Origin of the sequence: Rufibacter roseus, assembly GCF_001647285.1 — a bacterium.
Lineage (GTDB): Bacteria > Bacteroidota > Bacteroidia > Cytophagales > Hymenobacteraceae > Nibribacter > Nibribacter roseus.
The window spans coordinates 1-53,545 of the sequence record NZ_LRML01000021.1; the positions used below are offsets into that span (position 1 = coordinate 1).

Here is a 53,545-nt window from a genome sequence, read left to right on the forward strand (position 1 = left end):
AGCAGGCTTTTGCCATTGTAAATTCCGGCGTTCCCTACCAACCGGATTTTAACAGAATTCCCGCCTAATTCCCTTGACTTTTAACAGAGTTCATGTTAGGGCACGTAATTTTTTAAATTTCTCCTCTATGCAAAAAAACCGATTAATCTTGTAGCAAATATTATAATGTTAATTGTTATAATGGTTAATAAAGAAGCTCTTAGATATTTGTTCTTGTATTTAAGTCCTTTGTAAGGAATCAATGCGACAAGTCCGCCAATAATAAATCCGATTATCGGTATGCTTATAAGCATTGTAATAAGAATCGCTCTAATCATCTGTCCGCTATTGGAATCGACATGTTCTCCCATCAAATTTTTAGCGTCGCCACCGAATATCCTTACAAGTCCGATGTTCAAAACAATTAATACTATAATTATCCAGATGTGCCTTGTTCTTTCTTGAGCTGAATACATTCTTTAGTATTTTTATTTCTTACTTATGTGCCCTAACGTACTTGTGTAAACGGCGGCGGAGGCCATCGGCCGATGGTGGCGTTTACACGTTGTTGGTGGTAGTAATTTTTCTCTTTTTATAGGCCAACACACTTAAAATTAAGTTAAGAAATATTGAGACGCCAAGAGCATAATATAAATACTTAGTTCTATCTTTTAAGTCTGAAAGGTCGCTGCCATCTCTTTCCAGCCTTTCTAATGTTGTAGTTTCAATCATCGCGAAAACTTCTGTCTTCGGCTGCTTGACGTCCCTTTCTTTAGAAATTTCCCTTAGCTCTTTTATCGCTGGTAGTTGTGAGAAGTTATCGGCAAGGTTCCTGGTGTTTGTGCAAGAATTTGTAAATGCCAATCCCGAGGGCATTTGGTGTCCGTAAATCACATATGTTTTACCGACCTCAAAAGAATACTGACAGGAATTGTCTGAATAGTCAAAAGAAATAATTCTCTGCCCTTTCTCGATATTTTTAAAACCCTCTAATATCTGGAAGTTGATGATTTTTAATTGCTGTCCATCTTTGTCGAATAACCTTGAGTTTTTGATTATTTCAGTTGCTTTTCCAACAAGTATCAAATCACTTTTCTCCCAGTCTTCCAAGGCGGTTTCAGGAGCTTTAGTACACATGCAACCGAAAGAGAATGTATATAAATGCAGAAGAACTATAGTAAGGAATATCTTTTTCATTATAGATATGGGAAATAGCTTGTCGGTTATAAATTCATTGTTTGTCTATTTCCCATAATATTTTATGTTATTTATTACCACCAACGGCTAGTATAAAAAACGTGCTAGGCCGTCGGCCGTAGTATGATTTTTATACAATGTTGGGTGCAGTAATTTTTATTTCATTATCAAATAGTAGATTAAACTGCCAAAAGCATTGACAATATTATGAGCAATAATACAAGGAAGTAAAGAGCCTGTTCTGGCCCTTAGCCATGCTAAAGCTATTGCGGCAATTGAGGTATATGTAAAAATTAAAATTGCTTCTGTTCCAGATGATTGAAAAATATGCAGGATGCCAAAAGGTAAAGCTTGTATAATTATCAATAGCCATATCCCTTTGCTTGAGATATTATGTTGCTTCGCAAAATATAGCATGAAACCAAAAACCAAACCTCTCAACCCGAGTTCTTCACCAAGTCCTGGCATGGTGGCTTCATAAAGATAATATTCTAGGCTGTTGAGTTCAGCTGGTTCATTTCCAATCATTCTCGCAATTACAGAAACAGTTATCACAAAGAATGCTGTGAGTATAGACAATAAAAGCCAACTATTATTTCGAGGTACAGATAGCCCCAATAATTCCTTAGGCTTTTTGAAAAAGCTTGCAAAGATTAAAACAACTATAATACTTATTATTTGTTGCCCCCATCCCATCTGAAAGTTTAGCCCTAAGGCTTTTTGAATTATAGAGCCTGCTACTACTGAAGCGAAATAGACTACAAATGAAATTACCGCCCAAAGTAAAGGCTTTCTTCTTGATGTGGTTAATGACTCTACTCCTTGCCAACTTGTGTTCACGTTACTAAATTTTATTTTTATCATTATTGCACCCAACGGCCTCGTGTAAACAATGTGCTAGGCCGTCGGCCGAAGCATGATGTTTACACCATGTTAGCAGAAGTTTATTTTATAGCTAATAACTCCTGTAAGTCATTTTCATTAGTCCAATTGCATGTTCTAAACCAATGGTAATTCGCCACTGAGTTTAAAGCATTTGCAGAAAAAGACCTCTGTCCGACTTGATATGAGTCAGAACCAGTAGGTCCTGTGTTTTTGTTTACCAGTAACTCCCCATTTTCTTTTATTTTCCAAGTCCAATTGCTTAAACTATTTGAGGTTACATGAAGGATTGTGACGATTTGTTTATCAATTAGGTCCTTAAATGATATTTGGTCAACTTCGCTTTTGTAATCAAATAATGCAACCGTAGGATGGGCTCCTATAATTTGTCCGAATGCATATGACTTATCTTGGAGTTCTAAAGAGAAAATATCACCGACTTTCCATTTTTGAGGTTTAGGAGCCTTCCAACTAACCAATTGTTTGTGTAGGTCTTCCAGATAGGCTTCGCTGAGCGAATCTAAACCTCCATTTAAATCAAGTCTTTTTAATTGCTGAGTTATTTTATAAATCGTCTCTGGACTTTTCGTCTGTATTCCACAAACCGTTTCTTCATAATAAAAGGTAGGCTGTGGTTTCAAAGTCAAGTCTTTGATTGATTTCTTAATTTTTTTAACTGCGTCAGCCTGATGCCTTACACCTAAATACTCTCTGAAGTCTCCATAAATTAAAAATGATTTTCTATCTCCGTCTGGTAGATGAATTTGAAATGCCTTTAGGTCAAGTTTGGTCATCATTTAAACTTCTGCTAACGGTCTCGTGTAAGCGGCGGCGGAGGCCGTCGGCCGATGCTGACGTTTATGCAGTGTTGTGCTACGTTATTTTAAACTAGTCAATTCTTCTGGGCCTCCATATTGAAAATATTTCTTCTTATATACCCTTAGCGTTCCGTCCTTGTCGTATTTCCAACTTTCTTTAAATAGCAATCCGTCTGAGTTATATTTTAGAAGTTCTATTTTCTTGCCGTGAGCGCCGTACTTATAAGTCTCGTATCCATACAAAATCATTTTTTCAGTGGGGTACCAGTTCCGCCTTATTAATTGATTCTTGTCATTATACTCAAATGTGTTTATCCACTCTTTTTCTATTGAGTTTGCTTGGGTTTGAAAGGTCTCTACCAATCTGTTGAGTGAATCATATTTACTAAAGTACCTTATGGCAATTTCTCCTTTTGGCATAAAGGCAACACGTTCAATTATATTTCCTCTTTCATCAATCTTTACATGCTTTCCGTAAGGACTTTCCTGACCGAATACACTCATAGGTAAAAGGATGATTGATAAGATGGTTAGTATTTTCATGTTAATGTAGCACAACTATTGTATAAAAACACCAGGTATACTTATCGGCACTATATCTGTAGGCAGAATAAGCTTTGCCTAATGATTTTTACCTTTGCGCTTTGCAAAAAAAAACTTTCCATCTCCACTTTATTGTATGTAAAACTACAATTTTAAAGAAGTTTATCAAGCGGACTCACAATTTTATCTAAAGCATAGGTGGTAACGTGGGTGTAAATCTCTGTGGTTTTGCTGTTTCTGTGCCCTAAAAGAGTCTGAATGTACCGCAAATCTGTGCCCTGCTCTAATAAATGGGTAGCAAATGAATGGCGAAGGGTATGAGGGGTGGCCTTTATTTGTATCCTGGCCTTCAAAACAGCGGCATTGAAAACCTTTCGTATGCTTTGCACCGCGTACTGGCCGCCGTATTGGCCTTCAAATAGCCATTCCTTAGGCCTGTATTGTTTGAAGTACGTTCGCAGGTTTTCCAGCAGCTTCTGCGAGAGGAGGGTAGTCCGGTCTTTCTTCCCCTTTCCGCCCCTGATCAATAATAAGTTGCGGGCAGACTGCACATCCGTTATTTTTAGATTAATTACCTCTCCAATTCGTAAGCCACCGGCGTACAGCAGTTGTAGCATGCAACGGTGCTTAAGGTTGTCTGTGGCAGCCAATATCTTAGCCACATCTTGCTTGCTGAGCACCAGGGGCAATCTTTCAGGTTTTTCAGGGCGCTCCACGTTGTTCAGGTTCACTTCATGTCTGCCCAAAACGCGTTGGTAGTAAAACTTCACCGCGTTAATGCTTTGGTTAACGAACGAGCAAGAGTAGGTGCCTGCCTGCACCATTGTACGGTGATAGGCATTGATGTCTTCTTCCCGAAAAAGCGAAATGGCTTCCAGACCTTTCTGGCTGTGCGCGTTCAGGAACCGGACCAGCAGACTGTGGTAGGTCCTGATGGTGTTCATGCTGTAATTGAGCAGGAACAGCTTCTCCAGGTAAGGAAGCGGGCAGCTGATGTAGGCAAGGCTTTTGCCATAGCTCTGTTCCCACAGTTGGCGCAGTAGGGTAACATCCTTCACCTGCAGCTCCTGACTAAGCCAAAGCCAGGCCACCCCATCCACATCACGTAGTAACGCATGTATGGAGTGGGCGCCAATGCTTACGGTAAAGCATTTTACTTCCTTGTTCCAGGTGGTGGACCCGCTGTTTTTCAGATGCTTATAAAGTGCATCGTTGTATTTGAAGGTAACCCCTACAACGGTGGTGCCGTCGGCCAGTTGCAAGGGCTGCAGACGAAGGACAGGCAATGAGCTTGGGCGGGGAAGCGGGTCATACAGCAGGGTCCCCGACAGTACCGGGGTGCTGCCGGAAGGCTTCAGACGTTTAGGGCGGTGCAGGTAGCGGGTGTTCACCTGTGCCAGGTTCTGAAAATGGCCGAAAGTGAGCTCTATGGCCTGTGCGGTGTGGTGCATGACAAAGCACTTGTACGTTTTGCTGTACTTTATCCAGGCCGCTTCTTTCAGGCGCTTGACAATAAACGGGTTTGGTTTGTGCCAGACGCGGATGTACTGGCGGCCCTCGTGCTCCAGAGGATTCAGGTAAACAACGGCTTGGGTGCTGGCTATCAGTTCTTTCATGGCTTAAAAGTAACCAGCAGCCAAGCCCTAGCCGTAAATTATACGTATAGTTACGTAAATATACGTAAACCTTACGGATAATGACGGGGGCGCATTATGGCAGAAAAGGGAAAAACTTGCCTTCATTGCAAGAAAACCATGACCGGTAGAGCAGACAAAAAGTACTGCTCAGACCAATGTCGGGCCACGGCCGCCCACGTACGTAAGCTAACAGAGCAAGGCGAGCGTTGGATACTCGAAATAAACACGCTCTTGCGCCGAAACCGCCAACTGCTCAGAAAAGCCAGCCCACAGGGCAAAACCACCGTGCGGCGGCAAGTGCTGGAGCTCAGCGGTTTCAGTTTCAATTATTTCACGCATTTGTACCAGGCCAAGAATGGCAATACCTACTACTTCTGCTATGACTATGGCTACAGGCTGCTGGAAGACGGCAAAATGCTGATTGTAAACTGGCAGCAGTACATGGCCAATTCCTGAGGCGGAGGAAGAAATAAGTTGCCGCAGAGAACCTGTCAGCCCTATTAAGGTAAACAGGTAATCAAAGATTAGCCGCCTAGCCAGCAGGCTTTACAAAATTCAGACATGAACAATAAATATTTTACGTGGGGGGCAGGGGCGCTGGCATTTGGCGCAGCGGCGGTTTTGCTGGATGCCCTGTTTTTAGAGAAGTATTTCTTTGACCTTAAAACGCATCATATTGGTAACCTGAGCAGTGCTAGAAAACTGAAGCTGGTCTTGCTCACCGATTTGCATTTAAAGAACCGACTATACCCATACCACAAAAGGTTGGCTTCAAAACTAAAACAGCTTCAGCCAGACCTGATCCTGATTGCCGGCGACACCTTAGATTCCTCCGGTAAAGCCGCGGTGGCAGACCAGTTTCTGGGTATGTTGCCCCACCACGTGCAAAAGGCAGCCATACTGGGCAACCACGATTACCTGGCCAAAGACAGCTTGTCTGCACTACAAAAGGTGTATGCGCAGCACAACTGCCGTTTGCTGGTAAATGAAACGGCAGCGTTTCAGGTAGCCGGCACCAGAGTAGTGGTCACGGGCTTAGATGATATGTTGGAAGGGGAGAGCCGGTTTTCAAAGGCAGTGGAGGGCGTTGGCAAAGAAGAGCATCATCTGCTGTTGATTCACAGCCCCTTGCAGCAAGAGAAAGCCATTGACACCATGAAACGCCTGAACCAGAATAGGCGAGAGGCCGAGAAACTGAACATCCGTTTCGTTTTCGCGGGGCATAACCATGGCGGTCAGGTGCGGTTGCCGGGGTACGTGCCCGTTTTACCAGAGAAGTCAGGTGACTATGTGGAGGGATGGTACAACGTAGAGCCTCCGTTCCTGTACCTTTCCAAAGGCTTCGGTACATCACGTTTGCCATTCAGGTTTGGTGCCAGGTCAGAAGTGACGCTGTTTCACTACCATGTGTAAGGAAAGCAGAAATATCTCTCTTTAGCTTTGGGCTTGTTTAAGGTATGGGCTCATACGCGAAAATGGCCATAACAAGAGCCGACATTTAAACATGTTCATGCTTCACTGTCTGTTTATAAAACTTAGTAGTCAGCTATCTTGAAGGATAGCCTGCTTTTTTGTTTTCTGAGCACCAAGCCCCGACCTTTGCAGAAACAGAAGGATATCATTAGATGGAGAATATATTGGACAAGGCGTTTTCAACAGAAGACTTTCGCCGTCAGGGGCACGAACTAGTGGAAATGCTGGCAGATTTTCTGACAGATGCCACTTCAGACCAGAAAGATATACACGTTATGCCCTGGCAAGATCCTCAGCAGCAGTTGGAGTATTGGCAGCAAGATCTGCAGAAACCTGCGGTTTCTCCGCTTGATCTTTTCAAAGACGTAATGGCCCGCTCTGTTCAGGTAAACAAGAAGCGTTTTGTAGGTCACCAGACTACTCCGGCTGTACCCGTTTCCATTCTTTCCTCGGCCGTAGTGGCTGCCCTGAATCAGGGGATGGGCGTGTATGAAATGGGCATGGTGGGCAACACCCTGGAGAAAGTAATGACCGAGCACCTGGCCCAGAAATTAGGATTTACCGCAGAGGCTTCCGGGTTTGTGACGTCGGGTGGTTCTTTGGGAAATTTAACCGCTCTATTGGCTGCCCGCGCCGCCGCCACCCAAGTGTGGAACAAAGGCTTTGAACCAGATCAGAAACTGGCGGTGCTGGTGTCTGAAGAAGCGCATTATTGCATAGACCGCGCCGCCCGTATTTTGGGCTTTGGAGCTGAGGGCATCATAAAAGTGCCCGTGAATAATAAGTTTCAGATGCGCACCGACCTGCTGGAGTCTTACTACAGAAAAGCGACTGCGGCAGGCAAGCAGGTCATTTGCGTGGTGGGTTGCGCCAGTACCACTTCCACGGGTTCTTTTGACGATCTGCAGGCCATTGCGGAGTTCAGCCAGCGGCATAACCTGTGGTTTCACGTAGACGGTGCCCACGGAGCGCCCTCTGCTTTTTCACCACAATACCGGCATCTGGTAAAAGGCATTGAGCAGGCCGATTCAGTGGTGGTAGACTACCACAAAATGATGCTGGTGCCTTCTCTGTCTACTGCCTTAATTTTTAAACGTGGCGCCGACGCCTACCGCACTTTTTCGCAGCGGGCCCAGTACCTGTGGTCAGAGCAGGAAACCGAAGAATGGTACAACGGCGGCAAGCGAAGCTTTGAGTGCACCAAAGCTATGTCGGTGCTAAATATCTATACCGTCTTCAGAACCTACGGCGAGGCTATTTTTCAGGAGAACATTGAGCGGCTGTACGGCATGGCCACTTCATTTGCCGCCCGCATCAAAACAAATCCTCATTTTGAACTGGCCACTGAGCCGCAATGCAACATTGTCTGCTTCCGGTACAAAGCGGCGGAAGATGCCAGTGGGTTGAACAAAGAAATAAGAAGACAGCTACTGGAAGACGGCAGGTTCTATCTGGTGCAGACTATTTTGAACGGCGAGCTCTTCCTGCGCACTTCTATCATGAACCCCTTAACCCAGGAACAAGACTTAGAAGAGTTACTGGCTGAGATTGAGAAGAAAGCTGCTGCCTTAGTTGAGTCAGTAGAATAGTTTTGCTGTGGTAGAAATGGAAGTGGAAAATGTGCCGGGTGTGGCAGACGTGATTATAGTAGGAGCGGGTTTAAGTGGTCTGGCTACCGCTTATTACTTGCAGAAAAAAGGAATAGAAGCCTTACTGCTGGAGGCACGGGATCGGGTTGGGGGCCGAATACATACCGTTGAAGCCAAGGGCAATGCCACGCCGGTTGAAATGGGCGCTACCTGGTTTGCCGATAAGCACCGTTACTTCATGCAACTGCTACAAGAGCTGGAGGTGCCGCATTTTCACCAGTTTCAGAAAGGAATAGGAGTGTTTGAAACGCATCCGGCAGAAGAAGTTCAGCTGTTCCAGGTGCCTGACACAGAGGAGGCCTCTTTGCGGGTAGCCGGCGGTACATCACAACTCATAGAGGCTCTGCTTTCTAAAGTGGGTAAAGAGAAGGTAGTGCTAAGTTCCGCAGTAAGTAACATTACCGAGCAGGGTGACCTGGTAGAGGTTACCTGCCAGACCGGGCAATCTTTCAAAAGTCGGCAGGTGGTGGTAACGGTTCCGCCGTATCTGGTTTCACAGAAGCTAGCTTTTGAACCGGCTCTTCCTGAGGGGGTGCTAAAGGTCATGCAGCAAACACATACCTGGATGGGCGAGTCCGTTAAATTTGCGGTGGAATATGCTTCTCCGTTCTGGCGGCAGAAAGGCTACTCGGGCTCAGTCTTCAGCCACGTAGGCCCCATTCAGGAAATGTACGACCACTGTAACTTTGAAAACACCAAGTATGCCCTGAAAGGATTTCTCTCTGCAGGGGCCGCTGCCCTAAATAGGGAAGAACGTGAACAGGCCGTACTGCAGCAACTCATAAAGCTGTTTGGGCCTGAGGCGGCTGCCCATGTCTCGTACACAGACAAGCCCTGGATAAAGGAACCCTTTTCGTACGCTGAATATAAATCCTACGTATCGCCACACCAGTACAATGGCCACCCTATCTATGCGCAACCGCTCATGAACGGCAAGCTCTTTTTATCGGGCACTGAAACATCACCGGTTTTTGGCGGCTACATGGACGGTGCCGTGTATAGCGGGTTATCAGCGGCAGAAAATGTTCTGAGGCAGAGGAACATATAGCAGAAGAAGCAGGCGATGGAATGAATTATGACCACCAACAGGTTGTTATATTGGCACACGTAAGAAGGGATAAACTAAACGCAGCATAGGAATGACAGAAGAAGAATTTGATGCGAACTATACCGCAGCCCTGGATGCTGTGTTAGAAGCCATGGCTGAACACGAAGAAATAGATCCGCAGAAGTTTTTCGGCATGACCTGCATACTTGAAAACCTCAGGTTCTTCAGCCCGGTTTTGTATGGGGCCATTTTGAATGCGAAGAATAAGTAAGCAATTTTAGGTTTTAATTATCAATAAGGCCTACTGCTGCAACTGCGGCAGTAGGCTTTTTGCTTGTATGGTAATGCCATTTATATAGCTGGTGTGTCAGCAGCCTGAGAGACAGATTAACCCTTTCTGGTTTGGGCCTGTTTTTTATAAAACACCCCAAAAACATGTAGCAGTTGGAGCGGTTTTTTGCCGTAAATGTACCTGAACCCAGGTTTGTGCACCTTTCGGTACCCGCGCGGCGGTAATAATACGTATGCAGAAACCGGGAACAACTTACCCATTCAGGTGCCAGTAGAAGTGACATTAAGTGACGTGATCTTCCGGCTGCAGAGCAGATAAATGTTTTCCCTAGCCCAAGATCCATCTGTTATTGCAAAAAGTGAGTAAAGTAAAATACAAGTACTTTGTGGCTGACTTACTCATTAACTGGCGATGAGAATGGTGGCCAAGCCAAAAATGACTAAATTTGATTTTAACCATAGTGATTGCACGTGCTGATTGACTCCCACGGAAGAAAGATTAATTACCTGCGGCTGGCCGTCACGGACCGGTGCAACCTGCGCTGCTTTTATTGTATGCCAGAGCAGGGCAACGACTGGCTGAGCCGCAAGGAATTGATGAGCTATGCAGAAATGCTCCGGATCAGTTCTTTGCTGGTGAAGATGGGCATTGAAAAAATACGCATTACCGGGGGCGAGCCATTTGTGCGGAAAGACATCATGCAGTTTCTGGCTTCCTTGTCGGCGCTGCCTGGTCTGCAGCAAATCTCCCTGACCACCAACGGCATACTGACCGCACCGCTGGTGCCTGACCTCAAAAAGCTGGGCATCTCCTCCATCAACCTAAGTGTAGATACCCTAGACCAAAACCGATTCTTTGCCATCACGCGCCGTGATGAACTGCCCCGCGTGCTGGATACCTTAGATACTTTGCTCCGGTATGATATGGACGTAAAGATTAACGCGGTGGTGATGGAAGGAAAAAACACCCAGGATATTCTTCCGCTCGTAGAGCTCACCAGAGACTTGCCCGTAAGCGTGCGCTTTATTGAGGAAATGCCTTTTAACGGAGGCGGTAATGACTTCAGCGGCCTTGCGTGGGACCATTTCAAAATATTGGAAACCATTAAAGAGAAATACCCGAACCTGCAAAAACTACCAGATCCTGCCAACGCCACCGCCTACAACTACGGCATAGCTGGGCATAAAGGAACAGTGGGAATTATTGCCGCCTACACCCGCTCTTTCTGTGGCACCTGTAACCGCATAAGACTTACCCCGCAAGGCTCCGTACATACATGCCTGTACGGTGGCGGCGTTTTGAACGTCAAAGATTTAATGCGGTCTGGTTATGGAGAACCTGAACTAGAGGCAGCTCTTACAGATGCCATTCTGAAAAAAGAGAAAGACGGCTGGGGGGCAGAGAAAGTAGCCGCCACTGGTCAACACGCTTCCATGGCCACTATTGGCGGGTAGTTAATGTTATATTCTGTTACCCGCGTTTTGGAGCTACTTTTCTGAAATCAGCCTGAAAACAAAATACCAAATGGTAGAAGCAGATACTGTCATTAGTGACAAAAATTAAATCTGCTTCTATAAGTACATAACATGCATCTCACCAAAAAATATGGTAACAGTTCAGGAAGCGGAGGCTATCATACGGGCACAAACCAGAGATTTCGGAATAGAAGAACTGCCTTTTGAGCAAGCCCTTAGGCGAGTGCTGGCCGAAGACCTGAAAACTGACCGCGACCTTCCTCCCTTCAACCGCGTGGCAATGGATGGCATTGCCGTTAAGTATGAGGCCATAGCGCAGGGTACTCAACGTTTTAAAATAGTTGGCACCCAGGCGGCTGGAGGTGCACCATTGGAGGTACAACAACTGCAAGATTGCATTGAAATTATGACCGGTGCTGCCTTGCCACCTTCTGTAGATACCGTTATTCGATATGAAGACCTGGAGATACAGAATGGCATAGCCACCGTGTTGACTGAAAATGTACATGCTGGCCAGAACCTTCACCGGCAGGGGCAGGATAAGAAGCAGGGGGAAGTGGTAGTGGCTGCGGCACAAGTTGTAACACCCGCGGTGGTGAGCATGGCTGCTGCGGTAGGAGAGACCCAACTGCGGGTGAAAAAGCTGCCCAAGGTAGTGGTGATTTCTACGGGCGATGAACTGGTGGACGTAGAACAAACCCCGCTGCCTTACCAAATCAGGCGCTCCAACAGTTATATGGTCAAGGCGGCGTTGCAACAGTTTCAAATAAAAGCAGACATGCTCCATCTGCCAGATGATATTGCGGCCACCAGAGAAGAGTTGCGGCAGTGCCTGCAGCAATATGAAGTAGTCATTTTGAGCGGGGGCATCTCGGCGGGTAAGTTTGACTTTGTGCCGCAGGTACTGGAGGAGTTGGTGGTGCAGAAGCGTTTTCACAAGGTGCAGCAAAAGCCGGGGAAACCCTTTTGGTTCGGGACGTATGGCCAACAAACAGTGGTTTTTGCCCTGCCGGGTAATCCGGTCTCTACATTTCTCTGCCTGCACCGTTACTGTTTGCCTTGGTTGCACGCTTCCTTAGGTTTGCCAGAAAAGCCAAAGCTTTTTGCCTCTTTGGCTCAAGACATTTCGTTTAAACCGCAGCTTTGCTACTTTGTGCAAGTGCAGTTGCATTTCAATGAACAGGGGCAACTATTGGCCACTCCCTTTGAAGGCAACGGTTCCGGCGATTTTGCCAACTTAATAGAAGCAGACGCTTTTCTGGAGCTACCACCGGAGCAAAGCGAATACAATAAAGGCGAAGTTTACCGGGTGTGGCCTATGAAGTCCTTGCTGTAGTGCGGTTGCTGTTTTTGGCTTGATTTTAAGAAAAGAGCTCAAAAACAGTTTTATGTCTTAGTTTGAAACAGTTTTACTCCTTCGCTCTGTCATCCTGAAAAGATCTTGGTGGCGAACTGTAGGAGAAATCAATTGAGGCTATTCTAGCCTGACTACTAGATATTTTCAAGAGGACAAATGAGTACGTAATGATCATGTGTTGAAGTGCTACCGCGATAAGAATTTAAATAAAATATGAGTGATTTTACCCATTTAGATGACAAAGGCCAGGCCACTATGGTAGATGTGGGCGAGAAGAAAGTAACGCTGCGTACGGCCACGGCCCAAAGCATTGTTTCTTTGCCCCCGGAAGTGCTGGAAAAATTTACCCAAGACGACATCCAGACCAAAAAAGGCTCTGTGTTTCAGACCGCCATTATTGCCGGAATTATGGCGGCCAAGAAGACGGGCGAGTTGATTCCGCTGTGTCACCCGCTGGGGCTGGATAACTGTAAAATAGAGATGCAGCTGAACGCCCGGCAAGAGCTGGAGATTACCTGTACCGCCAGCCTCACGGCTAAAACAGGGGTAGAAATGGAGGCCTTGGTTGGCGCCAGTGTGGCCGCTCTTACCGTCTATGACATGTGCAAAGCCCTGAGCCACGACATCGTCATCAAAGAAACTAAACTCATGCAAAAAACAGGAGGCAAGCGTGACTTCAAAAGAGCATAAAAAACATACCGCCATCGCTCGCCCCTCATACGGTAATTATAGCAGACAGGAGTGGGCGATACTAGGAACAAACTGCGGAGCCATCAAGCAATTTGCAGATACCGTGATCTCTGCACTGGCCCCAGAATTTGCCTGTGCTTATGTAGATGCCCAACATGCCATCCACGAGGAGGAAGCGACACTGCCAAGTCGTTTGGCATCCGGGGCCATTGCAGAATACACTGATAATATCAACCATCACCAGTTCGTAATCAACCAGCCGCTGAATCATTTTCAGTTCCGGCAGTGGTTCGCTGGTGCCGATGCGGTACTGGTAAACGGCAATCACCATCAGGCCAAAGCGCAGGTTGTAGTGCTAGATGCAGCTAAAAAAGCTTCACTCCAGAAAAGACTTCCGCAGCTGACGGACGTGCAATTGTTCCTGTTGGCTGAAGGAGTAGAAGAAGTCTTTGATTTTGTGCAGGAGGCAATTTCGGACTGGCAGCAAATACCGGTATTCAGGTTATCAGAAACAGATAAAATTGTTGCCTTCTTCCAGAAACAGCTGGCGAAAGCTACACCTGTTTTGAATGGACTGGTGCTGGTGGGCGGCAAAAGCCTGCGCATGGGTCACGACAAAGGAGCCATTGCCTGGCACCAGAAAGAACAGCGGTATTTCATGGCTGATTTACTACAAAAGTTCTGCAGCGAAGTATTTATTTCCTGCCGACCGGAACAGCAAACAGATATTGACAGCGCCTACCATACACTCCCCGACACCTTTACTGATGTGGGCCCATACGGAGCCATCTTGTCCGCCTTCAGAGAGAAACCAGATGCCGCATGGTTGGTGGCAGCCTGTGACTTGCCTTTGATGGACCACACCACGTTAGAGTACCTGACCCAGCACCGCAAGGTATCTGCCACGGCTACTACTTTTGTAAGCCCCCATGATAATTTCCCCGAGCCGCTCATTACCATTTGGGAGCCGAAGAGCTACCCGCAGCTATTAGCGTTCCTAGCGCAAGGCTATACCTGCCCCAGAAAGGTGCTGATGAATACGCCTGTTCAACTTTTATCACCACCTAGGCCAGAAGCATTGCTAAACGTCAACACCCCCGAGGAGCTTGAACAGGTAAAGCAGTTGCTTCTTCAGAAGCCTTAAAATTTACCTTGTCTTAAGTAAGTCTATTTATGGTTGTTCCTCGCTTGTTTTAAATATTAAAAGCAAACGCTCAATACCATCTGAATAGCCAAGAACGCTTTGAACACCTATAGGGTCTGCAAGAAAAGATTCTCCCCTTGAGGGGAGCGTAGAGGGGTGTTTACACCTGCCGGTCCTCGCATTGCGGATAAATCTTTAAATGCAAATTAAGAGATACCATCTTTTCAGGAATGCCTTCTCTCCTGTGTAAACACCCCACTTTATCTCCCCTCAAAGGGTAGAATCCACTTATATTGGGCGCTGACTGATTCAATTCTAGTCTTGAGACACATTCAAAAAGAAAAGAAGCAATTGCTACTACCACAGACACGTGCAGGTCTTCCATGGGCCGTGAAATAATGGGTTCGGGTGTTTTAGAGGCGTTTTTAGAAAAAGAGGGCTAAAACAGTCTTCTTGATCTAAATTAAGCAGGAGTAACCAAACGGTTCACTTTCTGAGAATGCTTCATAGGTCTCCCTTTTTTAGAAGCGCTTCTCCTGAACCGCCAGATAACAAAACCAGAAATAGCCAGAATACTCGGCATAAACCCAAAGAAGCTGTAGAGTAGCTTAACACCAAGTCCGGCATAATCCCCGAAATGGAGAGGTTTGAGTACGGAGAGGGCGCGTTGGTACCAAGTCTTGTCGCGGAGGAAATTGACGGAGGTGACGGCACCGGTATTAAGATCTACTTGAATGTTGCTGTATGTGCGGCCGTAATAGGCTGGGTCGTCTTGCAGTTTTCCCAAAACAGAAAGAGAGTTACCAGCCATGCGCAGGTAGTTGATCTGAAAGTGAGGATGCTCTTTTCTGATTTTCTCCAGAGTAGTATCTATAGACACAGGAGAAGCGGTTATGCTGGAGCTGGCAGGAGCAGGGCTAAGGGCGGCCAGTACAATGGTGTAGGCAATGTAGCTGCCAGTCACACTGAGCAGCAGGTTGAACACCAGACTCCAAACGCCCACAATCCGGTGCAGGCTGGAGAAAAAGGAGCGTCGGCTTTTAAAGGAGATGGTTTGCCTGAAGCTTAGCACTTTCATAATAGATTTCCGGTACAGCAGAAATCCCGTCACTGTTAAAGCCACCAAACTTAATCCACCCAGCAGCACCAGAACCTTGCCCGTCTTACCCATGAGCAGGTTGTAATGAGTATCCAGCAACACGTGCACCAGCCGCTTGTCCGCCCGCTGAAGGGTTCCCAAGGTTTGGCCGGTTTGGGGGTGGGCAAAGATCCATTGGCGCTTGCCATCTTGCCTGATTTCATACTTAAGGGCTTGGATATTGCTTTGCGGGAGCTCCGGAATTCTGAGGTCTCCCTCTGGAAAAGATTTTCTTATGTGTTGGAAAGAAGCGTCTATTCTCAACTTTTCAGCAGGGGCAGGCAGGGTAGAGAGAGCCACGTGCTGCGCGTGGTCAATCTCGTGGTGAAAAACCAGCACGGTACCGGTTAAGCTGGAAATCAGCAGAAACGTTCCCGCCCAAAGCCCCAGCCAATGGTGAATAGAAAAAGTCCGTTTGGTTCTTTTCTTCATGTTGTGTTATCTCTTCCTGCCTCTGCAATACTTGCTGAAAGTCAGGTGCATCTACAGAGATAAGGCAAAACTAAGATTGAAATTCAAGTCTTCCCAGAATTATCTGGAATAAATCTAAATAAAATTTGTGGATTTAAATTGGCTTTTTACTTTTGCCGCACCAATCTATTTGTAATCGTTCTAAATAATAAACTATGTTAAAAGCCTTACCCCTTTATGTATGCTTCATGTTTCTGTCTGTGGCTGTTTGGGCCCAGCAGGGTAGCATATCGGGCAGAGTAGTAAACCCGAACAAAGAGGCAGTGCCGTATGCCAGTGTTTTCTTAAAAGGCACCAATAGCGGAACTGCCACCAATGACCAAGGCGAGTTTAAGATAGAAAACCTTAAATCCGGTCCTAAGCAATTAAGTATTACTGCGGTAGGGTATGGGGCCAAAACAGTGGATGTGCAGGTGGCGGAAGGGGAGAATACCAGCGTAACAGTAACATTGAGCACCAACCAGCAAGGTCTGAATGAAGTGGTGGTGTCGGCTAGCCGTGTACCCGAAAACATAGATAAAATTCCCTCTTCGGTGACCGTACTTTCCAGAGAAGCCATTGAGCAGGATTTGATGATTTCCACCAACGTGATTGATATTTTGAGTAACCGCGTGCCGGGTCTGGCGCCCAGCGGAGGAACCAGCAGCAATTGGGGACAGACGCTCAGAGGCCGAGCCATGTTGGTGATGATAGACGGCGTGCCCCAGTCTACGCCGCTAAGAAACGGGGCGGTAGACATGCGCGCCTTGGACCCCGATGCCATAGAGCAAATAGAAGTCGTAAAAGGAGCCACGGCCATTTACGGAAACGGTGCGGCTGGCGGCCTCATCAACTACATCACCAGAACCCCGCGTCAGCAGAAGCTACTCTCGTCCAGAACCACCTTGGGCATGACTGGCTCTTTGGTAGATTCAGACAATAGCATTGGCGCACGCGTAAGTCAGCTGTTCTATGGAAAGTCTGGTAAGTTTGATTACGTGGTGAGCGGTGCCTATGAGCAAACCGGAGAGTGGAAAGACGCTGAGGGTGATGTTTTGCCTCCGGATTATGGCTTGGGCGAGACTGATTCGTACAACGGCTTTGTGAAATTGGGCTATGACTTTACCCCGTTCAAAAGACTGCAACTTACCTATAACTATTACAGCAGCGAGCAGAAAACTAACTACGTGCCCCTGTACGGCAACTACCGCGAAGGGCAAAAAACCAGAGCGGTGTTAGGCCAAACCTTGGGTGTTCCGCAGGGCGTGCGCTCCAACCAGAACCTGAACGCGCGATTCTCCGGCGATCACGCCTTTTTGGACAGCCATTACGAAGTTGATGCGTATTATCAGGCCGTTGACAATGTGTTTTTCTGGTCTACCTCGTTTGAGTTCGGAGGCCAGTCAATGGTGTCTTCTGAGAAAAAAGGAATAAGAGCCTTAGCCAGCACTCCTTTTGCGCTTGGCGCAGCCGTGAACGGCGACATTACCTACGGGTTTGACGTGCTGAACGACATCACCTCTCAGCCATTGGTGGACGGCCGTGTGTGGGTACCGGAGATGAACATGCTGAACTTAGCACCTTTCGTACAGCTGAAAACCACTGTAGCCGAAGATTTAATTTTGAAAGGAGGCTTTCGAGCCGAGAAAGTAAACATTGAAGTAGAAGATTACACCACGCTCCGGACCGTAAATCCGTCTACCGGTCAGATTGACAACCCTGGCTTTAATGTAAAAGGTGGTGAGTTGGGGTATAATGCTTACCTGTTCAACGTGGGGCTGCGCTATAATAAACTGCCAATCTTTACGCCCTACGCCAGCTTCTCACAAGGCTTTTCCGTAGCCGATGTAGGCGTAATGTTGCGGTCAGCCCGCGTAGATGACATCAGTAAAATCAGTACAGAGGCCATAGTGGTGAACAACTATGAAGCCGGTTTCGTGAGCCAGTTGGGTAAGCTTCGGTTTGAGGGCGTAGGGTTTATCAGCACCTCTGAGCTGGGCTCTAGCGGGCAGTACAAAGACGGAGTGTTTGTGGTCATGCGCACCCCCGAGAGAATCCATGGTTTTGAGGCCATTGCCGATGTGCATCTTTTAGAAAACCTGAATGTGGGCGCTACCTATTCTTACGTAGAAGGGAAAATGGACGTAAACCAAAACGACCAGTTTGATGACACCGAAGACGTTTACCTGGGCGGCGAACGGATTTCACCTCCTAAATACACCGCTTATTTAAATTACAGCCTGCTGAAAAATCAACTCATGTTCAACCTGCAGTACACTGGTATAGGAAAACGTGATCGGTTTGACCGTAACGAGTCCGGTACCTACAATTTCTATCAAGGCCCTATTGACCCGTACCAACTGGTGAACCTGTCGGCCAGCTATCAGCTAACTAAAAACACTCGGTTTAACATAGGCATTGAGAACCTACTGAACGAAGATTATTTCCCGGCCCGCGCGCAGTGGTTTACTTCGCCTACCATGTATAATAAGGGGAAAGGAGCGGCATTCAATGTATCTATGGTAGTGGAGCTATAGTTTTTCCTGATACAATTGAAACAGAGCCCAGCCACTTGGTTGGGCTCTGTTTTTATGTTCTGGTGAAAAGCAAGGGAATGGAGATTACTGCTATTGGCGCAGACACTTGCAGGTCTGGAAGAAACTGCGAGGTCTTTTGAGCGGGCGTTATTAACCTGTTTTTCAGAAAACAGGCCTAAAACAGATACATTCTTCATTGGCTTTGCCATCAAATTACTTCGCACTCCTGCACCCCAATTTCATCACATTCTCAAAGGCCCTTTTCTGCCATTTCCAACGTCCATCACATAATTTGGGGCATCTGTCACATTTAGTTTCTGAAGGTTTTAAAGCTACCTAACCTTGAAGTGTTAAAGCGCCTGACTTATCAGCTTCTGCAATCTTCCTGCAGAACCTGATAAAGCAGAGCCAAAGCTATCCAACTGCCAAATTAACCTTCAAGACCATGAAAAAAACTTTACTAATGGCGCTGGCCGGAATAATAGCCGCGCAGCCACTCTTTGCGCAGGGGCCGCAAAACAAACCTGAGCCTTCAAAGCCAATAATGGAAACCGGTACCGCCTGGGTTAAAGGCAAAGGAGAAATTGCCGGTGTCATTCTGGATGAGACCACCAAAACACCTATTGAGTTTGCCACGGTAGCCCTGCAAGACAAAGCCTCTGGCAAAACCGTTGATGGCACTATTTCTGATGCCAAGGGGAAGTTTCGGCTTTCCAAAATAGCACCGGGTCAGTACAAACTTTCCATCAGCTTTATTGGGTACGAGGCCAAGGCGGTGGAAATGCTGACCATTGAAGGGAAAGAAGAAGTAAATGTAGGAGTGGTAAGCCTTAAGCCCGATGCGAAACAGCTGCAGGAGGTAGAGGTGGTAGGGGAGAAACTGTTGCTGGAAGACAAAGTTGACCGGCTGGTGTACAACGCTGAAAAAGACCTGACCAATACCGGCGGAACAGCCTCTGATGTACTGAAGAAAGTGCCTGGTTTAACGGTTGACCTTGACGGAAACCTGGAGTTGCGGGGAAGCACAAACCTGAGGGTGCTCATCAATAACAAACCTTCGGCTATTATGGCGGCCAGTGTGGCCGATGCCCTGCAACAGATACCGGCAGATCTAATTAAAAGCGTGGAGGTAATTACTACTCCATCCGCCAAATACGACGCCGAGGGAACGGCAGGAATCATCAACATCATCACCAAAAAGAACAATCTGCAAGGCTTGAATGGCAACGTAAACTCCACGTTCAGCAACAGAAACATAGGCACTAACGGCACCATAGGCTACAAGAAAGGTAAGGTGGGGCTGAACATGGCACTGGGCCAGAGCTGGCGCAACAATCCGTTAGAAAGCATACGCGAAACGGAATACCATACCCTTGAAAATCTGGATCGGTTGTCCCAGACCATGAACGGCAGACGTGAGGGGCAATTCAGAATGCTGCAGTTAGGCGCTGACTATGAACTGACAGAGAAGAGTTTTCTGTCGGCTGGTCTTAGAATGATGGCTGGTGAGTTCTCTTACCAAAGCACGCTGCTGTCTACCCGCTTTGCAGATGGACAACTAATTGGGGCGAACACCCGGCGCAGCCGCAATGACTTCGATAACCTGAACTACGACTTGAACCTTGATTTTACAAGGCAATTTGCCAAACCAGGGCAGGAATTGACTGTGCTGGGTCTGATAAGCCGCAGCAACCGTAACTTCATTAATTCAGCCAATGTCTATGACCGCCAAAACCAGCTTGATTTTCGGGAGCAAAGCCCTAACGAAGCTTATAACGAGGAGAAAACACTGCAGGTAGACTATGTGCTTCCGCTCAAGAACAAGCACCTGTTGGAAGTGGGCGGAAAAGCCATTTGGCGGTACGCCGAAAGTGACTATCAGTTTTTAGTGGCCCAACCTGCTGGCGCTGAATTTATGGCGGTGCCGGGTCAGTCAGACGTGTTTTCTTATCACCAAAACGTTGGGGCGGGGTATGCCAGTTATGAATTCACCCTGAACAAGAAATTCAGCTTTAAAGCCGGTGTCCGCTATGAACATACTTCCGTCTACGGTGACTTCACTTCTACCCAAACTCAAGTAAAACAGCAGTACGGCAACTTCATTCCCAGCCTGGCCATCTCCAGAAAAATTAAGGAAAACCAGACCATTAAGTTCAATTACACCAAACGTATACAGCGACCGCAGCTGTCGTATTTGAATCCGTTCGAGAACCGCACCGACACCTTCAATATACAGGTCGGGAACCCGCATCTGCAGGCTGAAATAACTGATTCTTATGAGTTTGGCTACAGTGCGTTTACCAAGAGCGGCACCTCTGTGAACGCCACTTTCTTTTGGCGACAAACCGATAATTCCATTGAGCCTTATCTGGTGCCTACGGCAGAAGGAGTAAACTACCAGCGCTTCGGGAACATTGGATACAACGCCAGCTACGGGCTCAGCTTGTCGGCGGGTGCAAAATTTCTGAAGAAGGGCAATGTCAACAGCAACCTGAACATCTTTTACATGGACATGGAAAGCAGAAGCTCGGAGCTCAGAATGGCTAATTCCAGCATGATGTATTCGCTGAACATGAATGTCTCTTACGCTTTCAGTAAAGGGTTTGCGGCGCAGGCATTTGGGCAGTACGTGGGCAGCCGGGTCATGCTGCAAGGTAAAACGCAGCCGTTCACTATGTACAATCTGGCGGTGAAAAAAGATGTACTGCAAAAGAGAGGCAGCATTACCTTGGGAGTAGACAACATTTTTTCCAGCTCCCTGAGGCAAGGAAGAACTTACCGAACACCAGCCTTTGACCAAGCCTATGACCAGTATATTTTCAACCGTCAGGTGAAGTTGAGCGCCAGCTATAAATTCGGCAAGGCGAACGGCAAAAGCCAGCCACGCCGCAAAAAGAAAATCAACAATGATGACGCCAAATCAGATGATGGTGACAATGGCTAAGCTGCCGGTAGCTGCACCCGAAGATATTATAGTCGGCTGCACCAGGTAAGCGGAAAGAACTCGTTTTGAGGCTGTTTTTTCAAAAACAGGCTGAAAACAGCAGGTAATGCTGTGGTGCTGGAAAGGGTAAGGTTTTGGTAGCTCGCCGTGGTACGTGGGCAAATGTTTGTAGAGAAACCTCCTTTTCTGGCGCTACGGCAAATTTTATAAATACCTCCAGGCAGTCTTCATCACATTTTAGGTGGGTTTCATCACTTTTTCAAAACGCCTTCGGGCGATTCATGTATCATTGTTCTAAATAAATTTCTGATGAAAGAATTATTATTCAAGCATTCTGTGCAGACCAGGGTAGAGTTTTGGGCAGCCACCACCATATATGTATTTACGGTCTTCTTTCTGGTGACTGGTGCGCATAGCCCGTTTGAGGGCGATTTTATACGAGAGAAAGTACTGTTCCATTATTATGAAAATTTTGTATTCCCACGGTTTATCCAGTACACATTTCTTTACGCGGCTTTTTTGTTTCTTACCTTAAAGGTAGTCCCCAATCTGGTGCAGCGCGAAGGTCTGGTTAAGAATAGCATTTTTCTTCTGCTAGCCTTCCTCTTGATTGGCTTAGTGTACGGCATCACCAACACCTACCTGAAAAGGTATTTGTTCATGATGTATGACACCGAAGACCAAACATATAATGCCATTTTTCAGAGCAGCTACAGCTATGCGTTCCGCCTCCTGCTCATGCTTGTTTTCTACACCTTCGTGAAATTAGCCAGTCTTTATATCCTGTCTAACTCAGAGGCTATTCAAACCAAATACCGCATGGTCACGCGTGATGCGCTTTTGGCTTTTGTGCTCTGGATGGTGAGCATGTTTCTGCTGATGGTAGTAGATGCCGAAGAAGGGGAGTTTTTGGTGATCTGGGGAGTTGTTGGGCTAATGGCCATTATTATATACTGCCTTTCTTTTTACTCGCTCATCCCTAAATCCTTGGTCCAGAAGCGGCCGTTTCTCAGGTACATGCTGCGGGTGTTGTTTGTTTTGGCCATCGCCTTTTTACCCATCTTCTTTTTGGCTTTCATGCTAATACATGATGAAGACTCAGCGTTGGCGCTCGCGTTCTTCAACATCCCGTTTCAGTTGCTCATTACGGTGCCTGTTTGCTGGGCCTTGTACAAGCGCCAACTGCAGGGCAAAGAAGAGGTGTTTGTATTGCAGAAAGAGCTAGGCAGGTCTAATGCCAGTTTTGACTTTTTGCGCTCGCAGATAAATCCGCATTTTCTATTCAATACCCTGAATACTTTATACGGCACCGCTCTACAGGAAAACAGCGAGCGCACGGCACAGGGTATACAGATGCTGGGAGACATGATGCGGTTTATGCTGCACGAAAACCACCAGCAGAAGATTCTCCTGTCAAGGGAAATAGAATACATGCGCAACTACATTGATCTGCAGCAGCTGCGCACCTCCACCACGCCAAACATTGATATTCAGACAAAAATTGAAGACGTTCTGGCTGAGAAGTTTATTGCCCCCATGCTGCTGATTCCGTTTGTAGAAAATGCCTTTAAGCACGGCATCAGCTTAAAAAGTAAATCCTGGATTAAAGTGTCTCTGCACTACGAGCCCAACAAGCTGTTATTTGACGTGTACAACAGTACCCATGTTAAAAACGAGCAAGACCCTGAAAAAGAGAAATCGGGGGTGGGGCTGGAGAATGTAAAGCAGCGCCTGAACATGCTGTATGCCAACAAGCATGAGTTAATTATCAGGGAAACGCAGGAAGAGTTTTTTGTACACCTCACCATAGAACTGTAATTTAAAAAGCGAAATAAGGCTACATATAAAATGAAAGGAAAGGCGGCATGATAGCAATTGCAATTGACGATGAACCAATGGCCCTGCAGGTGGTGCGGTCACATGCGGCCAAAGTGCCCTTTCTGGAGTTGAAAGAATGTTTCACTGATGCGTTTCAGGCGCTGGAGTATCTGCAGACAGAACCAGTAGACCTGCTGTTTCTGGATATTAAAATGCCGGATATCACTGGTCTTGAATTTGTGGCCAGTCTGCAGAAAAAGCCACTGGTTATTTTCACTACGGCTTATTCAGAACACGCTGTCACCAGTTTTGAGTTAGATGCCATAGATTACCTGCTAAAGCCATTTTCGCTGCCCAGGTTTGTGAAAGCCTGCAACAAAGCACATGAGCTGCTGCAGTTGCGCTCAGGTGCTGGTTCTGCGCAACCCGGTGCGGCCAAAGACTATGTTTTCCTGAAAACCGGATATGAACAGGTAAAAGTCAATTTCAGTGAAATTCTGTACCTGGAGGCGGCGGGTAATTATGTCACCTTTATCTTAGAAGACAAAAAACTCCTGTCGCGTTTGACCATGGGGGAGCTTCAGGAGCTGCTGCCGACAGAAAATTTCATCAGAGTACATCGTTCGTATATGGTGGCCAAAGACAAAATAGATAAAATTGAGCGGCACCAGGTAACCGTGCAGGGAAACCAAGTGCCGGTTGGGGCTTCTTACATGTCTCACCTACAGGTATGAGGGTGTTGTTTAAAATTATGAAAGGAAAGCTATCTTTATTTACAAGCACATTCTTATTGTTTGTGACTGCTTGTCAAGTAGCAAAAGATCATGATAGACTTGCACAACTTGCTTTTGATGACCAAAAAGATAGAAAAGAAAATAGCTCCAAGACATCAGTTAACGATTATTCAAGGACAGAGGAAGTATACAAAATTTTGTCACAAGAAGAGCTGAAAACCTCAACCGACTTTTATAATGCGGCTCTTATTCTACAACATGGCGGTAAATCTGAAGATTTTAAACAAGCGAATTTACTTGCGAAAAAAGCAGTAGAGTTAAATCCAACTAACGCTGATGCTAAAGCTTTGGTCGCTATGTCACTGGATAGATATTTAGAAAGCAACTTCAAGCCACAGTGGTATGGTACTCAGTTTATTGAGCTTGGGGAAAAGAAATACCTACACCCGATTGATACAACAATCATTACAGAACAGGAAAGGAAGGAGTTAGGGGTCCAGAGCTTAAGCCAAATACTTGATTACCTCAATAAGCAGCATCAGAAAAATGAGTCTGATATTAGTGCTTATTTCGTAACCGATTCTTTGTATAGGGTGTTTTATCCTGAGGTGAAGGCTGAAATAGTAGGCACCTTCGAGCAGCTACTTGAAAAAATTAAGTACCCTGAAGAGGCGCTTAAGAACAATATTACGGGCAAGGTATTGGTCCAGTACACGATTGATCCGGATGGTTTTGTTAAAGATGCCGTGGTTGTTGATGGGATTGGGTACGGATGTGACGAGGAAGCTCTGAGAGTCATTAATTTGGCAAGGTTCAAAAATTACATGAATCAGGATATTGAACGAAGATCAAGAGTACCATTTGAAATTAAATCAGAAGTTCACAAAAACTAAGGCATAAAAATTAACGGATTAGCCAAACAGACGAGGTCAATTTTTTCTTTTTTTAACTGGAAAAAAGAGTAGGATAGTGCAGCGTTTGTTTGGTGTCGAAGAGGAAGTAGCACGCAGAGGATTCAGAAGAGTTAGATTTGTTGATTGAGCCTTGAGATCTGTTGCCTTGCCGTTACATGTTTTGGGCTTAAAAACAGAAAAACGGCACAAAAAGAGAAAGCTCCCTTCTTGCAAAGGGAGCTTTTCTTATGTTAAGAAGACAAATCGCTTCAACTTAGCGGAGGCTATTATTGTCTTCGAGAATGTTTTCAGAAGGCAGAATGACACTGTCAATCACGTGAATTCTACCATTTGAAGCTTCTACGTCACTTTTCACGATTTGGGCACCACCTACGGTAGTGACTGTTCCTGACATAGTGCGGTCAACTGGAATGTATGATTTATCGCTTACTCTGATTCTGGTGTTGTTGTCTAGTCTGGCAGATGATACGTCAGAAGCCAAAATGTGGGCTTGCAGCACACTAGACAGCAAAGCAGTATTTTCAGAAGACAGCAAAGACTGAAGTTTTTCTTTAGGTAACTTAGCAAACGCCTCGTTGGTTGGGGCAAACAAAGTCAGGTTTTCAACTCGCTCCAGGTCATCAGCCAGATTAGCCCGTTCAATTAACATTACAAAAGTAGATAGGTTGGGGCTTTTCTTGGCAAGTTCAAAGGTGGTATAGCTTTCTGTGTCCCCCACATTGTCAAACATGTCATCAATATCAACGGAGTTGGTCATTGGCAAAGCCGTTACTGACAAGGTAGCCAAAGGTACCATCACTTGCTCTTCTATAACCAGAACATCCAGATCATTCATGGCGGCATCGCCGGCCATAGCCGATGTTTCAGTTCGGTTAAATTCACTCATTGCGGTGTTACTAGATCCGGCGCATCCAAAAAAAGTAAAAGATGCGACGGTTAAGACTGCTAAAGGATTAAAAATAGTACGTTTCATAGTTATTTATATTATTGGTTTAACATCAGGTAGAGCTGTTTAGGCTTCTGATGTCTATATTTTACTGATTAATAATTAACATGTTACGTTTTGGTAATACTTTTTTAAAGTACCTAAAGAATGAATGGTGGTATATAGTAAAATATTAAATTAGCAATATAGGTATATAATCTTCTTGTATTAAATACAAGAAGATTATATAAAATAAGTTCTAATACTGTACACCAAAGGCAAAGAAACTACCAATAAAATAGCAATGGTAATGGAGCTGTAAGTGCAGTGAAACTCTCATGCAGAAGCTCTTAGCCTTTAAGCCTGCTTTCAGAAAATCAGGTCAAAAACAGAGGCGAAATTTAAAAGAAAGGCATGAGAGAGTGAGGTGACCATTTATCTAGAAGAGGAGCAGCTTGGGCAGTAGTAGTTCACTTAGTTAACAGCAGGTGGAGGAATTACGTTAGTAAATAAAGCTCTTACACCCCTATATGAATAAAAAGGCGAAATGGACCCTGCTGGCAATAGCGCTTCTGGCACTGTTGGCGGGTCTGGCTTACTACATTGTTACAAAGAAATATTACCCAAAGGTAAAAGATGTAGCTTATCTACACCTGGACCTGACCAGCGACACGGCACAGGTACAGGCGGGGTTGGAGGTGCAAAACAGAATTCCGCTGGCTATATCCATTGACAGTATTCGCTACTCCCTAAAAGGAGAAAACATGTTGCTGGGGTGGGGACAAATGACTTCTTCATATACGTTGCCTCCGGTGGGGGAGGAAGTGCTGGATTTCAAGATGCTGCTGAAACACGAAGCCTATCGGCAGCACCTGCAGACGCAGAAAGGCAAAGACAGTATAAAAATAGCCGTAAAGGCAGAGATCTATTTTGATTTACCTTTTATTAGTGCCCAGTCTATCACCTTAAACAGGAACATTACAGTGCCTGTTCCCAAGGCTCCGGCCATGAAACTGCAGGACGTGCAGGTGCGCCAGTTCAGCGTAGACTCTGGCTATTCTCTCCTTTTCAAAGTAGATGCCACAAACCAGAACTTGCCCAAACTCCGCATCAGTGACTTCCAATATCACCTCCGCATTGGTGATTCATTAGTAATAGAGGGGCAAGTGGATTCTACCTTCCGGTTGCAAAAAGGAGATGATGTGCTGGAAGTGCCGTTGCAGCTCAAAACTTCAGATGCTGTGGCCTTGGTGCAGAAAGTACTCTCTGATGACAAAAAGTGGAACTACCACGCCAGGCTAAAGGCAGTAGTGCAGAGTGATCATCGGCTTTTGGATAAGTTTGATATGGCCGTTGAAAAAACGGGCGTTTTTCCGGTGGGCGGGTTTGGCAATCAGAAAAATTATATGCCTGTTCTGCGGCAGGTAAAAAAGGTAGAGGTAGTCTCTGGAGAAGAACAGACCCAGCTACAAGCCGATGTGGTCGTGCATAACCCTTCGCCTTTTCCTTTTTATATTGACAGTGTTTCCTATTTCATCAGGCACCAAGGCAAATTAATAGCAAGTGGCAAAAAAGATTTTGAGGTGGTGCTGCCAAAAAACGGCAACCAGCGCTTGAACCCACGTTTGGTGATAGATGAGAAAGCTTACCAACAATTGATGTCTCGGGTACAGGGGCAGCAAACAGCAACCCTGGAACTGGAGCTGAACCTGCTGTACAACCTTCCCAATGCCGCTCGGCAAAAGATCATCTTGAACCGGCAAGTGCAGGTGCCTGTACAAAAACAGGCATCAATAAAAGTAGCAGGCCTTACCGTGCAGGAACTAAGTCCTGAAGAGGGAGCGAAACTACTGCTTCGGTTACAGGTGCAAGGAGGGGATGTGCCTAACCTCAACATCAAAAATCTTGACTATACACTGCAGTTAAGTGAGGGCATTGAGATTACCGGCAAAACCCAGGAGCCAATCAAGCTTTCTTCGGGGGATTCTGAAGTAGAGGTGCCGCTACACCTGTCTGCGGAAGATGTAAACCAGCTCGTGCAGAGGGCGTTGAAAGGAAGCACAGACTGGAGTTATGATTTGCAGGCCACGGCCAACTTAACGAGCAGCCACGACTTTATTCAGAACACTAAAATAGAACTGGACTTTCAAGGGGAGCTGGAGCTAGGAAAAACTTCCGGGACAGGAGGCAAGAAATGGGTGCCGCACATTACTAAAATAGATACCCTGCAATTGGTCATTCAGTATGATACCGCTTGGGTGAAACTACATCTACAGGTTAAAAATCCGCTGCCGGTTTCATTTAAAATAGATAGCCTTCTGTTAACTCTGAGCCACGATAACGGTACCATTGCCGTTGCCCGTGAGGAGGTAGGAAAAGTTTTGCCAGCAGAAGGGCAACAGGCAGCCTGGGTTACTCTGGGGGTGAACTATAGCCTGTGGCAAGAATACCTAAAGGAACATCAAGAGGAAGACAGTCTTTCTATTCAAGAGACCGTTACGCTGGTGTACAGCTTAGAAAGTCTGGCGCAGCAGCGAACTTCGTTTCAAAATGCCTTTAAAGTTCCTACGCCGGGCCAGCCTGTTACCGCCCTTCAGAAAGTAAAGCTAAAGGGGTTCAGTTTTACCAAAGGCATTTTGGTTGACGGGCAAGTGGAGGTGAAAAACCTGAACGTGAAACAACTGGAAGTCAAAAATCCTACCTATTCTGCCTGTGTAGAGAACCTGCTGGATGTCTGTGGCACTATCAACCGTACCTATCAGGTGGCACAGGGGGAAAGCATTGTAAACGTACCTATGAACTTTGGCATAGGCGAAATGTTTCGTGCCATAGTTGCCAAATTTACCTCAAAAGGAAAAAGTCGAACTGTCTATATAAAAGCCAACGCCACAGTAAATACCAGCAACCCCATTTTACAAAACACATGGGTAAAGCTGGAGATGTGGCGGAAAGAAGTTCTCTTCCCCAAAAAGAAAAAGTAACGATGTTATGCTTCTCAGGCTTATTTGATTTCCAGAAGATGTATCTCATTATGGTATGAACAGCTTCTCTTTTCAGGCTCCTTTTCATAAAACGGAGCTAAAACGCAAGCACTTCTAGTTATTACAACCATCAGTTTGAGCAGGTTCAGCATTGGTCGCCTAGCTGACTTTGAACAATCTACACTTGTTATTACGTCATCTCATCCCCCTTGCAAAATCTAATAAAGGTTAAAGGGATATAGTTTTTCTTTAGAAGGTTTATAGATCTGCTGAAGTTGTGAACTGAAGCAGTTTGTTCTTTACTAAAAACCTATTTAACATCATGTACCCACATGACGCCAGTCATCTTTTAGCCTGGTCCGCGGCTGTAGTTTTGCATAAGAAATTTAACAAAACAAGCAGTCATGAAAACGGCAAGAATATTCAAAATGGCATGGGTACTAGGGTTGGTATTTGGCCTGTATCTTCCACTAAGTGCACAAAGTGTTTTCCAACTATCAGGTAAGCCAGAGCTAAAAGTAATAGGAAGCTCTACGCTTCATGACTGGGAAATGGTGGCTTCTTCCGCAACCGGCAAGGCAGAGATTGCCTTAGACAACCAGCAGGTGGCGAGCATCAAATCTGCCGAGGTAACCATGAGTGCCACTGCCCTGAAGAGCGGAAAAGGGCAGATGGATGAGATTGCCTACAAAGCACTGAAAGCTGAGAAAAATCCAACTATCACTTTTAAGTTTATCTCTTATAAGAGCTTAGGCGGAAATAAAGGGCAGGTTATCGGTAACTTAACCATAGCCGGCACCACCAAACCGGTCACATTTGAGGTGCAGACAGTAGTGCGTGGCACCCATATAGACCTAAAAGGTACAACTTCCTTTAAAATGACTGACTTTAAAATGGTGCCTCCCACCGCTATGTTCGGCACTATCAAAACAGGAAACGAAGTCAAGGTAGAGTTCAAAACAACATTTAGTACAACCAATTCTTAACAACACAACGCCATTCACTTCCAACACATTAAAAAAATGAAAAAGCTTATTCTTTCACTCGCAATGTTAGCTGGTTTCAGCATTTCTACCAGCGCACAGATCACCTTAGGCGATTTGCCATATTGGAGACCTTATGACCAACGGGGTGTTAACGTTTTTGAAACTGGTAAAACAGACACTACCACCTTTGACGGGATTAAATTAAGATTGGGGGGCAGTTTTGCCCAGCAGTTTCAGGCTCTTGAGCATAGTAACACCGCTGCCCCAAAATTAGACGCCAACGGTAAAGACCTAAACCAACTAATTGAAATTGGCTACGGCTTTAACCTGGCTACTGCTAACCTGAACCTGGACGTAATGCTGGCAGACGGTATTCGCTTGAACCTGATAACCTATCTGTCATCTAGGCACCACCCTGAAACCTGGGTAAAAGGCGGTTACCTCCAAATTGATAAGTTAGGTTTCTTGAACAGCCCATTGGCCGATAGATTAATGCAGAACCTGACCTTACGGGTGGGCCACATGGAAATTAACTACGGTGACGCCCACTTCAGAAGAACTGACAATGCCATGGCGCTGCATAACCCGTTTGTAGGTAACTATATCATGGATGCCTTTGCCACTGAAATTGGCGGGGAAGTAATCTTCCAGAAAAACGGTTTCCTAGCCTTGGCCGCGGTGACAGGTGGTGAAATACAAGGAGGACTAACCACTCCTAAAGATCGTGCCCCATCTTACTATGGAAAAGTAGGGTATGACAACAACCTAACCGATAATTTGCGCGTGCGCCTTACCGGCTCTTTGTACACGACTAACAGCTCCGTAAGAAACACCTTATATGCCGGTGACAGAGCAGGTTCAAGATATTACTTGGTGGTAGAAAACCAACTGGCAACTATAGCGGCACAGTTTACATCTGGTAGATTCAGCCCTAACCTGACCGATAACGTGACTGCCATGGTGGTGAATCCTTTCGTGAAATTTGGTGGTTTAGAGTTCTTCGGAAACTTTGAAAGAGCCAAAGGCAAGGCTGCTAACGAAACCGAGGACAGAACTTGGAATCAGGTGGGAGCGGACTTGGTTTACCGCATAGGAGCAAAAGAGAACTTCTACGTGGGTGGTCGTTACAACAAAGTGAGCGGCACGCTGCAAGGAGTGAATACTGAAGCCAGCATTCAACGCACCGCTCTGGCTGCCGGTTGGTTCGTGACCAAGAACATAGTTGCCAAAGCAGAATACGTGAACCAGGAATACAACGACTTCCCTGTAAACGATATCCGTAACGGTGCCAAGTTCAACGGCGTGATGATTGAAGGTGCCATTGCCTTCTAACAACTTCTAATTGACTGGAAATTAAACTGAGTTGGCATGTGCTATAAAGCAACCTGCCATCTCAGTTCCTTTCAATTTTACAACTGGTCTGATTAGCTCATTCACCTATAAAATTTTGGGTTATGCTACTCTCAAATATAGTATTGGTTCTGCTTCTTTTGTTTCCTGGTTTTACGACCGATGAGCAGTATTTGGTAGTAAGAGGAAAGCGGATTTCAGTGCAGGCCATGACGTCTGTTGGAGCTATCAACTGTTCCTATGAAAACACACGTCAGGCAGACACACTGTTTCTGAACAGGCTAGTCGGAAAGAATGAGAGATTAGTGATGGAGCTGCCGGTAAAAGAATTTGGGTGTGGCAACCCTTTGCTTAACAGAGACTTTCACCGTACCCTCAAAGCAGAAACTTATCCAGAGATTCAGGTAGCAGTACTGGAAATGAAGCAGGAGGGGCAACGTATGAAAGGCGCTATTTTGGTGCAGCTGGCGGGTAAAAAGCAAGTATACCGGAACGTGAACTTCTGCAGAAAGCCTGGTCAACGGCTAAGCGCCACCCTTTGCCTCTTATTTTCAGACTTTGATTTGACTATGCCCAAAAAGTTTGGCGGACTGGTGAAGGTAGACGAAGAGCTAAAAGTAACCGTTGATTTACTTATTGCCGCTGGCCCACAGTTGTAGGGCCTTAGCTTCATCATTCTGTTGTAGCAAATTATTCTAAACGCAGAGCCCCTGAAGCTAACTTCAGGGGTTCTGCGTTTGATGCGGTGTTTTTACACTTTGTACTATTGGGTAATAAGAAACTGTCTTTTAATTAGCTGTTCTCATTGCCTGCCCGTATTATTTCGTATTGAATAGGTTTAAAGCTGTAGTTATTAGACTGTTCAGCAGAGCAGGCGGTTAAACCTACAATCAAATCAATTTTAGCCTCTAACAAAACATAATCTCCGGCTTTGCTGGTGGGAGGATCTACAGAAAGTTCTCCATTTGAGGCAAACTGCACGTTCATGAAAATATTAAAAGCCGTAGGAATATCGTCTGGGGTAATGCCAAACTGAGCCAGATTTGAGTAGAGATTCTCAAAGCAGCTGGGGTGATATTCATGGTTGTTGTAGATAATCTGGAAGGTTTCGGGGCTGCAGGGCGCTAGCAGAAAATCATTTCTGCCGTTAGTGTCTTCCAGAATCTCCATCATTTTCCGGCTCCGATTGCTCCATAAATGGTGCCCCTTCGTGATGAGTATGGTATTCTCAAAATCCAAGGTTTTGCCAGATGAAATTTTCTCTCGGGTGTCTTCGGCGTTGAACAAAACCATGTCGCTTACCTGCTCGCCCATAGGGTCAATAACTTTTAGCTTATCACCAGCTTTCAAGGTAAAAGCGGCACCGGTTTGTTTCTGTATGGTTTCCATTGTACTTTGGGTTGTCTTCTGTTTGAGGTTAAGGTAGGAGAGAGCATGTGAAGAAATGCCTTCCTGAATCTGTTTTTGACTTGCTTTTCTTAAAAGTGGGCGAAAACGTGATGAAACCACCGCCGCTCTACAGTAAGAATTTGCAATTGTCTTCAATAAGAAAATTAAGGTTTTTTGACTTGAAGCCAGCATTTATTTTCCGGCCAAAAAAGGACACTTCCAACTGTCGTCTACTTGGCGGCCACTGTATTGCGGGGCTTCTAAACCATCACCGAAGTCGCTTAGCATAGGGTTGATAGACCCATCATACGCCATGTCTCTTTCTCTTATAACTTTTTTCATGTTGTCATACACGCCCTTTTCCCGTAATTGCTCAAACTGCCGATGGAGGTTAAAGGCCATGGCGGTGAATTCCATTCTGCGGGCCTTTCTACTGGCCTGGGGGTGCAAGCCTACAATAAAGAAAGATGTGCCGTTAAAGCTAAAGCTGAAGTTTTCATCTGCTGGGTTATCGCTCACCTCTGGAGCCCAAGTCTGGGTTTGCTTTTCGCTGTCGTGGAGTGCCTGTAACTGCTGCCAAAGCTTTTGCTCAAACTGAAGTTCGTCTTGCGGCGCATCAGTGAACACTGCCAGCATGGTCATGTATTCACTGTCTGCCTCAAGCGTTTCGGTGATGTATTTTTTCAGGTCTTGAGCCAAGGCTTGCGTTGTTTGTGCTGTGCCCATCTCACCGTAAAGGCCAATCCGGAATTGGTTCGAATTAACTGCCGCTTTTGCGCCCACACATGGATACTCTGGGTCAGTGACTTTTTCCTGGAAGAGCTGGTAAATAGACTGCCCTCTGCTGTCAGTAACTTCTGCCAGCTGTTCTGGTGCAAAATAGGTAGTTGGTTCTTTATTTTCTGGGTTCATTAAGTAGTGATAAAAATAATGTATACTCTGTGGTAGTAGCCAGGCTTGCCTTTTGATGGCTGGAATTTACATTTCACCATTTGTAACAACAGGCACAGCTCTGAAAGCACAGAGACGCAGTTTTGCGGGTTTTAACTACGGGTTAATACGTAGATGCTGCACCTTAGGGTTTGAAGAAGCTTTACATGCTGGCCTACCACTATAGGGTGTTTTATCAGGTTGCCAACTCGTGCGCCGCAGCTTTAAGATAGAAGCGAAAATTCTATCTGAATGATTAGAAAAATGCTCATTCTATTTTGGGGCTGATTTTTCAAAATCAGGTTCGAAATAGAAGAAGCGGGCATAAGAAATATTAGACGCAGCCATGAAGTTTCTTGGTGAAGGCTGGTAGGCATGATACAACAATTGTGCATGACTTATAGCAGAAGGCTATTCCAGAATAAATTTGTGTTGCCGGGGTCTACAAGTATTCTAAGAGTTCTGTACATTAGAGCCGCAGAAGCGGCTGTAAAAATAGGCCCCTGTTTCCCCCGTATTTTCCACAGTTATAGCACTGTCATAGTTAGAAGGCTTAGCTTTTGCTTTATTCTTTTACAAGCTCATGTTCAAGAAGACCCCCATCTTTGTTTTTCTTCTGTTTCTGGTCTTTCATTGCCTGGCCCAGCAACCAACCTTAAAGGAGCTGGAACAAAAAGTACAGCATGCGGCCAATGTGCAGGAGAAAATTGAAGCACGTAATAAACTGGTAAAGGTTCTGTCTTCAAGTGATCCGGGAGGAGCCATAAAATATGGGCAAGAAACAGTAACAATAGCTCAGGCTACTGGAGACCAAAAGCTGCTGGCTGATGCCTATCATCATGTGGGTGCTGCCTACCAACTCTACGGGGACTACACCTCTGCCACAAAATATAACTACAAAGCCTTAAAGATCAGGGAAGAAATCAAAGACAGCCTGGGCATTTGCACTACTTATAACAACATAGGTAACATTAATAATTACCTCAAGTCTTATGACAAGGCACGCGAATTTTACAGCAAGAGCCTGCAGATTGCCCAAAAAATTGGGAACAAGGAAGCCATCAGTAGAGCTTTGAACAACATGGGGTATGCCCACCAGGTGCAGGACCATGTAAACGAGGCTATCCATTTTTATGAACGAGCCCTTCCGATCAAGAAAGAAATAGGAGATGTGGTGGGTTACTCAGTGAGCACCATCAACTTAGGCGATTTATATCTGAAAGCAGGCAAAGTGGCTGTGGCTAAAGATTACCTATTGAAAGGGTTGGCAGCAGCGAAGGAAACAGAACACCAGTTAAATATGGGGTACGCCTACCGCGGCTTGGCGGAGGCCTATCAGGAAGAGAAAAAGTTAGCCAAAGCCGTTGACTATGCATTGCTCAGCCTAGAAATTTCAAGAAAGCAGCGATCGTTCTTTGAAATTATTCAGTCGTTGGACCTGCTCAACCAAATTCATCTGGCCTCTGGCAACGTCACCAAAGCTCATGAGTTTTTGTCGCTTTCTTCAGCCTATAAAGACAGCCTGCACGATGAGAACGCCAGACGGCAGATTGAGGAGTTGCAGGTGCGGTATGATTCTGAGAAAAAGGAAAAGGAAAACATACAGCTGACCACTGAGCGTGATCTTCAGCTGAACAGGCTCAACCACCAAAAAAAAGTCACCTATCTGGCCTGTACCTTGCTGCTTAGTTTTGCAGCGCTGGCGTACGTGCTGTTCAGGGGCAAGAAACAGTTCCGGAGGCTAAGCCATACGCTTGCCCTCAAAAACGAAGAAATTACCGTGGCCAGCCAGGTTTTACGCCAGCAGGCCACTGATCTGCAAACGCAGAAAGAGCTTCTGGAAAAAAGCAATCTGGTGAAGGACCGGTTGTTCTCTATTGTGGCTCATGATTTAAGGGGGCCGCTGGTGAGCCTGAACAGTTTGGTGCAACTCATCAGAATGAATGCCCTGCCAGAGAAAGAGAAGAATCGCTTTCTAGACAAAGTGGAACTGGAGCAGCAGAATTCGCTATGGCTCATGGACAACCTGTTTCTGTGGGCTAAATCGCAGATGGAAGAGGAGGGCACTCACCCCGTTCAGGTTCAGCTCCAGACTCTGGCCCAGGAAAATATAAACTTGCTATTGCCACAAGCCAATAACAAAGGTATTCAGATCATCAATCAGCTGTCAGGCTCTGCGGTGGCCTTCGCCGATTATGAAATGGTGAAGCTGGTATTTCGGAACCTGCTCTCTAACGCTATTAAGTTCTGTAAGAGCGGTGATGTGATTGTTCTTGCTTCAGAGGTACATCAGCAAATGGCTACCATATCTGTGAAAGACAGCGGGGTGGGCATTCCAGAAAAGGACCAGGACAAGCTTTTCAAAAACACCAATTTTTCCAGTACCGGCACCGCCAATGAAAAAGGCACAGGCCTGGGGCTGCAACTCTGCAAAGATTTCATAGAGCTGAACGGCGGCGAGATATGGGTTGAAAGCAAAGAAGGGCAAGGCAGTGACTTTAGGTTTACATTGCCGGTGATGACGGAAAGGGTGGGTAAAGAGGAGGTACTTGAGCAGGTAGAGGTACGCTATGCTTAAAGGAGTTTCAAAGAAAAATTTATCTTAAATTCAATAAATTTTATAGATATTCCTGTTTAACTAAAAAATGTGCATCCTTTTATAAAAAAAGACTTGATTTCTAGTATTTAAAGATATTTCCAAACCCACAACCTACCCTTGCCCGTGAACCAAAACCCAGAACAAATAGCCCGTGACCGCATAGATGCTATGCTGGAGGCCAGTGGCTGGGGTAGTACAGGATAAGAAAAAGATCAACCTAGGTTCGGCCCCAGGCGTGGCCGTGCGCGAATACCAGACCGACGTGGGCCCCGCCGACTACGTGTTGTTCGTGGGCAGAAAGCCGGTGGGCATTATTGAGTCCAAGCGCGAGGAAGAAGGGCTGCACCCGACCATGAGTGGGGGAACAAGGCCGCCGGATTTGTGAGCTATGGTGGCTCGGCCAATGGCACAAGGGCAGTGAACATCTAAGATTGATCATGGGGGAGCTGCTGGTGGCGGATGTTAGGGCACAAGTGGCCCTATCCCTTATATCAGATTTTGAGGGGTATGCGGTTTTCCCCCCACTGCTGAACACCAAAAGCAGCTAAACCTCATGCTTGATCAGGTGATAGCTTGGTCTGCTGCTTTACAACCAATACGAACTGCGCAGGTTGCTTAAACTTACTCTCTGCCAAAGGCAGATATCTGTGGAAATTACTACTGCAAGTGCTAATTTTAGCCTTGTGCCTTCCTTGGGTATTTTTACTGTAACTTACCTTGTTCCTCAGGTTAGAACCTGCTGCCGTGCAAGAGGGATAAAATGTGGAACTTAAAGGAAAAGGGCTGACGGTGAATAAACCGCATCAGACCTTTTCCTTTTAAAACCTGGTGTTTATTGATTTAGTCAGCTTGTTATTTTCAATGACTGTACCATGCCGTCTACTAATTCAAGATGATAGCTTAACACAACAGGGCTGCCAGGGAATGATCCAGAAATTTCAGCTTTCAAAACGCTTTGTTCTTCTGATTCCTTGAAATCGATTGGCTTCATAACCGTTTTGTAATTTTCGTTTGCTGCTTCAATCCATCGCTTGATTTCAGCTTTTCCATGATATGTTTTCCCCTCATCCGCCACTGTGGCTATTTCGGAAAAACAGTTAGCGTAAGCAGCACTGTCATACATATTCTGTGCTTTTACTAAATCTGATACTACATTGGGTAAATTCATTTTTCTAGTTTTATGGTTATTAAATGGTTGGTATGGTTCCTCCATCAATGACATATTCTGTTCCGGTGAGGTAGCTGGCCCTTGGTGAGACCAGAAAACCGACTAGCTCGGCAACTTCTTCGGGTTTTGCCGGCCTTCCGATCGGGATTCCGCCTAAGGACTGTAGTACTTTTTCCGTGGCTTCCTCTACTGTGCTGTTTGAACTTTGGGCAATCCTTTCCATCATTTTTGCAGCGGCGGTAGTCATAATCCAACCTGGTGAGACGGACAATACCCGCACGCCCTTGGGCGCCACTTCGTTTGACAGACTTTTGCTGTAATTGGCTAGCCCTGCTTTCGCGGCGGCATAAGGCAAGGTAGAATCATACAGGGGCAGTTTGCTCTGAATAGAGGTGATGTGGATGATGACACCGCTTCTCTGGTCAATCATCCGGGGTAAAAAACCTCTGTCCAAGCGGACAGGGGCCAGCAGGTTGGTCTGGATGGACTTTTCCCAGTCCTCATCCGTCAGAACGGCAAACCCGCCGCCCGGGGTTTCAGACCCTCCCAGGTTGTTTACCAAAATATCCAGTTTGCCGTATTGTGAGAAAACTTCCCGGACTACTTTTTGGGTACCTTCCGGCGTGCTTAAGTCAGCCGATATAAAATGCAGATCTTTGTTAGGCGCTTCGGGTTCGTTTCTTGCGGTTATGATCACCGTTGCCCCTGCCTGGAGTAAACGCTCGGCAATGGCTCTTCCGGTTCCTTTGGTGCCGCCGGTTACCAAGGCAATTTTGCCTGATAATTCGTTATTAAAATTAAATTGCTGTTCCATACTTCTTTTTTTGATGCAATAATGGGAAGTATGTATAGCTACAGCAAGTACGGAAAAACGAATTGCATAGGGATAAATTTATCCCTTATTGTAGCATTTTAAACAGTGGAATAATTTTACAGAATGTACCAGAGGAAAATACCGCCAAGCCTTAATTGCGGCCTTGACTTAATAGGTGAAGTGCTCTACGGGAAATGGAAAGTCCGTTTGCTGTGGTTTATCAATGAGGGCCACAAACGCCCCAGCGAGCTGCAAAGAAAAATACCGGATGCTTCACGCCGTGTTTTAAACATGCAGCTGAAAGAGCTGGAAGAGCATGAATTGGTTTCGAAAGTTATTTACCCAGTAGTTCCGCCCAAAGTTGAGTATAGTCTAACCGATTTCGGAAAATCTCTTATTCCTGTTATAGCAGCCTTGGGGAGCTGGGGCGATGAGCACCAGGAACATTTGCGTTCAGTCATCTTGAAGCGGGCAGAGTTCAACTATATTCAATAAAGCTAGCAGTAATGAATATCAATTGATCTTCTAATTTTTTATACGGTTCGGGTAGTGAATTAGAAAAGACCTTGCCACCTACCACCTAACTATTTCCAGAAATAGTTGGCAACTGCTTCCAATCTTGCAACCTAGCTTTCATGCAATTGTATTTTTCCTTGTGTTTTTTTTAAGATATCTCTGGTGACATGAATTCTTTATATAACAGTATGTAATTCCCAATTAGCTATGTTTAAGACATATTTCCTGTTTGCTTTCAGCCTCATTTTAGCAATTAGTAGTAACGCGCAGTCTCCAACGCAACAAGTTAATCCCAAGCTATCGGAACGGGTCTCAGCTGCTCCGGAAAATGTCTTTAAGATGTTTAAAGAAGCTGGCATGAATCCTTCAGACCATGTGCTGTCAGCGGTTGAAAATGCCAAGGTGGAGAAGGCGTTTGCTGTTTTGCCTCCCCTCCATCAGAAAATTCTCAAAGGGCATTTACATAGCATCAGCTTTATGGATAACATGCCCAACACCGCCCTAACCTCCCCAGTACAGACCCCTGATGGTGCCAAAATGTATAACATCACTTTACGGGCAGGCATACTTCATGAAACAATATCAGAGTGGGCAACCCAGAAAGAATCTACCTGTTTTGACCAATCAGAAGAACAAGGGTATGAGGTAAAAATAGAGGCAGGAAGCTTAGATGCAATTGTATATGTCTTGTTGCACGAAGCTACCCACGTAGTGGATGCGGTTTTGGATATTACTCCGCATCCAAAGGATAGAGAAGCCTTGGTGGAACCAACTCCTTTCACTAAAAATATTTGGCATAAAATGAATGTGCCAAATAGTAGTTCTACTGATTCATTGCTGGAGATGACCCGGTTTCGGAGTGGTAAAAAGGTGGCCTCCTCGTTAGCGCCCAATGTTTACAAACAGTTAAGTGAAACACCGTTTGTCTCTTTATATGGAATGGCCAGCTGGTTTGAAGATCTCGCTGAGCTTGAAAGTATCTATCATCTTACAAAAAAGATGGGTCAGCCTTTCTGCGTTGTGGTTATGAAAGGCAATAATGAGGTATACAGGTTTGAGCCGATGAAGAATAAATTGGTTAAAAAACGATTCCGTTATTTAAGAAGATTCTATCAGACCTGACCTAGTAAAGAAAGTGGAATTAGGGAAACTACAACAACAAACTTATGTATCTTAAAATGGCCGTTTAAGTTAGCCATTTGAATTTTAAAGAAGCCGGGCTAACTTACTTCATGCATCCCGTTCCGCCTTCCCATAAATCAAAGGTGCTCATAGATTTCTAATAGGATGAATTAGAAATCTAAAACCAAAGTGCGAATGGCAGCTTTACCGCCGGGAATAGAAAGGCGGGTTTTAATGGTTACTCTGAACAGCCAGCGGGGGCAACGGCGGCAAGAACAGCCCAAGGGACCTTTAGGAGGCCTCCCAAAGTTTTGTCATTCTTCAGAGATGGGTGGGAAACTGAGTGAGAAAGCCATTTTGTTACTCTGAAATGAAAAATCCGCTAAAACAAACGTTTTAGCGGATTTTTAAGGGTTAATCTGGTAGTCCGTAGGGGAATCGAACCCCTGTTACCAGAATGAAAATCTGGTGTCCTAACCCCTAGACGAACGGACCATCTTTCGGTTTTGATGGTGCAAATATAGAGGGCTGTTTTTTATTTGCAAAGCCCCCCTTTTAAAATAATTGCCTTTAAAAGGTAAGATGCTCAAAATGAGCCTTAAAATTTTTAGTTTGTTTTGCTTTTTGTAAGCCGTAACTTGCCACCGATAAAACGTGAAATAAAACCTTATAAGTCATGTCTAAAAAAATAAGAGTAGCCATTAACGGCTTCGGCCGCATAGGCCGTCTTACCTTTAAGACCCTGATAGAGCGTGAAAATGTAGAGGTAGTGGCCATCAATGACCTTACCGATAACACTACTTTGGCGCATCTGTTGAAATACGATTCAGTACACGGCCGCTTCAACGGCACCGTTACTGCTGATGAAAGCAGCATTACTGTAAACGGCCAGCGTATTGAGATCTTCGCTGAGCGTGAGCCGAAGAACCTGCCTTGGGGCAAGCTGAACGTAGACGTGGTATTAGAGTCTACTGGTCGATTTGTAGATGAAAAAGGAGCTGGCGGACACTTAGAAGCTGGTGCCAAAAAAGTAGTCATTTCTGCACCTGCCAAAGGCGACATCCCAACGGTGGTACTTGGTGTAAACGAAGACACCCTTACTGGTGAGGAGACCATTGTGTCTAACGCTTCTTGCACTACCAACTGCCTGGCCCCAATGGCCAAAGTATTAGATGAAGCTTTCGGTATTGAGAAAGGCTTTATCACGACAGTACACGCTTATACGGCTGACCAGAACCTGCAAGATGCGCCACACGCTGATTTGCGTCGTGCCCGTGCTGCCGCTGTTTCTATTGTGCCTACCTCAACTGGTGCTGCTAAGGCTGTTGGGTTGGTGTTGCCTCACCTGAACAAGAAACTAGACGGAGTGGCCATGCGTGTTCCTATTCCAGATGGTTCTTTGACTGACCTGACCGTTATCTTAAAGCGTGAGGTGACCAAAGAAGAAATCAACGCCGCTTTGAAAAAAGCAGCTGAGAATGAAATGAAAGGTATTTTAGAATACACAGAAGATCCTATTGTTTCTATTGACATTGTAGGTAACCCACACTCTTGCATCTTTGACGCCGGAATGACCTCCACCATGGGTACCTTGGCCAAAGTAGTAGGCTGGTATGACAATGAGTATGGTTATTCTAACCGTGCAGCAGATTTGATTGAGCGTTTAGGAGCTTAATTCTTCTGCATTCTGTATTTACGAGAGTGGTGCTGCCTTACGGTGGCACCACTTTTTTATGTATTTTTACCAAAGGAGTTGTGCAAAGCGCAATAATGAGGGAACCTATTTCTGTTTTAGCCCTAATTTTAGGAAATGAAGCCAAAAACAGAGGTATCAACGCAGTATATTACCTCTAAAAGCAGCGCCAGAAAAATTATTGCCTAAGAAGAAGAAAACGTATGACTCAGCCACAGGCCCCGGAAAAGGCATGTTTTATTTTAAATCCGAAATCTGGGGCGCAGAGCAGCATAAATGTGCCTGAACTGATAGAAGCATACCTGGACCGCACCGTTTGGGAGCCCGAATTAGTGTTCACGGAACATGCTGGCCACGCTACTGCTCTGGCCAAAGAAGCTGCTGAAGCAGGGGCCCGCATAGTGGTGGCCGTGGGGGGAGACGGTACTGTGAACGAAGTGGCAAGAGGATTGTTAAATACGTCGTCTGCCCTGGGTATTCTGCCCAAAGGATCAGGTAACGGCTTAGCACGTCATTTAGGCATACCTATGGTGCTGACACAAGCGCTGGAGATAATCAATCAACCTTCTTTTGGACGTATTGATTCCTGTTCTATCAACGGGCATCCTTTTTTCTGTACGGGTGGCATAGGTTTTGACGGCCTCATTAGTTCGGTTTTTGCCCAAAGCACCAAGCGTGGCCTGAGCAGCTACATACAGCTAATCATACGGGAGTTTAGGAGCTTTCAATCTTCAGGTGCCACGGTACGGGTGAACGGAAAAGAACTAACCTCAGACTTTTTTGTAATGGCATTCGCCAATGCCTCACAGTATGGAAATAACGCTTTTATCGCGCCTATGGCCAACATTCAAGATGGTTTTCTGGATGTTTGCTTAATCAGAAAAGTAGGGGTGGCCGAAGCCATTCAATTAGGCTATGGCCTCATGACGAAACAAATAGCTACTTCTTCTTTGGCAGAGTTTCATACCTGCTCTACCGTTCAGGTAAACAGTGAGGTGCCTCAGCATTTCCACGCCGATGGCGAGTACCGGGGGCAAGCCACAGATTTTGAAGTGCAGCTGTACCCTTTATCGTTAGAGGTGTTGGCGCCATTGGTAAACTAGATGATGAAAAGATGAGCAAGAACAAGAAAAACCGGGAAGGGGTAGTGTATTCCACCAACCCAGATTTTGAATACACCCACGAGCAGGAAGAAGAAACGCAAACCTTGCCTCCGCAACAGCAGAACCTGCGGGTACAGCTTGACAAAAAAGCCCGTGGCGGCAAGCAGGTAACCTTGGTGACAGGTTTTGTAGGTCAGGATGATGATTTACAGGGCCTTGGCAAAACCTTGAAAACCAAATGTGGCGTAGGGGGCAGTGCCAAAGACGGTGAAATTTTCGTACAAGGTGATTTCAGGGATAAAGTGCTTCAGCTATTGCTGGATTTGGGCTACAAAGCAAAAAAGTCTGGTGGTTGAGCGGAATTCTTGAGTATTCAATTTTGCCTATTGAAATACCATTGCTGTTACGCTTCTGAAAACAGCAAAAGCATAGCTGCCCCTGTTGGTGCCTTTCCAGCAGGGGCAGCTATGTTTTGCTCAATGTATGATCAAAAGAATAACCTGTTTAGTAAGAATAAGGAGGTTGGCTGTAGTACGAACTTCCTATTCTTAAGATTGTAAAAACTGTAGGGCCTTCTCCACATCTTCGGGGGTGTCAATGCCTATGGTTTCCATTTCTGTTGTGGCGGTAATGATTTTGAACCCATGCTCCAGCCACCTCAACTGTTCCAATGATTCTGCTTTCTCCAGGACAGACTGCTGCAACTTTGTCAGCTGAGCCAGCACCTGACTCCGGTAACCATAAATCCCTATATGTTTAAAATAAGCGTGTTGTGCAAGCCACTGCTCTTGATCGTGTCCGCGCAGGTAGGGAATAGGGTGCCGGCTAAAATAGAGAGCTTGGCCTTGCGCACCCACCACCACTTTAGGGCTGTTAGGGTTCAATAATTCCTGTTGGTCTTTAACAGGTTTAATGAGCGTGGCTATCTGATCATCGGGGTTCTGGAAGCAAGAGAGCACCCTGTTGATCTGCTCCGGCTGTATAAAAGGCTCATCGCCTTGAATGTTTACTACTACTTCATACTTCTCCTGCAACTGCTCATAAGCCTCATGGCAGCGGTCGGTGCCGCTTTGGTGTAGGGGAGAGGTCATTACGGCGCTGCCCCCAAATTCATGAACATGAGAAAATATACGCTCGTCATCGGTAGCAACTACCACCGCGGCCAGTTCTGATGCCTGCGCCTGCTCATATACCCGCCGGATCATAGATTTACCCCCTAAATTTACCAGTGGTTTGCCTGGGAATCGGGTAGAGGCGTAACGCGCCGGAATAATTCCTACTGCTTTCATTGAGTTTTCATTCATAATGGCAAAGCAAGTTAAGGTAAAAATAGAAATGAGGAGAAAGGAAAAGGAGAGTGGAACTGAGCAAAAGCTTAAGTTGCTGTAGCTGAGCTAGGTTAGTCTAATCTGTTTCTAGAGTATATACCTTTGATGATTTAATTTTCTGTACCTCAGGCTAAAAGGGGAGGTCAGGTCGTTGTTATACTGTTCAGTGGCCATTTTTTTGCAATTAGGGAGAAAGGCACCTATAAATGAGGGCAGAATGTTTACTGAAAATTTGGTAACTTACACCCTCAGTCAACAAATGTGGTCATATATTAACTTACCGTCTTTGCTGAATCAATATAAAATCAGTTAATTTAGATCGTATAGATAAACTTTTTTCCCTCAAAAGTGATTCTGCCTTGGTAAGAGAAAACCTTCTTTGTAATAGTAATAAGTAAAGTAGATTGATGATGTTAAAGAAGTTTGCATTTGTTCTAGGATGTTGCCTGCTAACGGTAGGGGCTGCAACTGCTAGTACTCTGGCGGTACGTGACTCAATAGGGGTGAGAAAGCAAAATGGGAAAACGTACATTGCCCATAAAGTGGAACCTAGTGAAACCCTTTATGCTCTTTCACGCAAATACGGAGTACCTGTAGCCCAAATAGTAGAGGCGAATAAGAATATTGAAAAGTCCATCATGATCGGGCAGATAGTTCTCATTCCAATGAAAGCAACTGCGTCTGCCGGAGCCACTGCCACAGCAGCCAAACCTGCTCCTGTCGCTAGTCCGGCTGCCAACCGTACCTATTCGGTAGATGGAAAGGGCAATAAAATGCACACGGTGCAGCCCAGCCAAACCCTGTACGCCATTTCTAAAATGCACGGGGTAACGGTTGAAGAAATAAAAGAGTGGAACAAGCTTACAAGTAATGCCATAGAGATTGGGCGTGACCTTATTGTGGGCGTTGGCGCGAACGGTGCATCTAATGCGAAGATTTATGTGCCTGAGCGAGATGATGCCGTTACCAGTTCCAGAAATGCGGATGCCCCTGTAGCGAGCACCTCATCATCACCTACGGTTATTACTGCCTCAACGAAAGATAAACCTGTGGCAAAGGTGGAAGACACCGCAGAAAGAACTGCCAAAGCCGCGGAGTACGTGTCAAGGGTGAATGAAAGTGGCATGGCCGAACTGATAGACCAGAAGTCAGACGACAACAAGTTTCTGGCTTTACACAAAACAGCCCCGGTTGGTACTATTATGGCGGTGAAAAATCCGTCTAATGACCAAGTGGTATATGTGCGTGTGATTGGTAAAATTCCATCAACCGGTGATAATGACAAGCTGGTGGTAAAGCTTTCAAAAAAAGCCTGTCAGCAAATTGGAGTAACCGATAAGCGTTTCAGAGTAGAGCTTTCTTACATGCCCTAGTCTATTTTAAGGCTATTTTTCTTAAAAGAGGCAGAAAACGCTAAGCTTAGCTTCCGTTTTCTGCCTCTTTTTTAATGAGCAATGATTAATAATTTCCTTTGCTCATTAATCACTCCTCATTACTCATTGTCCATTAACCATTGAAAACATGCACTCTCAGGCACAGGTAAAAGCACTGCTGGAAGATAGGTACCAACGTTATAACACCATAGAATTTATTGCCCATGACCCGGTGTCTGTGCCACATCGGTTTCACGAGAAAAGAGATGTCGAGATTTCAGGCTTTTTTGCTTCTATTCTGGCATGGGGACAGCGTAAAACCATCATTAATAAGTGCCTGGAACTGATGCAGCGCATGGATTATGCCCCTTACCAATTTGTAACGCAACATCAAGACGAAGACTTGAAACAGCTACTTGGTTTTAAGCATAGAACCTTTAATGATACTGACTTGCTGTACCTGGTTTACTTTTTTAAATGGTTTTATGAGAGGCACGAGAGCCTGGAAGAAGCTTTCCTGGGATCGTCCGGGACAGAACCCTCCACGCAAAAAGAGCGGCTGGAGCAATTCTATAACTTAATGTTCTCTCTGCCTGAAGCCCCGCACCGTACCCGCAAGCATATCTCAACGCCGGCAAAAAAGTCTGCCTGTAAACGAATTAACATGTACCTGCGCTGGATGGTCAGGAAAGATGACTGTGGCGTGGACTTTGGGCTCTGGAACCGAATACCCGCGGCAGAACTCATTTGCCCCTGCGACGTGCATGTGCAAAGAGTGGCAAGGCGGCTGGGACTGATCACGCGATCTCAATCTGATTGGGCCATGGCCGAGGAATTGACACAAAACCTCCGCCAGTTTGATCCCCATGATCCGGTGAAATATGATTACGCCTTGTTTGGCCTAGGCATTGAGGAGAAGTTTTAGGCCTGCTTAACTTGTTTACTTCATTGTAAAGTTAAGGCATCACCTTGCCTGTCCAACAGCAGGCTTTCTTTCTATATTCCCTGCACATCATCTTCTGAATCACACCTCTATACCGTGCGCTGCTAATTTCTGCTGCAAGATAGAGATTAAAGCAGGGTCGTTACGTTTGTACTTATCTGGAATATTCAGGACTATTACTCTTTTAATTTGGATTGTGGCAAGAAATTTTTGATATAGCAGTTCCTTGTGCTTCTTTTCCATCACAAGTACTACATGAGCCCAGTGCAAAACTTTTTCTGTAACTTTAATACGTGCTTTAGAACTAGTGCCCGCTGATCTAGCCTTAAAATAGGAATGGTTAGAAAACAAGTCTTCGGCAGTAGGGCTGCGCCACTGGTTTTTGCTACAGATAAATAATAGGTTTTGCTCAGTATTCATTTGGAAAAGAATGGAACAAGATAAGTAGTTTGACCGGGATTGGTGCAACAAGAAGCAATATCTAATACAATGGTGCTGTAAACCTAGCCCAAGTATTCTGAGATTGATCTTTTAGCTGTATAGATAGCTAGTGAGTGGTTGGATTCGTACAATAGTATTAAATCAAAGCATTAACTATGAGACAGCCCACGTCAGCTTTTCTCAACAGTTTATCATCTGTGAGAATATATTTTCTGTTGCTTTGGATGTCTTACCTCTGCCTCGTGCCGGGGGTACAGGCGCAGTACAAACCTCACCAAGACCTGGGGGAACTGTTCCATGCGGTTCAAATGCTACCGGTCTTTCCAGACTCTAAGACTTTTACCGACTGTGTGCCTAAATCATCGCCTGCCCAAATTGTGCAGGAATACGAGAAGCAAAAAAATAAACCCGGCTTTGATTTGAAGGAGTTTGTGATGGCTAATTTCTCCTTGCCTCCTGAACCAGCTACCAACTTTAAGTCTGACCTTGGAAGGCCGGTAACGGAGCATATAAAAGAGCTGTGGCCAGTGCTTACCCGCCAACCTACAACCCAGGAGGGATCTCTTTTACCCCTGCCAAACCCATACGTTGTACCCGGAGGAAGATTCAGAGAGATTTATTACTGGGACAGTTATTTTACCATGCTGGGCCTGCAGCAAAGTGGAGAAACGGAGCTGATTCAGCACATGGTGGACAACTTCACGCACCTTATTCAAACGGTAGGGCATATACCTAACGGCAACCGGAGCTACTATATCAGCCGATCACAACCTCCGTTCTACGCCCTCATGCTGCGGATTTTGGCCAAGGAAAAGGGAACAGAGGTTCTCAAAAAGTACCGGCAGCCTTTACAGAAAGAATATGACTTCTGGATGGATGGCGCCAGCACGGTTTCTAATGCCCAGCCCACCCACCGCAGGGTAGTTTTATTGCCTGATAAAAGCATTTTAAACCGTTACTGGGATGATGAACCTGCCCCCAGACCAGAAGCTTATAAAGAAGATGTAGAGGTGGCTCATTTATCAGGAAGAAACCATGAGCGAGTGTACCGTGACATAAGAGCGGCCGCCGAATCTGGTTGGGATTTCAGTAGCCGCTGGTTCGCTGACGAAAAGACCCTCCAGACTATTAGAACCACTCAGCTTATTCCGGTAGATTTGAACGCGTTGCTTTACCACATGGAGCTTACATTGGCAGAGATGGCTAAGTTAGAAGGAAAAGCCAGCGAAGCCAAAACCTATGAGCAAAAAGCAAAAGCGAGGCGAAAAGCTATTCTTAAATATTGCTGGAACAGTTCAAACGAGTTTTTCTATGATTATGACTTCGTAAAGCAAACAACTACTGACATACCTACACTAGCCGCCGTTACACCTTTGTTTTTTTGCATAGCCACCAATTCACAGGCTAAATATGTAGCGCAGAAAATAGAAAGCTATTTTCTGAGGGTTGGGGGACTGCCTGCTACTCTGAATGAAACAGGGCAGCAGTGGGATGCTCCGAACGGATGGGCTCCTCTGCAGTGGATGACTATACAGGGCCTGAAAGCGTACGGCCATAAAGATCTAGCCCAAACCATTGGCATAAACTGGATAAATCAGAACATAGCCGTTTACCAGCGTACAGGAAAACTGACAGAGAAATATAATGTTGAAAAAACTGGTGCCGAAGGAGGCGGAGGAGAATATCCCAACCAGGATGGCTTTGGTTGGACGAATGGAGTGTTGCTGAAACTGCTGTCTCAGACCGAAGGCTTTTAATGCTGTTTTAAGAAAAGCAGACCATAAACACCCTTTACAGTTTTACCTTTCAAAACATATGCACAGCATAAGCTTTACTGCCATGTTTAGGGCTTTATCAAAACAGATTTTCTGTTGTTATAAGTTAGGTGGCTCACCTCTTTTGTAACTAATTTACCTTTAAAAGTTTAAAGCCCCTGTAGTTTCATACATTAAGACTTTCGTATTATTTCTGACTTAATTAATATTTTCAAAAAGTAGGTTATTTAAAAATCTTCACCGAAATTTGTAGTATAGGGTTTAAACAAGAAAAAATTGTCTGCTTTGAAAGTTAAAAGAGTTCTGCTGATTGAAGACGATGAGATCACCACTTTTCTCAACCAGACAATAATTAGTAGCACAGGTGTATCTGAAGATCTGGTCTCTGCCGCAAACGGGCAGGAGGGTTTAGAATACCTGTTAAGCCTGCCAGCAGTTGATGAGTTCCCAAACCTCATCCTCATGGACTTGAACATGCCGGTTTTAAACGGCTTCGGATTTCTGGAGGAGTATCAGAAGTTAGAGTTCAGTAAAAGCGCTTCTACCAAAATAGTAGTTTTGTCTACTTCTACCCATGATAACGACCTGCGCCAAATCAAAGAGCTGGGAGTAACCACATTCCTGGAAAAACCCTTGACCACTGATGCCTTTCTGGAGGTTGTAAAGAATCTGAGTGCAGCTAATCCTTCCTAAGCAATTCCATTTACTGTTTTCTGTGAATTGCCTAAGCAGTGCTACAATGGTATAGATGTAGCATCGGTATTTAGGGATTTCAGGCACCTATTACTGTAAAAGCTCTTAAGCAAACAGCTAATTTATTTCTTTTTGAAGTAAAAGGGCTCATTCTGCTGTACAAATTAATTTCAATAGTATTCTGGATTTAGTAACAAAAAGTTGAGTAAAGAGGTAAGATAGTTCAGGTAAACTTGTTGAGGGAATAGTAGAGGAAGGCGTTTACCTGCTTTTTAAAGTTCATTTACCAAACCTTTCTTACTATGAAAATCAAAAGCTTACTCAAAGTAATGTCCATTGCTCTTGCCGGGCAGTTCCTTTTCTCCTGTAACACGGCAGAGTATTACCGCTTTGCCCCTGTTAGCTCTAACTCATCTTACAACAAAGCAAAAGTAAAACCAGCTGAAGAGGCCAAAGAAGCTCAGGTGGTAGTGGCGGAAGATATGTTGGCCTCTACTTCTCCAGATACTGATGCCGCACCTGCGGACCTTGAGGCTAATGCCAGTTCTCCGGCCCCAGTGCTTTTTGAGAAAGAGGTACTTAAAAAGAAGAACATAGCTAAAGTTGAAAAACAGCCAAACGCTCCAGAAAGCAATGCAACTATAAATGAGGCTGCGGCTTTGTCAGAGGCTAAGGAACGATTGGCCAGCATGAGCAAAGCGGAGAAAAAAGCTTTTAAAAAGGAAGTGAAGAAAGCCCTTCGTGAGAGCCAGGCTACAAGCAACGTATTATTGATAATACTGGCAATTCTGCTTCCGCCGCTGGCAGTAGGCTTATATGAAGGAATTACCAATCGCTTCTGGATTAGTTTAATACTCACCATATTAGGTGTCTTGCCAGGCGTGATTTATTCGCTACTGGTTGTAACAGGAACCATCTAAAAAGGTAACTCTCATAAAAAAAGGTCTCTTACATGAATTGTAAGAGACTTTTTTATGCCTCCTGGTTGTGCTAGGTATATAGAGGGTTTCATCTCATAGCTGAATAAGGCTCTAAAGCCACAGTTCAGCCAAGGGGTAAAGGTTTTTAACTTAAAAGCAGCACTTTGTTGTTCCGGTAAATGTCAATGCCAACTCTGGCAAGCCGCTTGATACTTACTCTCACTTCATACTTAACCATCTCGCCATTCTCCTCCCGCTCAAAGGCATGGTTCTCGCCAAGTAATGATTTTTTCTCTGAGACAATCTCTCCATTGTACTTTATGGTTTCAAGACCGCTGAGGGAATTGTCAACTTCTATTTTAACGGAATCTGAAAGGTTGAGAGTTAGTACATTCATGTCTTTAGAGCAAGTATAGATTTCTAATGAGGGCTATGTCTAATTAAAAGTAGTTTTTTCTCCTACAGTTGCTTTCTCCATTAGTCAGGAAAGCCACTAATAGTTTACAAGATAATGTAAAATTTTAAACTAAGATGTACTCTTTCCCTCTGTTACCAGTGTTCTAAGAAATAGATTTGATGACTGGTTTATATTGTAGATCTGATGGAGGGGAAAATGGAAACGGCAACAAACCTGAAGAAAGATATTAACCTTCAGATTTGTTGCCGCTAACGCTGTGTGGCCACGCCTGGAATCGAACCAGGATCGAGAGCTTCGGAAACTCCAATACTATCCGTTGTACTACGTGGCCGGTATTGCAGGGGCAAAAGTAGGAAATGGCAGCATAGAAAGAAAGCCCAGAATGCGTTTTTTGCTTGTTTTAAGAAAAATAGAGCTAAAACAGAGAACAGGGAAGAAGTAACCTAACATTTCACAATAAAATCGGTTTAATAATACTAGAACAGTAACAAATCAATTAAGAACCTACTATGAAACGACTGTACACCGCGGAAGTAACCGCTACCGGAGGCCGTAACGGCCAAGTAAAATCATCTGATGGCATTATAGACATGCCGGTTCGTCTGCCTGAAGGACTTGGCGGAAAAGGCGGAGCCACAAACCCAGAGCAATTGTTTGCCGCCGGCTACGCCGCCTGTTTTCAAAGTGCGCTGATGCTTGTTGCCGGAAAACAGCAAGTTAAATTAGATGAGAATTCAACGGTTACAGCCCATGTTAGTCTTGACCAAATGGATAACGGAGGCTACGGGCTTGCGGTACAGCTAGACGTGAAAGTAGACGGAGTAGAAAAGTCAAAAGCACAGGAACTCGTAGAACAGGCACACGAAGTTTGCCCTTACTCCGTAGGTACCCGCGGAAACATTGAGGTAAAACTGAATGTGGTAGATTAATATATAGTGACCCTGAATTTGATGCATTGTAGAAAAGCCTTTCCAATTTGGAAAGGCTTTTCTGTTTTAGTTAGATTTCAATTCAAACCATAATTTAAATTTTTAATCTTTATTTATAGTAATTTTGTACTTGTAGTGAATTAATTATTAGAAGATTAAGTGTAGCAATCTGAGATAATTGGAACAAAAGTATGAGGATGATTTTGTTATTTATAGGCCTGTTTAGTTTGACAAACACGGCCGTATCTCAGGTGCTTGAGAAAGAGTTTGAACATGACCTTAAAGGGCCAGTAAAGGAGCTGAGATTAATAGAATTTAAGCATGTAGATGAAATTGATTGGATCTTAAGGGAAGACACAACAGTAATTCGTGTATCAGAGATCAGAAAGTTTGATACAGCTAGGAGATTAATCGAAGTCTACTTACCAATTGACACAACAACGGATTGGTGTGGTTGCAATGTCAATCGGAAAACCCTTACCTATACGCCAGAGGGGTTATTGAATAGTGTCTCCTCCTTTACAAAAGACACTGTACTGGAAAGACATTACGTGTTTGAACGAGACCAACTAGGTAAGATTTTACGACAAAAAATCTTACATAAAACAAAAGAGGATACACATCCTAGTTACTACATCTATAAATACGAAGGCAAAAAAATAGTAGAAATAAAAGAAGGTAATGAAAGGGCGCCTACCATTTTGTCCTATACTTATAATTCCAAGGGAAAATTGATCAAAGAAATTTATAAAACCTACTTAGTCAAAATTTATGAATACAAGTACGATGACAAGGGAAGATTGATTGCAAAATATGACGTGCGATATGACCTAGGTAAAATCCTTTTAGCCGAATATTCTTATAACGAGAATGGAGATGTGAAAGAACAAAGTGGAAAACAGGAGCGGCCAACATTAAGAGGAGGTAATTTTTTTGATTATAAAGTGACCATTACCTACAAGTATGATAAACACGGAAACTGGACTACTCAAATATTTGCATATTCTGATGGAACCAGTAGCATAAGTAAACGGGAGATTGATTACTATTAAACTTTAGGTTTTCCGCCTTCTTTCGCCAAAACAGACTAAAAACAAGAAAGCCTCTCCTAAAGCAGGAGAGGCTTTCTTTATAGGTCAAGCGGATGTGCTTAGGCAACTTCGGCTAATACGTCTTTTACTTTTTGAGCGGCTTCTTTCAGAGCTACGGCTGAGTAAACCTTCAGGCCAGACTCATCAATAATGCGGGCACCTTCTTCAGCGTTGGTACCTTGCAGGCGAACAATGATTGGCACTCTAATGTCACCAATGTTTTTGTAGGCTTCCACTACACCATTTGCAACACGGTCGCAACGCACGATACCTCCGAAGATGTTGATTAGGATGGCTTTTACGTTAGGGTCCTGCAGAATCAGGCGGAAACCAGCTTCTACAGTCTGTGCGTTGGCTCCACCTCCTACGTCCAGGAAGTTGGCAGGCTCACCACCTGAAAGCTTGATGATGTCCATGGTAGCCATGGCCAAACCGGCACCGTTTACCATACAGCCTACGTTACCGTCAAGCTTTACATAGTTCAGATTGCTCTTGCTGGCTTCTACTTCCAACGGATCTTCTTCCAACACATCGCGCAGGTCGGCCAGGTCTTTGTGGCGGAACAGAGCGTTGTCGTCTAAATCTACTTTGCCGTCTACGGCCAAGATTTTATTGTCTGAGGTCTTCAACACGGGGTTGATCTCAAACATAGAAGCATCGGTGTCAACGTAAGCTTTATACAGGTTGGTCACGAACTTCACCATCTCTTTGAAAGCTTCGCCCTCTAAACCGAAAGCGAACGCAATTTTACGAGCCTGGAAGCCCTGCAGACCAACAGCTGGGTCAATCCACTCTTTGAAGATTTTGTCCGGAGTGTGCTCCGCTACTTCCTCAATGTCCATACCGCCCTCGGTAGAAGCCATGATAACGTTCATTGCTTTGGCGCGGTCTAGCAAGATAGACAGGTAATATTCTTTTGGCTCAGAGTCGCCCGGATAGTAAACATCCTGCGCTACCAGCACTTTGTGTACTTTTTTGCCTTCTGGGCCCGTTTGGTGCGTTACCAGCTGCATGCCAATGATCTGGCCGGCAATTTCTTTCACCTGCTCCAGGTTTTTGGCCAATTTCACCCCGCCGCCTTTACCGCGACCGCCCGCATGAATTTGGGCTTTAATAACGTGCCAGCCAGTGCCGGTTTCCTCGGTTAAACGCTTTGCCGCTTCTACCGCCTCTTCAGGGGTTTCTGCTACAATGCCTTCCTGAATTCTAACGCCGTAGCGTTTCAGAATGTCTTTCGCCTGGTACTCGTGTATATTCATGAGGTTAGGTTGATGTTTTTAGGTGCACGAAAGTAAGGCATTCAAGGTTCTTCAAACGCGCGCGCTTGAATCGAATGAAC

The 53,545-nt window shown here is 45.2% G+C and carries 49 protein-coding genes and 2 tRNA genes; 33 read left to right on the forward strand and 18 right to left on the reverse strand.

Features of this window, described 5'->3' with window-relative positions:
• Nucleotides 1-125: 125 nt before the first annotated feature.
• From A8O23_RS19805 to A8O23_RS19830, 6 genes are all read right to left on the reverse strand, one after another.
• On the reverse strand, nt 126-455 hold the full coding sequence (locus tag A8O23_RS19805; RefSeq protein WP_066625395.1) for a hypothetical protein: 330 nt from the start codon (nt 453-455) through the stop codon (nt 126-128).
• A gap of 82 nt (nt 456-537) precedes the next feature.
• Nucleotides 538-1,176 carry a hypothetical protein gene (locus tag A8O23_RS19810; protein ID WP_153042299.1) on the reverse strand — a complete coding sequence of 213 codons (639 nt, stop codon included), beginning with the start codon at nt 1,174-1,176 and terminating at the stop codon, nt 538-540.
• A gap of 156 nt (nt 1,177-1,332) precedes the next feature.
• On the reverse strand, nt 1,333-2,040 hold the full coding sequence (locus A8O23_RS19815; protein WP_066625414.1) for a CPBP family intramembrane glutamic endopeptidase: 708 nt from the start codon (nt 2,038-2,040) through the stop codon (nt 1,333-1,335).
• Nucleotides 2,041-2,120: 80 nt separating this feature from the next.
• On the reverse strand, nt 2,121-2,855 hold the full coding sequence (locus A8O23_RS19820) for an Imm26 family immunity protein (RefSeq protein WP_066625417.1): 735 nt from the start codon (nt 2,853-2,855) through the stop codon (nt 2,121-2,123).
• Nucleotides 2,856-2,936: 81 nt separating this feature from the next.
• Nucleotides 2,937-3,419, reverse strand: coding sequence for a hypothetical protein (locus A8O23_RS19825; protein WP_066625420.1), 483 nt, complete (start codon nt 3,417-3,419; stop codon nt 2,937-2,939).
• Nucleotides 3,420-3,571: 152 nt separating this feature from the next.
• A complete protein-coding gene (locus A8O23_RS19830) occupies nt 3,572-5,035 on the reverse strand; it encodes a tyrosine-type recombinase/integrase (protein WP_066625423.1) in 1,464 nt (487 codons plus the stop codon).
• A 138-nt stretch (nt 5,036-5,173) separates the two neighbouring features.
• Here A8O23_RS19830 and A8O23_RS19835 point away from each other — a divergent pair, with 138 nt between their 5' ends.
• The 10 genes from A8O23_RS19835 (at nt 5,174) to A8O23_RS21355 (ending at nt 14,184) form a co-directional block, all read left to right on the forward strand.
• Nucleotides 5,174-5,512 (forward strand): hypothetical protein, encoded by a 339-nt coding sequence (locus A8O23_RS19835; protein ID WP_153042300.1) that lies wholly within the window; start codon nt 5,174-5,176, stop codon nt 5,510-5,512.
• A 105-nt stretch (nt 5,513-5,617) separates the two neighbouring features.
• On the forward strand, nt 5,618-6,469 hold the full coding sequence (locus A8O23_RS19840; protein ID WP_066625439.1) for a metallophosphoesterase: 852 nt from the start codon (nt 5,618-5,620) through the stop codon (nt 6,467-6,469).
• 212 nt (nt 6,470-6,681) lie between these two features.
• Nucleotides 6,682-8,118 carry a pyridoxal phosphate-dependent decarboxylase family protein gene (locus A8O23_RS19845; RefSeq protein WP_066625441.1) on the forward strand — a complete coding sequence of 479 codons (1,437 nt, stop codon included), beginning with the start codon at nt 6,682-6,684 and terminating at the stop codon, nt 8,116-8,118.
• Between the two features lie 16 nt (nt 8,119-8,134).
• Complete coding sequence (locus A8O23_RS19850; RefSeq protein WP_066625444.1) at nt 8,135-9,226, forward strand: flavin monoamine oxidase family protein; 1,092 nt, start codon at nt 8,135-8,137, stop codon at nt 9,224-9,226.
• Nucleotides 9,227-9,317: 91 nt separating this feature from the next.
• On the forward strand, nt 9,318-9,497 hold the full coding sequence (locus A8O23_RS19855) for a hypothetical protein (RefSeq protein ID WP_066625447.1): 180 nt from the start codon (nt 9,318-9,320) through the stop codon (nt 9,495-9,497).
• Nucleotides 9,498-9,692: 195 nt separating this feature from the next.
• Complete coding sequence (locus A8O23_RS21665; RefSeq protein ID WP_161486772.1) at nt 9,693-9,836, forward strand: hypothetical protein; 144 nt, start codon at nt 9,693-9,695, stop codon at nt 9,834-9,836.
• 152 nt (nt 9,837-9,988) lie between these two features.
• Nucleotides 9,989-10,972 (forward strand): GTP 3',8-cyclase MoaA, encoded by a 984-nt coding sequence (moaA, locus tag A8O23_RS19860; RefSeq protein ID WP_066625544.1) that lies wholly within the window; start codon nt 9,989-9,991, stop codon nt 10,970-10,972.
• 151 nt (nt 10,973-11,123) lie between these two features.
• On the forward strand, nt 11,124-12,329 hold the full coding sequence (locus A8O23_RS19865) for a molybdopterin molybdotransferase MoeA (protein ID WP_066625449.1): 1,206 nt from the start codon (nt 11,124-11,126) through the stop codon (nt 12,327-12,329).
• Between the two features lie 234 nt (nt 12,330-12,563).
• The gene (gene moaC, locus A8O23_RS19870) at nt 12,564-13,040 is read left to right on the forward strand and encodes a cyclic pyranopterin monophosphate synthase MoaC (RefSeq protein ID WP_066625451.1); all 477 of its coding nucleotides are present in this window, start codon (nt 12,564-12,566) and stop codon (nt 13,038-13,040) included.
• Nucleotides 13,021-14,184, forward strand: a complete 1,164-nt coding sequence (locus A8O23_RS21355) for an NTP transferase domain-containing protein (protein ID WP_082883185.1) — start codon at nt 13,021-13,023, stop codon at nt 14,182-14,184. The genes moaC and A8O23_RS21355 overlap by 20 nt, the downstream gene beginning before the upstream one ends.
• Nucleotides 14,185-14,647: 463 nt before the next feature.
• Here A8O23_RS21355 and A8O23_RS19880 read toward each other — a convergent pair whose 3' ends face one another.
• Complete coding sequence (locus A8O23_RS19880; RefSeq protein WP_066625453.1) at nt 14,648-15,754, reverse strand: PepSY-associated TM helix domain-containing protein; 1,107 nt, start codon at nt 15,752-15,754, stop codon at nt 14,648-14,650.
• 194 nt (nt 15,755-15,948) lie between these two features.
• Here A8O23_RS19880 and A8O23_RS19885 point away from each other — a divergent pair, with 194 nt between their 5' ends.
• The 5 genes from A8O23_RS19885 to A8O23_RS19910 all read left to right on the forward strand — a co-directional run bounded on the left by A8O23_RS19885 (nt 15,949) and on the right by A8O23_RS19910 (nt 24,698).
• Nucleotides 15,949-18,309: a TonB-dependent receptor gene (locus A8O23_RS19885; RefSeq protein WP_066625458.1), complete on the forward strand. Its 2,361-nt coding sequence runs from the start codon at nt 15,949-15,951 to the stop codon at nt 18,307-18,309.
• Nucleotides 18,310-18,754: 445 nt separating this feature from the next.
• Entirely contained in the window at nt 18,755-21,253 is a 2,499-nt protein-coding gene (locus tag A8O23_RS19890; RefSeq protein ID WP_066625461.1) for a TonB-dependent receptor domain-containing protein, read from the forward strand.
• 309 nt (nt 21,254-21,562) lie between these two features.
• Nucleotides 21,563-23,071 carry a sensor histidine kinase gene (locus A8O23_RS19900; RefSeq protein WP_066625467.1) on the forward strand — a complete coding sequence of 503 codons (1,509 nt, stop codon included), beginning with the start codon at nt 21,563-21,565 and terminating at the stop codon, nt 23,069-23,071.
• Between the two features lie 47 nt (nt 23,072-23,118).
• Nucleotides 23,119-23,805, forward strand: a complete 687-nt coding sequence (locus A8O23_RS19905) for a LytR/AlgR family response regulator transcription factor (RefSeq protein WP_066625470.1) — start codon at nt 23,119-23,121, stop codon at nt 23,803-23,805.
• Nucleotides 23,806-23,822: 17 nt separating this feature from the next.
• Nucleotides 23,823-24,698: a TonB family protein gene (locus A8O23_RS19910; protein WP_161486773.1), complete on the forward strand. Its 876-nt coding sequence runs from the start codon at nt 23,823-23,825 to the stop codon at nt 24,696-24,698.
• 274 nt (nt 24,699-24,972) lie between these two features.
• Here A8O23_RS19910 and A8O23_RS19915 read toward each other — a convergent pair whose 3' ends face one another.
• The gene (locus A8O23_RS19915; protein WP_066625473.1) at nt 24,973-25,605 is read right to left on the reverse strand and encodes a fasciclin domain-containing protein; all 633 of its coding nucleotides are present in this window, start codon (nt 25,603-25,605) and stop codon (nt 24,973-24,975) included.
• A gap of 569 nt (nt 25,606-26,174) precedes the next feature.
• On the opposite strand from A8O23_RS19915, the gene A8O23_RS19920 reads away from it, so the two are divergent.
• From A8O23_RS19920 to A8O23_RS19935, 4 genes are all read left to right on the forward strand, one after another.
• Nucleotides 26,175-28,625: an NDR1/HIN1-like protein gene (locus A8O23_RS19920; protein ID WP_066625474.1), complete on the forward strand. Its 2,451-nt coding sequence runs from the start codon at nt 26,175-26,177 to the stop codon at nt 28,623-28,625.
• 404 nt (nt 28,626-29,029) lie between these two features.
• Nucleotides 29,030-29,611: a YceI family protein gene (locus A8O23_RS19925; protein WP_066625475.1), complete on the forward strand. Its 582-nt coding sequence runs from the start codon at nt 29,030-29,032 to the stop codon at nt 29,609-29,611.
• 36 nt (nt 29,612-29,647) lie between these two features.
• Nucleotides 29,648-30,943 carry a hypothetical protein gene (locus A8O23_RS19930; RefSeq protein ID WP_066625482.1) on the forward strand — a complete coding sequence of 432 codons (1,296 nt, stop codon included), beginning with the start codon at nt 29,648-29,650 and terminating at the stop codon, nt 30,941-30,943.
• A 122-nt stretch (nt 30,944-31,065) separates the two neighbouring features.
• Nucleotides 31,066-31,620 carry a hypothetical protein gene (locus A8O23_RS19935; RefSeq protein ID WP_066625484.1) on the forward strand — a complete coding sequence of 185 codons (555 nt, stop codon included), beginning with the start codon at nt 31,066-31,068 and terminating at the stop codon, nt 31,618-31,620.
• A gap of 133 nt (nt 31,621-31,753) precedes the next feature.
• Here A8O23_RS19935 and A8O23_RS19940 read toward each other — a convergent pair whose 3' ends face one another.
• Both A8O23_RS19940 and gntA read right to left on the reverse strand, forming a co-directional pair.
• Nucleotides 31,754-32,350, reverse strand: coding sequence for a DUF1989 domain-containing protein (locus tag A8O23_RS19940; protein WP_066625560.1), 597 nt, complete (start codon nt 32,348-32,350; stop codon nt 31,754-31,756).
• Nucleotides 32,351-32,542: 192 nt separating this feature from the next.
• The gene (gene gntA / locus A8O23_RS19945) at nt 32,543-33,262 is read right to left on the reverse strand and encodes a guanitoxin biosynthesis heme-dependent pre-guanitoxin N-hydroxylase GntA (protein ID WP_066625491.1); all 720 of its coding nucleotides are present in this window, start codon (nt 33,260-33,262) and stop codon (nt 32,543-32,545) included.
• 601 nt (nt 33,263-33,863) lie between these two features.
• On the opposite strand from gntA, the gene A8O23_RS19950 reads away from it, so the two are divergent.
• Both A8O23_RS19950 and A8O23_RS21710 read left to right on the forward strand, forming a co-directional pair.
• Nucleotides 33,864-35,858, forward strand: a complete 1,995-nt coding sequence (locus tag A8O23_RS19950; protein ID WP_066625493.1) for a tetratricopeptide repeat-containing sensor histidine kinase — start codon at nt 33,864-33,866, stop codon at nt 35,856-35,858.
• A 184-nt stretch (nt 35,859-36,042) separates the two neighbouring features.
• Entirely contained in the window at nt 36,043-36,264 is a 222-nt protein-coding gene (locus A8O23_RS21710; RefSeq protein WP_192849060.1) for a hypothetical protein, read from the forward strand.
• A gap of 459 nt (nt 36,265-36,723) precedes the next feature.
• Here A8O23_RS21710 and A8O23_RS19960 read toward each other — a convergent pair whose 3' ends face one another.
• Both A8O23_RS19960 and A8O23_RS19965 read right to left on the reverse strand, forming a co-directional pair.
• Nucleotides 36,724-37,047 carry a nuclear transport factor 2-like protein gene (locus A8O23_RS19960; protein ID WP_066625497.1) on the reverse strand — a complete coding sequence of 108 codons (324 nt, stop codon included), beginning with the start codon at nt 37,045-37,047 and terminating at the stop codon, nt 36,724-36,726.
• A 19-nt stretch (nt 37,048-37,066) separates the two neighbouring features.
• A complete protein-coding gene (locus A8O23_RS19965) occupies nt 37,067-37,861 on the reverse strand; it encodes an SDR family oxidoreductase (protein WP_066625499.1) in 795 nt (264 codons plus the stop codon).
• A 123-nt stretch (nt 37,862-37,984) separates the two neighbouring features.
• Here A8O23_RS19965 and A8O23_RS19970 point away from each other — a divergent pair, with 123 nt between their 5' ends.
• Nucleotides 37,985-38,356, forward strand: a complete 372-nt coding sequence (locus tag A8O23_RS19970) for a winged helix-turn-helix transcriptional regulator (protein WP_066625502.1) — start codon at nt 37,985-37,987, stop codon at nt 38,354-38,356.
• 228 nt (nt 38,357-38,584) lie between these two features.
• A complete protein-coding gene (locus tag A8O23_RS19975; protein ID WP_239693459.1) occupies nt 38,585-39,499 on the forward strand; it encodes a hypothetical protein in 915 nt (304 codons plus the stop codon).
• A 420-nt stretch (nt 39,500-39,919) separates the two neighbouring features.
• On the opposite strand, the gene A8O23_RS19980 is transcribed toward A8O23_RS19975, so the two are convergent.
• Nucleotides 39,920-39,994, reverse strand: a tRNA-Glu gene (locus A8O23_RS19980).
• A 181-nt stretch (nt 39,995-40,175) separates the two neighbouring features.
• On the opposite strand from A8O23_RS19980, the gene gap reads away from it, so the two are divergent.
• From gap to A8O23_RS19995, 3 genes are all read left to right on the forward strand, one after another.
• On the forward strand, nt 40,176-41,174 hold the full coding sequence (gap, locus tag A8O23_RS19985) for a type I glyceraldehyde-3-phosphate dehydrogenase (protein ID WP_066625508.1): 999 nt from the start codon (nt 40,176-40,178) through the stop codon (nt 41,172-41,174).
• A 221-nt stretch (nt 41,175-41,395) separates the two neighbouring features.
• Nucleotides 41,396-42,295 carry a diacylglycerol/lipid kinase family protein gene (locus A8O23_RS19990; protein WP_066625511.1) on the forward strand — a complete coding sequence of 300 codons (900 nt, stop codon included), beginning with the start codon at nt 41,396-41,398 and terminating at the stop codon, nt 42,293-42,295.
• 11 nt (nt 42,296-42,306) lie between these two features.
• Entirely contained in the window at nt 42,307-42,651 is a 345-nt protein-coding gene (locus tag A8O23_RS19995; RefSeq protein WP_066625514.1) for a translation initiation factor, read from the forward strand.
• 192 nt (nt 42,652-42,843) lie between these two features.
• On the opposite strand, the gene kdsB is transcribed toward A8O23_RS19995, so the two are convergent.
• A complete protein-coding gene (gene kdsB / locus A8O23_RS20000; RefSeq protein ID WP_066625562.1) occupies nt 42,844-43,584 on the reverse strand; it encodes a 3-deoxy-manno-octulosonate cytidylyltransferase in 741 nt (246 codons plus the stop codon).
• A gap of 446 nt (nt 43,585-44,030) precedes the next feature.
• Between kdsB and A8O23_RS20005 the strand changes: the two genes are divergently transcribed.
• Both A8O23_RS20005 and A8O23_RS20010 read left to right on the forward strand, forming a co-directional pair.
• Nucleotides 44,031-44,996 carry a LysM peptidoglycan-binding domain-containing protein gene (locus tag A8O23_RS20005; protein ID WP_239693461.1) on the forward strand — a complete coding sequence of 322 codons (966 nt, stop codon included), beginning with the start codon at nt 44,031-44,033 and terminating at the stop codon, nt 44,994-44,996.
• Nucleotides 44,997-45,144: 148 nt separating this feature from the next.
• A complete protein-coding gene (locus A8O23_RS20010; RefSeq protein ID WP_066625517.1) occupies nt 45,145-45,921 on the forward strand; it encodes a TIGR02757 family protein in 777 nt (258 codons plus the stop codon).
• Between the two features lie 99 nt (nt 45,922-46,020).
• Here A8O23_RS20010 and A8O23_RS20015 read toward each other — a convergent pair whose 3' ends face one another.
• Nucleotides 46,021-46,359 carry a low molecular weight protein tyrosine phosphatase family protein gene (locus A8O23_RS20015; RefSeq protein ID WP_066625519.1) on the reverse strand — a complete coding sequence of 113 codons (339 nt, stop codon included), beginning with the start codon at nt 46,357-46,359 and terminating at the stop codon, nt 46,021-46,023.
• 218 nt (nt 46,360-46,577) lie between these two features.
• Here A8O23_RS20015 and treF point away from each other — a divergent pair, with 218 nt between their 5' ends.
• From treF to A8O23_RS21940, 3 genes are all read left to right on the forward strand, one after another.
• Nucleotides 46,578-48,137 (forward strand): alpha,alpha-trehalase TreF, encoded by a 1,560-nt coding sequence (treF, locus tag A8O23_RS20020; protein ID WP_317039558.1) that lies wholly within the window; start codon nt 46,578-46,580, stop codon nt 48,135-48,137.
• 303 nt (nt 48,138-48,440) lie between these two features.
• On the forward strand, nt 48,441-48,848 hold the full coding sequence (locus tag A8O23_RS20025) for a response regulator (protein ID WP_161486774.1): 408 nt from the start codon (nt 48,441-48,443) through the stop codon (nt 48,846-48,848).
• Nucleotides 48,849-49,150: 302 nt separating this feature from the next.
• Complete coding sequence (locus A8O23_RS21940) at nt 49,151-49,768, forward strand: YqaE/Pmp3 family membrane protein (RefSeq protein WP_239693462.1); 618 nt, start codon at nt 49,151-49,153, stop codon at nt 49,766-49,768.
• Between the two features lie 145 nt (nt 49,769-49,913).
• On the opposite strand, the gene A8O23_RS20035 is transcribed toward A8O23_RS21940, so the two are convergent.
• Both A8O23_RS20035 and A8O23_RS20040 read right to left on the reverse strand, forming a co-directional pair.
• A complete protein-coding gene (locus A8O23_RS20035) occupies nt 49,914-50,165 on the reverse strand; it encodes a hypothetical protein (protein WP_066625526.1) in 252 nt (83 codons plus the stop codon).
• Nucleotides 50,166-50,445: 280 nt separating this feature from the next.
• Nucleotides 50,446-50,517 (reverse strand) — tRNA-Arg (locus A8O23_RS20040).
• Between the two features lie 178 nt (nt 50,518-50,695).
• Here A8O23_RS20040 and A8O23_RS20045 point away from each other — a divergent pair.
• A complete protein-coding gene (locus A8O23_RS20045) occupies nt 50,696-51,115 on the forward strand; it encodes an organic hydroperoxide resistance protein (protein WP_066625529.1) in 420 nt (139 codons plus the stop codon).
• Between the two features lie 227 nt (nt 51,116-51,342).
• Nucleotides 51,343-52,167, forward strand: a complete 825-nt coding sequence (locus A8O23_RS20050) for a hypothetical protein (RefSeq protein ID WP_153042301.1) — start codon at nt 51,343-51,345, stop codon at nt 52,165-52,167.
• Between the two features lie 98 nt (nt 52,168-52,265).
• Here the strand turns inward: A8O23_RS20050 and sucC are convergent, their stop codons facing one another.
• Nucleotides 52,266-53,465 (reverse strand): ADP-forming succinate--CoA ligase subunit beta, encoded by a 1,200-nt coding sequence (sucC, locus tag A8O23_RS20055; protein WP_066625541.1) that lies wholly within the window; start codon nt 53,463-53,465, stop codon nt 52,266-52,268.
• Nucleotides 53,466-53,545: the final 80 nt, after the last annotated feature.

Coding starts and splice junctions, on each gene's coding strand:
- A8O23_RS20035 (WP_066625526.1), bottom strand. CDS start 50,165: ATGAATGTACTAACTCTCAACCTTTCAGATTCCGTTAAAATAGAAGTT.
- A8O23_RS19900 (WP_066625467.1), top strand. CDS start 21,563: ATGAAAGAATTATTATTCAAGCATTCTGTGCAGACCAGGGTAGAGTTT.
- kdsB (WP_066625562.1), bottom strand. CDS start 43,584: ATGAAAGCAGTAGGAATTATTCCGGCGCGTTACGCCTCTACCCGATTC.
- gntA (WP_066625491.1), bottom strand. CDS start 33,262: ATGAACCCAGAAAATAAAGAACCAACTACCTATTTTGCACCAGAACAG.
- A8O23_RS19890 (WP_066625461.1), top strand. CDS start 18,755: ATGAAAAAAACTTTACTAATGGCGCTGGCCGGAATAATAGCCGCGCAG.
- A8O23_RS19805 (WP_066625395.1), bottom strand. CDS start 455: ATGTATTCAGCTCAAGAAAGAACAAGGCACATCTGGATAATTATAGTA.
- A8O23_RS19920 (WP_066625474.1), top strand. CDS start 26,175: ATGAATAAAAAGGCGAAATGGACCCTGCTGGCAATAGCGCTTCTGGCA.
- A8O23_RS21710 (WP_192849060.1), top strand. CDS start 36,043: ATGCTATGCTGGAGGCCAGTGGCTGGGGTAGTACAGGATAAGAAAAAG.
- A8O23_RS19905 (WP_066625470.1), top strand. CDS start 23,119: ATGATAGCAATTGCAATTGACGATGAACCAATGGCCCTGCAGGTGGTG.
- A8O23_RS19825 (WP_066625420.1), bottom strand. CDS start 3,419: ATGAAAATACTAACCATCTTATCAATCATCCTTTTACCTATGAGTGTA.
- A8O23_RS19845 (WP_066625441.1), top strand. CDS start 6,682: ATGGAGAATATATTGGACAAGGCGTTTTCAACAGAAGACTTTCGCCGT.
- A8O23_RS19990 (WP_066625511.1), top strand. CDS start 41,396: ATGACTCAGCCACAGGCCCCGGAAAAGGCATGTTTTATTTTAAATCCG.
- A8O23_RS19935 (WP_066625484.1), top strand. CDS start 31,066: ATGCTACTCTCAAATATAGTATTGGTTCTGCTTCTTTTGTTTCCTGGT.
- A8O23_RS19995 (WP_066625514.1), top strand. CDS start 42,307: ATGAGCAAGAACAAGAAAAACCGGGAAGGGGTAGTGTATTCCACCAAC.
- A8O23_RS19820 (WP_066625417.1), bottom strand. CDS start 2,855: ATGATGACCAAACTTGACCTAAAGGCATTTCAAATTCATCTACCAGAC.
- A8O23_RS19970 (WP_066625502.1), top strand. CDS start 37,985: ATGTACCAGAGGAAAATACCGCCAAGCCTTAATTGCGGCCTTGACTTA.
- A8O23_RS19960 (WP_066625497.1), bottom strand. CDS start 37,047: ATGAATTTACCCAATGTAGTATCAGATTTAGTAAAAGCACAGAATATG.
- A8O23_RS19950 (WP_066625493.1), top strand. CDS start 33,864: ATGTTCAAGAAGACCCCCATCTTTGTTTTTCTTCTGTTTCTGGTCTTT.
- A8O23_RS19815 (WP_066625414.1), bottom strand. CDS start 2,040: ATGATAAAAATAAAATTTAGTAACGTGAACACAAGTTGGCAAGGAGTA.
- A8O23_RS19925 (WP_066625475.1), top strand. CDS start 29,030: ATGAAAACGGCAAGAATATTCAAAATGGCATGGGTACTAGGGTTGGTA.
- A8O23_RS19940 (WP_066625560.1), bottom strand. CDS start 32,350: ATGGAAACCATACAGAAACAAACCGGTGCCGCTTTTACCTTGAAAGCT.
- A8O23_RS19965 (WP_066625499.1), bottom strand. CDS start 37,861: ATGGAACAGCAATTTAATTTTAATAACGAATTATCAGGCAAAATTGCC.
- gap (WP_066625508.1), top strand. CDS start 40,176: ATGTCTAAAAAAATAAGAGTAGCCATTAACGGCTTCGGCCGCATAGGC.
- A8O23_RS20010 (WP_066625517.1), top strand. CDS start 45,145: ATGCACTCTCAGGCACAGGTAAAAGCACTGCTGGAAGATAGGTACCAA.
- A8O23_RS19880 (WP_066625453.1), bottom strand. CDS start 15,754: ATGAAGAAAAGAACCAAACGGACTTTTTCTATTCACCATTGGCTGGGG.
- A8O23_RS19835 (WP_153042300.1), top strand. CDS start 5,174: ATGACCGGTAGAGCAGACAAAAAGTACTGCTCAGACCAATGTCGGGCC.
- A8O23_RS21665 (WP_161486772.1), top strand. CDS start 9,693: ATGTACCTGAACCCAGGTTTGTGCACCTTTCGGTACCCGCGCGGCGGT.
- A8O23_RS19855 (WP_066625447.1), top strand. CDS start 9,318: ATGACAGAAGAAGAATTTGATGCGAACTATACCGCAGCCCTGGATGCT.
- A8O23_RS19885 (WP_066625458.1), top strand. CDS start 15,949: ATGTTAAAAGCCTTACCCCTTTATGTATGCTTCATGTTTCTGTCTGTG.
- moaC (WP_066625451.1), top strand. CDS start 12,564: ATGAGTGATTTTACCCATTTAGATGACAAAGGCCAGGCCACTATGGTA.
- A8O23_RS19930 (WP_066625482.1), top strand. CDS start 29,648: ATGAAAAAGCTTATTCTTTCACTCGCAATGTTAGCTGGTTTCAGCATT.
- A8O23_RS21940 (WP_239693462.1), top strand. CDS start 49,151: ATGAAAATCAAAAGCTTACTCAAAGTAATGTCCATTGCTCTTGCCGGG.
- A8O23_RS19840 (WP_066625439.1), top strand. CDS start 5,618: ATGAACAATAAATATTTTACGTGGGGGGCAGGGGCGCTGGCATTTGGC.
- A8O23_RS19865 (WP_066625449.1), top strand. CDS start 11,124: ATGGTAACAGTTCAGGAAGCGGAGGCTATCATACGGGCACAAACCAGA.
- A8O23_RS20045 (WP_066625529.1), top strand. CDS start 50,696: ATGAAACGACTGTACACCGCGGAAGTAACCGCTACCGGAGGCCGTAAC.
- A8O23_RS20015 (WP_066625519.1), bottom strand. CDS start 46,359: ATGAATACTGAGCAAAACCTATTATTTATCTGTAGCAAAAACCAGTGG.
- A8O23_RS19810 (WP_153042299.1), bottom strand. CDS start 1,176: ATGAAAAAGATATTCCTTACTATAGTTCTTCTGCATTTATATACATTC.
- A8O23_RS19975 (WP_239693459.1), top strand. CDS start 38,585: ATGTTTAAGACATATTTCCTGTTTGCTTTCAGCCTCATTTTAGCAATT.
- A8O23_RS19915 (WP_066625473.1), bottom strand. CDS start 25,605: ATGAGTGAATTTAACCGAACTGAAACATCGGCTATGGCCGGCGATGCC.
- sucC (WP_066625541.1), bottom strand. CDS start 53,465: ATGAATATACACGAGTACCAGGCGAAAGACATTCTGAAACGCTACGGC.
- A8O23_RS19910 (WP_161486773.1), top strand. CDS start 23,823: ATGAAAGGAAAGCTATCTTTATTTACAAGCACATTCTTATTGTTTGTG.
- A8O23_RS19850 (WP_066625444.1), top strand. CDS start 8,135: ATGGAAGTGGAAAATGTGCCGGGTGTGGCAGACGTGATTATAGTAGGA.
- A8O23_RS19830 (WP_066625423.1), bottom strand. CDS start 5,035: ATGAAAGAACTGATAGCCAGCACCCAAGCCGTTGTTTACCTGAATCCT.
- A8O23_RS20005 (WP_239693461.1), top strand. CDS start 44,031: ATGATGTTAAAGAAGTTTGCATTTGTTCTAGGATGTTGCCTGCTAACG.